This is a genomic window from Corynebacterium urealyticum DSM 7109 (assembly GCF_000069945.1).
GTDB lineage: Bacteria > Actinomycetota > Actinomycetes > Mycobacteriales > Mycobacteriaceae > Corynebacterium > Corynebacterium urealyticum.
On record NC_010545.1, the window covers coordinates 575,363 to 633,033 of the forward strand.

Below are 57,671 nucleotides of genomic sequence, written 5' to 3' on the forward strand. Positions count from 1 at the left end.
GCAGGTCGACGAGTTCAGCTTCCCGAACGCCGAGGGCGAGCAGATCAGCATCATCGTCCTCTCCGAGGGGCGCCTGCTGAACCTGGGTAACGCCACCGGCCACCCGTCCTTCGTCATGTCCACCTCCTTCGCAGACCAGACCATCGCGCAGATCGAGCTGTTCAAGAACACCGATCAGTACAGCAACGAGGTCTACCGCCTGCCGAAGATCCTGGACGAGAAGGTCGCCCGCATCCACGTCGAGGCGCTCGGCGGCAAGCTCACGAAGCTGACCAAGGAACAGGCGGAGTACATCGGCGTGGACGTCGAGGGCCCGTACAAGCCGGAGCACTACCGCTACTAAAGGCACGTCCCCGCCCGTTGCTGGGGCGGGGAACGGTAGGAAAGTAGAGACCGAGAAGAACCCATGATCATCGCTTTTGAGGGCATCGACGGAGCAGGGAAGAACACCCTGGTCACCGCGCTGGAGGCCGAACTGCTGGCCAGGGAGCTGCCCGTCGCGCGGGTGAGCTTCCCCCGTTACGAGGACTCCGTGCACGCCCAGCTCGCACAGCGGGCACTGACCGGCCAGATGGGGGATCTCATCGACTCGATCCACGGCATGGCCACCCTCTTCGCCCTGGACCGTGCGGAGGTCGCAGAGCAGCTCGAGGACCTGGACGCCGATGGCTACATCGTGCTGATGGACCGCTTCGTGGCCTCCAATGCGGCGTACTCCGCGGCCAGGCTGGCTGAGGAAGCGACGGGCGGGGCTGAGCCTCTGGAACCGGCCCAGCACCCGGTGGTTGAGTGGGTTCGCAGTCTGGAGGTCGATGACCTCGGTTCCCCGGTGCCGGACCTGCAGGTGCTGGTGGACGCCAGCGCGGAGGTCGCCGGCGAGCGGGCGAAATCCCGGGAACAGCAGGACGCCGCCCGCACCCGCGATGCCTACGAGTCCGACGGCGGACTGCAGCAGCGCACCCTCGAGGCCTACCACAGCCTGGCTTCCGCCGAGTGGCTGGGCCCGTGGCAGGTCGTGGCCTCCGAGGCCGGAGGCGTGTCCGAGCGGGCCAGTCAGCTCGCCGACCGGATCGAGGGCGAATACCGGGAGCTGGAGCACTAAACGCCACGGGCGTGTCTGCCCGACATAGTACAAAGAACTAAAGACTTTAAACTCAAGAAAAGTGAAGGAAGCACTGCGCTCATGACACCCAAGATTCTGGTGGTCGACGACGATCCGGCGATCTCGGAGATGCTCACCATCGTGCTGCAGACCGAAGGTTTCGACACAGTCGTGGTCGGCGACGGCAACGACGCCGTCACCGCAGCCCAGGAGCATGATCCCGACCTGATCCTGCTGGACGTCATGCTGCCCGGAATGAGCGGGATCGACGTCTGCCGCACGGTGCGCGAGTTCTCCACGGTGCCGATCGTGATGCTCACCGCCCGTACGGACACAGTGGACGTCGTGCTCGGCCTGGAGTCCGGCGCGGATGACTACATCACCAAGCCTTTCAAGCCGAAGGAGCTCATCGCCCGCGTGCGGGCTCGGCTGCGTCGCAGCCCGGAGGAGGCCGATGAGTCCACCACCATTCGCGTGGGAGAGGTAGAGATCGACACGGCTGGCCATGAGGTCACCCGGGGCGGGGAGGTCATCAACCTGACCCCGATCGAGTTCGACCTGCTGACCACCCTGGCCTCCCGGCCGGGGCAGGTGTTCAGTCGCGAGGAGCTGCTGGAGAAGGTCTGGGGTTACCGCAAGTCCGGCGACACCCGCCTGGTGAACGTTCACGTTCAGCGCCTGCGCTCCAAGGTGGAGCGCGACCCAGATGATCCGCAGGTGGTGCTGACCGTCCGCGGTATCGGCTATAAGTCGGGCGAGTAGCTGATGCCCACCCCCGTCCCGCCGAATGGCCCGGCCGAGCCCGATGCGCTGGCTGATACCGAGTCGCACCGCCCGGCCGGCTCGTCAGTGCGCGCGGACGGGGGCGGCTCGGCCCCAAGTATGGGAGGGGACCGTATAGCGCAGCCGGGGGAGAGCACCCTGGCGGCGGCGTCCGCTGGGGAGGGCACCCAGCCCGCAGAGGCGGCTGGAGAGGCTGCCGCGGCGGGGTCCAGTGCGGCAGCGCCCGGTGCGTCCGACCCCGGTGCGGTGCATTCTTCGCTGGAGCTTGACGCCGCGCCGGCGTCGGGCCCGGAAAAGCCCACGTGGCGCTCCGCGCTGCGGCACCCCGCCGCCACGGCGAAAAGCCTGTGGTACCGCCTGCTGTTCAAGTGGCGCACCTCGATCCAGGTGCGTGTGATTGGCTCGGTGTTCCTCTCCTCGGTGCTGGTCATCGTGGCACTGGGCTTCGTGCTCATCGGCTTTTTGAACCAACAGCTGTTGGATGCGAAGTACTCCTCGGCAACCGAGGAGATCCACCGGGCCCGTGCGACCGTGGAGGAGCAGATCGCCGCCACGGATACCTCTAACCCGCTGCCCGTGCGGCTCAGTGCCGCACGGGCGGTACTGGCGGACTCCGGGTCCACCGCGAAGTCCAGTTCCGCGGTCTACGAGCCGGTGCTGATGGCGAGCTCCTCCGCGGGGGATGAAGTCCGGGTGCCGCAGGAGGCGGTGATCCCGCCGAAGCTGCGCAACTTCGTGCAGCAAGGGCAGGTCGCTTACCAGTACACGACGATGACTGAGGGCACGCAGACTTTTAAGGCCTTGGTCATCGGCACGCCCGTGGCCAGCGACGTCTCCGGCATCGAGCTGTACCTCGTGCTGCCGCTGGATGCGGAGGAAACCACCCTGAACCTGATGCGCGGCCTCCTGTTGGCCGGCGCGATCGTGCTGCTGGTTCTCCTAGTCGTCATCGCGTGGGTCTTCGCCCAGCAGTTGACCGTCCCGGTTCGTTCCGCCTCCCGCATCGCCGAGCGCTTCGCAGCCGGCCACCTGCGCGAGCGCATGGTCGTGGAAGGCCAAGACGAGGTCGCGCGCCTGTCCATCTCCTTCAACGAGATGGCCGAGTCCCTGTCCGCGCAGATCCGCAACCTGGAGGAATTCGGGTCCCTGCAGCGCCAGTTCACGTCGGATGTCTCCCACGAGCTTCGCACCCCACTGACGACCGTGCGCATGGCCGCAGACCTCATCAAGGACAACGCAGAGAACCTCGACCCGATGACCGCGCGTGCGGCCGAGCTGATGGACAACGAGCTCGATCGGTTCGAGATGCTGCTCGGCGACCTGCTGGAGATTTCGCGCCACGATGCGGGCCAGGCGAACCTCTCGGCGGAGAAAATCGATATGCGCGGTGTCGTCCACTCCGCGTTGGCGCAGGTCCGCGGCCTTGCCGAGGACCTGGGCGTGGAGTTCCGACTTGACCTGCCGGAGGAGCCAGTCACCGCCGAGGTGGATTCTCGTCGAGTGGAGCGCATCCTGCGCAACCTGCTGGCCAACGCGGTGGACCACTCTGAGGGACACCCGGTGGAGGTGGCCTTGGCAGCCACGGAGCGCAATGTGGCGATCACCGTCACAGACCACGGGGTGGGATTGAACCCGGGCGAGGAAGAGATGGTGTTTAACCGCTTCTGGCGCTCGGATCCATCCCGCGAACGCCGCACGGGTGGCACGGGCCTGGGCCTGGCGATCGCCAGGGAAGATGCCAAGCTGCACGGCGGTGTGCTGGACGCCATTGGCGAGCCCGGGGTGGGCTCTTGCTTCCGTCTGACCGTGCCGCGTAAGGCGGGCTCAGCGGTAGGGACCTCGCCGCTGCCGCTGGTCGTGACAGCGGCGATCGAACACGACGCAGACGAGCCAGCGCACGAAGAGCCGCAGGAGGATGTGCGTCGGGCCGAGCAATCCGAAGACTCCGACACCCAGGCCACTGGGGCGAACGAGGCTCCTGCTCTCGGAACATCGGCGGATCAACCTGGTGAGCAGGCGACGGACCACGCGCCGGGGCTGATCAGCGGTGATGACGCCCAGCGACCGGAAGGGGAGGAATCGTGAGGAAGCTCAAACTGATCGGCACCGCGCTGGTGGCCAGCGGAACTCTCGTGGCCACTGGATGCACGACGTTGCCCGGGGATTCCGCCCCGGAGGTGATTAGTTCCTATTCGCCCGCCCCGGACGTGGAGGACGTCGTCGAGCCGAAGGACAACCAGCCCTCCGACCTGCTGTTGCGTGACTTCTTTGCGGCGAGTGCCCATCCGGTCAGCGATTACGCGGCGGCCCGGAAGTTCCTCACCGCCGAGCGGGCGGACCAGTGGCACCCGGAACGCAAGACGAAGGTGTTGGACCGTGTTTTCATCAACTCCGATGGCGCGGTGCGCGACGGCAAGGTCACCTACCGGGTGCGCGGCAATGTGCTGGGCACGCTCTCCCCAGGGGGAGTGTTTACCCCGGAGTTCACGGGGTATGAAACAACCTACGAGATGGTGCAGGAGCGGGGCCAGTGGCGGATTTCCAACCTGCGAGATGCGGTGGTGCTGGACCGCGCGGACTTCTTCTCCGCCTATGAGGCCCGGGACCTGTACTTCGTTAACCCGCGTGGTTCGATGCTGGTGCCCGACCGGCGGTGGGTGTACACCCGCCAGCAGTCCACTGGGGCCTCGCTGGTTTCGCTGCTGAACAATGGGCCGAACTCGTTGCTGGGCGATGCGGTGAACTCGCTGGTCCCACCAACGGCGACGGTGCGTACCCAGCGAACCGAGGATGGCGAGTTCGAGGTGGAGTTCACCGGCCTGACCGGGCTGAACCCCGAAGCTCGCCGGCTGCTGGGAGCCCAGGTCGTGTGGACGTTGGCGGGGGCGGACGTGCGCGGCCCGTACCGGCTGATTGCAGATGGCACCCTGCTCTCCGAGGAGATCGGGGAGACGTGGCGGGTCAACGACGTCTCTGAGTTTGACCCGCGTGCCAGCGCTGCGGCGACGCTGCGTGCGGTCTCCGGTGGCCAGGTGCGCGAGCTCAGCGAGTCCAACGTCGGCGCAGTGCCGATGGGCGGCTGGTTGGCGTCGAACTACATCGAGTCGCTAGCGGTCTCCTACCAGGAAAACATGTTTGCAGCGGTCGCGGGGATGGGCGACCGTCCGCGCCGCCTGCTGGTGGGCAAATCGGAGGGAGCACCACAGGAGGTGCTGGAAGCGAAGTCCCTGACCCGCCCGTCGTGGAGCGGGGACGCCCACGCCCTGTACACGGTGGCCGATGGACAGGACATCAAGCGCTTTGTGAACTCTGGGCGTACCGGAAACCTCGTGGAGGAGCCCGTGGACGCCGAATCGGTGGAACGCCTGGGCCCGGACGCCCGGATCAGCATGTTCCGGGTCTCCCGCGATGGCGTGCGCGCCGCCCTGCTGATCGACGGCAAGGTGTACGTCGCGGTGCTGCACGACCGCGAGCGCGGCGGGGTGCGCCTGGGTGAACTGGAGGAGATCGGCTACCAGCTGGGAGACACCGCTGTCTCCGTGGGCTGGCAGCACGATGGCACCCTGCTGGTTGGCACCCGAGCCAACGACGCCCCGGTGTGGCACCTGGCGGTGGATGGGTCGATGGCCCGGCAGGAGTCTGCGCGCAACATCGCGGCCCCGGTGGTGGCGGTGGCGTCCACGCCACAAGCGTTGTACGCCACGGATGGCCGGGCTCTGGTGATGCTGAACCGCGATGATTCTGACCCAAAGTACTGGCGCGAGGTGCCGGGGCTGGAGGGGCAACGCGCGATCCCGGTGGTTCCCCACTAGCGAGCTGCGATCGCGGGCGTCCCGCCCGAGAGCCTTTGGCAATAAAAACCCAGAACTCTGAGGCGGCGCTGGGGTACAACAAGGGGGAGTACGCGGGGTCTTAAGGGGGCTATATGTTTGCTGGGGGCTGGGCCGAGGCAGCGGCGGACCTGCTGCTGCGTAACGACTGCATGTGCTGCGGGCGGCTCGCAGCGGCTGCGGGGAAGCTCGCCGGCTCGGCGTTGTGCGCGGACTGCGCCCTCGAGCTCACAGTGGCCCCGCAGCGGATCGATCCGCAGGTGCTGAGCGTTCCGGTGTTCGCCTGCGGTCCCTACGGCGGGGCGCACCGGGCGATTGTGCTCGCGGCCAAGGATCACATGCGGGCACCCGCCGCGAAGGTGATCGGCCGGGTGTGGGCCGGTGCGGTGGAGTACCTCGCGGCAGGGGGAGAGCTGCCGCACCCAGGGCTGCGTCCCGTCGCCGTTGTCCCAGCACCCACGCGCCGGGCTGCGGCGAAGGCCCGGGGCGGGGATATCGTCACGGCCGCCGCCCGTCAGCTGGCGCGCACGCAGCCGGGGATACAGGTGGTGGCAATCGCCGAGCTGGACGACCACGCCCCGGACGCGGTGGGTTTGAGCAGGCTGCAGCGGCGGGCCTCCCTGGCGGCGAACCTCCGGCTGCGCCGAGGTGACGTCGAAAAACTGGCGGAATTCAGCCGTGCGGGAGGGGAGGTGCTGATCCTCGATGACGTCTGCACGACCGGGGCGACGATCGCCCAGCTGGCGCTCGCCCTGGCGGCCCGAGGCGTGCCCGTCCGGGCGGCGCTGACGGTCTGCCACGCGTAGCCGAAAAGCTCCATCGGGGGGTTGATAATCCGCTGCAGCGGGGGCAGCCGATCGGTATAGTTGCGGGTGAAGCATTCGTTACCAGCCAGCGGTAATTCCGTCGCTGGTCTGAAGCGAAAGAACCAGGAGGGTGAGCATGTCGACCGACAACAAGAAGGCTGATTTCCAGGCTGAGGAGCAGGCTGTGCCGAACGCTCAGGTTGAGATCACCGGTCGCAATGTCACGGTGCCAGAGCACTTCGCGGAGCGCGTCAACACGAAGTTGGCCAAGATCGAGCGCCTGGACCCGACCCTGACGTACTTCCACGTGGAGCTCAAGCACGAGAACAACCCACGCCGCGCGGATGAGTCCGACCGCATCCAGATCACCGCGTCCGGCAAGGGCCACATCGCCCGCGCCGAGGCGAAGGAGGACTCCTTCTACGCCGCGCTCGAGGTCGCACTGGCCCGCATGGAGCGCTCCCTGCGCAAGGTGAAGGTGCGCCGCAAGACCCCGAAGTCCGGCCACCGCGCGCCGGTCGGCATGGGCGAGGCAACCGCAGCCCTGGTTGAGGAGGCAAAGCCGCACCAGGAGGAGAAGCCGGGCAAGTACGACGTCGATCCGTACGAGGATCAGTTCCAGCCGGGTCAGGTCGTGCGCTCCAAGACCCACTCCGCGAAGCCGATGAGCGTCGACGAAGCGCTCAGCGAGATGGAGCTGGTGGGCCACGACTTCTACCTCTTCGTCAACGAGGAGAACTCGCAGCCTTCCGTGGTGTACCGCCGCCACGCTTTCGACTACGGCCTCATCACGCTGAAGCCGGAAAACAACTAGCGGATAACTCCTGAACTCGGGGTGGCCACGAAGCCTAGAGCCGTGTGGCCGCCCCGAGTTTTTATGTGTTGCCGTCAGCCCCATCGAACAGAGTAGAATGATGGGCTGATCATGCGTCGAAGCTAGACAACGAACGTACGAGACGTAGAAAACGTAGAAAAGGACGAGCAGGTCGTGCTAGGACTATCCAAGATTTTGCGCTGGGGCGAGGGTCGCGCCGTCAAGCGGCTCGACAAGATTGCCGATCAGGTTCTCGAGCTAGAGGACGAGTACTCGGCACTCAGCGACGAGGATCTCCGGGCGAAGACGGACGAGTTCAAGAAGCGTCTCGAGGACGGCGAGAAGCTCGACGACATCCTGCTCGAGGCCTTCGCCACCGCCCGTGAGGCCTCCTGGCGCGTGCTCGGCCAGAAGCACTACAAGGTGCAGGTCATGGGCGGTGCCGCGTTGCACTTCGGTTACGTGGCGGAGATGAAGACCGGTGAGGGTAAGACCCTGACCTGTGTGCTTCCCGCTTACCTCAACGCCCTCGAGGGCAAGGGCGTGCACGTCGTCACAGTGAACGACTACCTGGCGAAGCGTGACTCCGAGTGGATGGGACGTGTCCACCACTTCCTGGGGCTGAGCACCAACGTGATCCTGTCCGAGAAGCGCCCGGCGGAGCGTCGCGAGGCTTATAACGCGGACATCACCTACGGCACGAACAACGAGTTCGGCTTCGACTACCTGCGCGACAACATGGCGCACTCCCTCGACGACCTGGTGCAGCGCGGCCACCACTACGCCATCGTCGACGAGATCGACTCCATCCTTATCGACGAGGCCCGTACCCCGCTGATCATCTCCGGCCCGGTGGAGGGCTCCTCCCAGTGGTTCACCGCGTTCGCGCGCATCGCGCCGCGCCTGACCCGCGACATCCACTACGAGGTCGACGAGCGGAAGAAGACCATCGGCGTGAAGGAGGAGGGTGTCGAGTTCGTCGAGAACCAGCTTGGCATCGATAACCTCTACGCCCCGGAGCACTCCCAGCTGGTCAGCTACCTGAACAACGCCATCAAGGCTAAGGAGCTGTTCATCCGGGATAAGGACTACATCGTCCGCAACGGCGAGGTCATGATCGTCGACGAGTTCACCGGCCGCATTCTGGACGGGCGCCGCTACAACGAGGGCATCCACCAGGCCATCGAGGCCAAGGAGAACGTGGAGATCAAGAACGAGAACCAGACTCTCGCGACGATCACCCTGCAGAACTACTTCCGCCTCTACGACAAGCTGTCCGGCATGACCGGTACCGCGGAGACCGAGGCGGCCGAGCTGAAGCAGACCTACAAGCTGGATGTTGCCCCGATCCCGACGAACCGCGAGAACCAGCGCGTCGATAACGTGGACCTGATCTACAAGACGCAGGAGGCGAAGTTCGAGGCAGCCGCCGAGGACATCGCCGAGCGCGTGGAGAAGGGCCAGCCGGTGCTGGTCGGTACCACCTCCGTGGAGCGTTCCGAGTACCTGTCGAAGCTGCTGCAGCGCCGCGGCATTAAGCACAACGTGCTGAACGCGAAGTACCACGAGCAGGAGGCGGAGATCGTCGCCCGCGCTGGTCTGCCGGGCGCGGTGACCGTCGCGACGAACATGGCCGGCCGCGGTACGGACATCGTGCTGGGCGGTAACCCGGACATCATCGCCGACCAGGATCTGCGCGAGCGCGGCTTCGACCCGGTGGAGGACCCGGAGGCCTACCAGGAGGCCTGGGACGAGGAGATCGACAAGGCCCGCGAGCAGTCCAAGCAGCAGGCTGAGGAGGTCCGCGAGGCCGGTGGCCTCTACGTGCTGGGCACTGAGCGCCACGAGTCCCGCCGTATCGATAACCAGCTGCGTGGTCGTTCCGCGCGTCAGGGTGACCCGGGCGAGACTCGCTTCTACCTCTCCATGCGCGATGACCTGATCACCCGCTTCGTGGGCCAGTCGATGGAGGCGATGATGACTCGCCTGAACATCCCGGATCACGAGGCGATCGACTCGAAGATGGTCACCAACGCCATCAAGGGCGCGCAGTCCCAGGTGGAGGCCGCGAACCTGGAGATGCGTAAGAACGTCCTGAAGTACGACGAGGTCATGAACGAGCAGCGCAAGGTGATCTATGCTGAGCGCCGCCAGATCCTCGAAGGCGAGGACGTGCAGCGTCAGATCCGCGGGATGCTCGAGGACACGATCACCGCGTACGTCAACGCGGCGACCGCCGAGGGCTACGTGGAGGACTGGGACCTGGACGAGCTGTGGCAGGCGCTGCAGTCCCTGTACGGCCCGACCATGAGCTACGAGTCCCTGATCTCCGGCAGCGAGTACGGCAAGCCGGGCGAGCTGAGCTCCTCCCAGCTGCTGGAGGCCGTGCTGAAGGATGCGAACGCGCAGTACGACAAGCTGGAGGACGCCGTCATCGAGATGGGTGGCGAGGAGCAGATGCGCGGCATGGAGCGCGGCGTGCTGCTGAACGTCGTGGACCAGAAGTGGCGCGAGCATCTCTACGAGATGGATTACCTCAAGGAGGGCATCGGCCTGCGCGCGATGGCGCAGCGCGACCCGCTGGTGGAGTACCAGCGCGAGGGTGGCGACATGTTCAACCGCATGAAGGAGGGCATCCGCGAGGAGACGATCCGTCAGCTCTTCCTGGTGCGCACCCAGCTCGCCCAGGCGGGCGCCTTCCAGGTGGAGGACCCGGCTGAGGGCCACGGCGACGAGAACGCCAAGCCGGAGCACACCATCGGTGGCTAACTAGATCAGGTGGATGTGTTCCACCCGCCACAGGCCGGCACGGAGCTCGCCCCGCGAACGTTGCGGGGAACGGGTACCGTGCCGGCCTTCGCCGTCGTCGAGGAAACCCGCGATGGCGCGCACGCGGCCGTCGTAGAACGCTGAGGCGGAGAAGCGGATCTGCCCAAAGCGGGTTTTCTGGGCGTGGACCCGCAGCAGGCGCGCGCCGCCGGTGGCGGGGTGGCTAGCTCGGCGGAGGTCCTCGATGACGGCCGGGGAGTAGGGGCCGCGGCGCAGGCTCATCGGTGCGCGGCGGCCTTCCCGCGCCTCCAGCCACAGGACGATCCAGCGGCTCAGGGTGCCTAAGTCCACGGTGTTGTGCGGGGTGCTCTGCGGGTTGCTGACCGGCGACGACGGCGACGCCGCGGCGTTTGCCGGCAGAGCTCCCGGTTCCCGGTGGGGTTTCCTAGACTCTGCCGCACCCGGCCTAGCCACTGGAGCTACAGGTGCTGTGGTGAGAAAGCGGGCCGCTGGCCCCTCCGCCTGCAGCCCCGCGGGGACGCGCAGGTAGTTGTATCCCGGCTTCGGTCTGGACGCCAGCGGCGGGATCTTCTTCGGCTTTTTCGCGGGCGTGCTCCCCGGTTTAGTCAGTGTTGGGCTCGTCATCTTTCCCCCTCGTCCCCACGCTGTGTCCCGCGCATCCCCCCGATGCACGCAGACTGTGGACCTCAGCGTAGCCGAGGGCTGCGCGCCCGTGCCGGAAAATGGCAGAATATAGGGCATGCGAGGACTAGTTGTTGACCATAATGGTGTGCTCGATGGAGCCGAAGAAGACCGCCGCCGTTGGCGCAAGCTGCTGAGCGCTGTCCGCGAGGAGGGCCTGGCCGTGGCCATCGTCTCCAACGCGCCGGATGATGCCTCCTCTGATCCGATCCGTCAGTGGGAGAAGGACGGCTACGTGGACACCGTCGTCCTCTCCGGCGAGGTTGGCGTCGAGAAGCCGGACGAGAAGATCTTCCAGGAGGTCGCGAGCCGCCTGGAGCTGCCGGTGAATGACCTGGTGCTGGTGGATGATTCGATCATCAACGTCAAGGGTGCGGTGGAGGCCGGCATGATCGGCATGTACTACCAGCAGTTCGACCGGATGATCGTCGAGGTGCAGAACATCTTCGAGCTGGAGGGTGAGTTCTAGGATGCGCGTCTTCATCCCGGCGACCCACTCGATGCTCGCGGATTTCGCCCGCGATAGTGTGCTGCCGATCCGCTCCGGGGTGGTGTTCGGGCTGACCCAGGCGGTACGTGATTTCTACACCTCCGGGGACGACGAGGAGCTGGAGTACACGGCCTTCCTGGACGCCGCGCGTGCGTCCTTGCGGCTGTTGGCGACGGAGGACGCCTCCGGTGCCGAGGAGGCCTTCCCGAACCGCCGGGTCGTCTTGGCTGCGGATATTCCGGACGCCAACCTCACCGCCGATCCGACTGGCGGGGATTCCGTGCTGCGCGTGGACCCTGCTCAGCTGGAGCTGAAGCAGCTGCGCGCGATCCACACGGATGACGAGGATGCGGAAGCCGCCACGCAGCGGGCCAAGGAGTGCATCGATGATGCGGATCTGGGGGATGAGGACGCGGAGCTCGCGCTGGGGGACTGCGAGGATAACCTCATGAGCTGGTACGACAGCAAGGAGCTGGGGGTGCTCGTCGATCTGATGTAGCGGGGGCTACGGACGCTATTCGACAAGCCAGAGCCCGCGTGCGCCGCCATTGAGGCAGCGTGCGCGGGCTTGTTCCTTCTGTTGACCTTCTCTGGGCTATTCCGTCTCGAAGGGAAGCTCCCACTCGTTGTTGCTGCGCAGGGCGGTCAGCAGGCGGCGTACCGCGGCGGCCCGGCGCCCGGAGGCGCCCTCCAGGGTGTCGAGCGCGCACTCCGGGTCCGCTGGTGGGCCGAGGTGCGTGCAGCCGCGGGGGCAGTCCTGCACGACTTCCCGGAGGTCGTCGAAGACCTGCACCACGGTGTCCGGGTCCACGTGGGCCAGCCCGAAGCTGCGGATGCCGGGGGTGTCGATGATCCAGCCGCCACCAGGCAGGGGCAGGGCGACGGACTGGGTGGAGGTGTGGCGGCCCTTGCCGACCCCGGAGACGTCCCCGGTTTCCCGGTCGGCGTCCGGCACCAGCCGGTTGACCATCGTGGACTTACCCACGCCGGAGTGGCCGATCAGGGCGGAGACCTCGCCGGTGATGACCTCGGTGAGCTCGGCGAGGTCGTTGCTGGTGCCGGTGTAGTGGACGGGCACGTCGAGCTCCCGGAACTCGGCGGCGAAGGCCTCCGGGTCGGCCAGGTCGGTCTTCGTCAGGCACAGCACGGGCTGCAGACCACCGACGAAGGCGGCGATCAGCGCGCGCTCCACGAATCCGGCCCGGGGTGGCGGGTCGGCGACGGCGGTGACGATCAGCAGGTTCTTCGCATTCGCGACGACGATGCGCTCGTAGGGGTCAGTGTCGTCCGCGGTGCGGCGCAGCACGGTGTGGCGCTCTGCCTGGCGGACGATGCGGGCCAGCGTGTCTTTACGCCCGGAGGTATCACCCACCACGCCGACGCGGTCGCCCACGACGATGGGGGTGCGCCCCATCTCCCGGGCGAGCATGCAGGTGACCTCCACGCCGGTCTCATCCAGGACCACGCCCCAGCGGCCCCGGTCGCGGGAGATCACCATGCCCCACTTGGCATCCTTGTGCTTGGGGCGTTGCTTGGTGCGGGGGCGGGAGCCGCGACGATTGGGGCGCACGCGGACGTCGGATTCATCCCACTGGTAGCGCGCCATCGGCTAGGCCTCCCCGGCGCCGCTGGCAGCGTTGGCGTCGGTGCCGCCGAGCATCCGGGCCCACATGTGCTCGAAGCCGGGCATGGTCTTGGCGGTGGTGGCGACGTCCTCGACCTCTACGCCGGGGACGAGCAGGCCGATGATGGCGCCGGCGGTGGCCATCCGGTGGTCGGCGTAGGAGCGCCAGCGGGCACCGGCCAGGGGGACCGGGGTGATGTGCAGGCCGTCCTCGGTTTCGGCGACGTTCCCGCCCAGCGCGTTGATCTCCGCGGCCAGGGCGTGGAGGCGGTCGGTCTCGTGCCCCCGCAAGTGCGCGATGCCCCGCAGGCGGGTCTCGGTGGTGGCCAGGGCTGCCAGCGCTGCGACGGTGGGGGTGAGTTCACCGATGTCGCCCATGTCCCAGTCCACGCCCTGCAGTGGGCCGGCGGCGCTGGCTGTCAGGGTGCCCTCGTTCAGGGTGACGGTCGCGCCCATGGCTTCCAGGATGGGGCGGATCTGGTCGCCTGGCTGGGTGGTCGTGGCAGGCCAGTGCGGGACGCTGACCGCGCCCTGGGTCAGTGCGCCCGCGGCGAGGAACGGGGTCGCGTTGGAGAGGTCCGGTTCGATCACCCAGTCCACAGCCTTGATTGGTCCGGGCTGGACGGTCCAGGTCGGGTTGCCGGTGGCTTCTTCCGTACCCGTTTCGACGACGACGCCCGCCTCGGCGAGCATGTCGATCGTCATGTCGATGTGGGGCTTGCTGGGCACGGACTGACCGGTGTGGACGATGCGCACGCCGTCGGCGAAGCGGGCACCGACCAGCAGCAGCCCGGAGACGAACTGGCTGGAGCCGGAGGCGTCGATGCGAACCTCGCCGCCGGTTGGGGTGGTAGACCCTGCGGAGCCCTGCTCCGTGTTGCTCGCGGCGGGCAGGACGGTGAAGGGCAGGCTAGCGGTGTCCGAGCTCGGCTCGGTGGCGTCCGTGCCCTCGCCGATGCCGGCACCCAGGCCGCGGATGGAGTCCAGAGTCTGGTCCATGGGGCGGCGGCGTGCCTGGGGGTCGCCGTCGAAGCTGACGGGGGCGGTGGCTAGTGCCGCGATGGGTGGGACGAAGCGCATGACGGTGCCCGCCAGCCCGCAGTCGACGTGCCCGCCGGTGAACTGGACGGGCGGGGTGATCCGCACGGTGGCAGCCGCCCCCTCGGAGCTTAGGATTTCTACACCCACCCCGAGGGTGCGCAGCGCGTCGAGCATGAGCTCCGTGTCGCGGCTGATGAGGGTGTTGGTGATGGTGGCCGGCCCGTCGGCGAGCGCTGCGAGGACGAGCGCGCGGTTGGTGATGGACTTGGAACCGGGGACGGGCACCGTCGCGGTGACGGGGCCATGTGCGGTGGGGGCGGGCCAGGCGGGGTGGGTGCTAGTCGACATGGCTCTAGTCTCTCATTTTTTTGGGGATAATGGGTCCCATGTGTGGCCGTTATGTCCTTTTCAGCACGCCCGAGCAGCTCGTGGGCGCCGTGCGGCGCCGGACCGGGCAGCAGCGGGTCGCGATGGTCGGGGAGGGGCCGCGGGAGAACTACAACATTGCGCCCACCCATACGGTGCCGGTGCTGCGGCCGTTTCGTGGGGTGCCGACCCTCGGGCCGGCGGTGTGGGGCTATCCGCCGAATACGGTCTTTAACGCCCGCGGGGAGACGGCCTTCGACAAGCCGACGTTCGCGGGCTCAGAGCCGTGCGTGTTCATCATGGATGGCTGGTACGAGTGGACCGCCGATGAGGATCCCGCGCCGGGGGACCGGCGGAAGCAGCCCTGGTTCACGCACGCCGGTGGGGAGCCGATTTTTATTGCGGGGCTGTGCAAGGCCGTGGATGGGGTGGTGTACGCGACGATGGTGACGACGGCAGCTACCCCGGAGCTGGAGTGGCTGCATCACCGGATGCCACGGGTGCTGGTGCCGGGCGAGGGGAGCGACGCTGGTGATGCGGGCGATGTGGGAGGTCCGGGAGGCGGGGACGACGAGGTGCGGTGCTGGCTCGAGGGGGACGAGGTAATGCTGCGCGCGATCGCTGCGGCACCTCCTCAGCACGGGTTGGGTGGCCTGGTGAGCGAGAAGGCGGATAAGGCGGTCGGCAACGTGGCCAATAACGGGCCGCATTTGATCGGCCGGTAGCTCGACGCGCGGGGCTTGAGAGTGGGGTGAGGACGGGGCTCGCCTGCCCGGAAGCTGCGGCGCGAGGCAGGAGGGGGAACGGGGGTGTAGGGGGCAGGGCGTATCCGTGCCGCTGGGGTGGGGTTGCAGCCGTGTGGTGGCTTAGGTAGTGCGTTTCTTGTGGGGTGGGAATGCGGAAGCGGCGGGGCGCGGGGTGGTCCCCGCGGCTCCCGCCGCTTCTATGCCGGGTCAGTGTTGAGGCTGACTGGCCTCAACGCTGACCCTGGGTGCGCTGTTTAGTACAGGCGCTTGCGCAGAGTCATCAGCGCGGTGCCGATGAGGATCAGCAGTGCTGCGATCCCGGCCGGCATGGCGATGCTTGCGCCGGTGCGTGCCAGTGCGGACTGGCTGCTGGACTCGGCCTGCTCTGGCTGGCTGCCCTGCTGGGCAGAGCTGCCGGAGCTACCGGAGCTGCCACCCGAGTTGCCCGGAGCAGCTGGCTGCTCGCTCGGCTTCTCGGACTCACCTGGCTTGCTCGGCTCGCCTGGCTGCTTATCGCCTGGCTTGCTTGGCTCACCTGGCTTCTTGTCGCCTGGCTTGCTCGGCTCACCCGGCTTGCCTGGTTCAGCCGGCGTGGTCGGCTTGCTGGTGTCCGTCGGCTTACCCGGCTCGCTTGGCTTCGTCGGCTCGCTCGGCTTCGTCGGGTCGGACGGCTTGGTCGGCTCGGTCGGCTCGGACGGCTTGGTCGGCTCGGACGGCTTGGTCGGCTTGGTCGGGTCCGTCGGCTCGGACGGCTCGGACGGATCGGTCGGGTCCGTCGGATCCGTTGGGTTGGTTGGCTCCGTTGGATCCGTTGGCTCGCTCGGCTCAGACGGCTCGGTCGGCTCCGTCGGGTCCGTTGGCTCGGTCGGGTCGGTCGGCTCGGTCGGCTCGGTCGGGTCCGTCGGGTCGGTTGGGTCCGTCGGCTCGGACGGATCGGTCGGGTCCGTCGGGTCGGTCGGCTCGGTCGGCTCCGTTGGATCCGTTGGCTCGCTCGGCTCAGACGGCTCGGTCGGCTCCGTCGGGTCCGTTGGCTCGCTCGGCTCAGACGGCTCGGTCGGAGCCTCGCACTTGCACTTGGTGCCAACGCGCAGCTTGCGCGGTTGCGGATCCTTCACGACCTTCTCGGAGGTCTCCGGGTCACCGACTGGCTTGCCGTTTTCGAGCTTCCAGGTCTTGGTGATTTCCTTCTCGCCGAAGGCACCGGCCTGGTCCTCGACAACCTGACCGACCTCGAGGTTCGGGTCGTACTCGATGATGGTGTCGTACGGGGTCTTCTCGGTGTGCTTATCGGTGAGCTCGGTCTGGTTCTTGGCCGGACCAACCTCGATGATCTGCTTCACCGGGTCGCTGATCTTCTGGGAGGTGTCCTCCGTGGTGATCTCACCGTTTTCGGCGTTGACCTTGACGGTGTGCTTGACCTCGCCCTGCTTACCTTCCTGGACAACCTTGGTTTCGCCAGGCTTCAGATCCGGGTTCACACGAATCTCGGTCTCGAACGGAGTCTTCTCAGTCCACTCGATCTGTGTGGAAGCAGGCTTGCCCTTGGTGCCGACCTTGATGATCTTCTTGACCGGATCGTTCACACGCTGAGTTTCGGTCTTGCTACCCACAACCTTCGAGTTCTCGATGGTCAGGGTCGTCGTGACCTTGTCCTTACCGAGCTTGCCTTCCTGAACAGTCTCCTGCGTTCCGGCTTCCATCGTCTCATCGAAGATTACCTCGGTCTCGAACGGCACGTCCTTTTCGTACTCACTGGTGTAAGTACCTTCGGACTTGGTACCAACGCGGATGATCTGCTTGACCGGCTCCTTGGTGCGCTCAGTGGTCACGGTCGGATCGCCAGACGGCTTGCCGTCCACAATCTTCTGAGTCGAAGTCTCGACCTCAGTTCCGAGCTCACCTTCCTGATCGACGACCTGCGTGCCCTTTTCCAGGGTGTCGTCGAAGACAATTTCGGTCTCGAACGGAATTGGCTTTTCAGTCTTGGTCACCAATTCTGATGGAGCCAAACCAGGACCGTACTCAACGATGCGAGTGACAGGTTCCTTGGTGGTCTTCTCCTCAGTTACCTCAGCCTTGTCGCCCTTCGCGGTGAACTTAGCAGTAAAGGTCTTCTCACCGTTCTCACCTTCCTGAACAACCCTGGTTTCACCAGGTGCCAGCTCCGGGTTCTCACGAACCTCGGTCGGATACGGAATCGGAACCGTCCAAGTTACAGTCTCTGCGCTTTCGCTTTCAGCCACCTTGGTGCCGATGACAACGACCTCGTTGACCGGAGCCTTAGTCTGCTCCCAGGTACCGTCCTTGGTCATCTTCTCGGCGCCCGGCTCACCCTTGGTCTCAACCTTGTGCTCGCCGGCAGGGATGGTGTCGTCGTACTTGTACTCGACCTTGAACGGAACCTCACGCGTCGGAACATCAACAACGTTCACTACTGCGTAAGCGATATCGGTGGAGCCGTCCTCGTAGGTCACAGTAACCGGGATCTTGACCTGATCGCCTGGCTTCGCATCCGCGGGTGCGGTTGCGGTGATCTGGCCATTGTCGTCAATGCTGACGTTCCAACCGGCAGGAACATCACCCAACTTGTAGGGGTTTTCCTTCGCGACGTTAACGTTGTCCGGCTTCTCCAGTGCAACTGGCAGCGTTGCGGTTTCGCCCGGGTACACAGTCTGCACAGGATAGGACGGCTCAGCTTCCCAACTGTTAGTCAGCTTCACAACGGTGGTCACCGGTGTCTGGGTGGTCCGACCACCCGGGGCGTTAACGGTTACAGTGATGGTGTTCTTGTCACCCGGCTTCGCATCGGCTGGCGGGGTGGAAGAAACTTCACCGGTCTTCGGGTCAATGGTGTACTTCCATCCGTTGACATCCTGGGTCAAGACTGGCTTGCCATTCTTGTTTCCGAAGGAGAAGGTCGAGCCGTCAGGCGCGTCCTCAACCTGGTGCTTGGCTTCCTGTCCAGGAGCAGTGACCTGGACGTTGTAGTTAGCCTTGATGTCGCCCTTGAGGACGACGACGGTGCCCTTCACCTCTTGCGGCTTGTCAGCGTTGTCGTAGTACGCGAGAACCGGGACGTTCAGGATGTAGCCCTCAGGCGCGGTCCGTGGGATGGTCGTGGTGATTTCACCAGTGTTCTCGTCAATCTGGACGGTCCACGTGCCGCTGTCATCCGTGTGGGTGTATTCGGTCTTACCGTCCGGGAAGGTGTAGCGCTTCGGGGCCTCATCGGTCGTGTTGCCGCTCAAGCCGCGCTCCGGGAGCTCAGGAGTCAGGCTGACGCTCGCATTCGGCTGACCAGCCACCGTGTCGTAGTCAGGGATCTTGATATCCACGATCGCCTGGAACTGGACCTCGATCTCGTCCGTGGTCTGGTCGGGGTAGGTGGCCTTCACCTTCGGGGTGATGATGCTGCCCGGCGCGACGGTGTCGTCCGCCTTCGCGGTGACCTTGCCGGTCTCATCGACCGTGACGGTCCAACCCTCAGGGACAGTGGACTCGTCGATCTCAAACTTCGCCGGGGCGACTGGGGAGTGGCCCTTCATGATGGACTTGGTGGTGATCTGAGAGGTGAGATCATCACCGACGCGGCCCTTGGTCAGACCCGGACGCACCAGGTCGGTGACCTGGGTGTTGTTCGGGTCAACAACCACGAAGAGTTCCAGCTTGTCAGTGGAACCGTTGGAGTACTCCACCGTGATCACGGGGCGAGCGAAGGTGCCCGGCTTCGGGTTCTCTGGAGCGGTGACGGTGACGTTGTAGTCATCGTCGATGTCGACAGACCAGCCCTCGTAGACGTACTTCTCGTCCAGAGTGACCTTGGCCTCGTAGCCGCCGTCACCCTTCTTCTTCTCCAGCTCCTTGATTAAGTCCGGGACCTGGGTGAAGGTGACCTTCTGCGGCTCGGTCGCAATCGGGCCGGTTTCGCTATCCACGCCCGAGATGATCGAAGCATCCTTCTTGTCGTACTGCGGGGAGTGGTACTCCGTGTCATCCAGGGAGAACGCTTTCGAGTCGATGACGTTCGCCTTGTTGTAGCGGGTCAGCGAGTTGGAGCTGTCGAAGGTCTTGCCTTCGCCATCAGGGTTGTTGTTGTCATTAGCAGCCTGGAGCTGCTCGACGCTACGTGGCTTCGCCAGAACGGAGAAGTTCACGTTCTTGTCAGTTGCCAGGTCGGTACCGCGGTACTCAGGCCAGGTGAAGAAGACCTCGCCGGTCGCTTCGTCGATACGCAGGTTCTGCGTACCGCCAGACGCTGCCGGGTCTGTGGTGCCGATGAACTTGCCGTTGCCGTCGTAGGCCTCCACGACCATGCGGGACATCGAGTCGTCCGTGCCCTTGCCCTTCACAGCAGGAACGTTGATCTTACCGACCTTGGTTTCCTCACCAGGGACGATCACGTGCTTCTCGAAAGACTCCCACGAGACCGTGATCGGGTTACATTCGATGTTCTCGCTCGGCCATGGATTGACAACAGCACTGAATCCGGCATTGTTACCTTGCGTGGCTTTCAGGCCGTTAGGGTTGTCCTTCGTGTAGTGACTCTGCCAGGCGTAGCGCACGGGGCTATTGGCGCCAGCTTGTGCGAACTGCTTGACCTCCGCATCGGTGAGATCCGCATAGAGATTCAAGTTTCGCTGGCGGCCGGCACCATTAATGACGATGCTCTCGTCGGCCTTGTGGGTAACGTTCTCGCCAAGGAAGGTCTGACCGACATTCATGGAGGGCACCGTGCCGGCATTCAAGACGCCACCAAGAAGACCCGAATTGCTGAAATACCAATCGGCAAACGTGCGATCCTTCGAGTTGTCGAAGGCAAGGCTCAGACCCCACAGGGTCTTGTCGGGGCTGTCCGCACCTGGCTCTGAGGTGCGCCAGGTGAAACCCGCCTGACTGCCGTTCGGAGTGCTTTCGTAAACAACACACGACCCGGCCGGCAGGTCGGAAGCCTTCTGGGCGTCCTTCTCCACTGCGCCGGACTTGTCGCGGATACCGCCGCTCAGCGTGGCAGCGGTGGCCTCGGGGGTGAGGTCGCTGTGAGAGAAGATGCTGAGCGAACCCAGCGCGAGAGTGATGGCGGACAGTGCGGCAACGCCAGTGCGTGCACGCCGCCGCGAAACCCTGTTCTGAGAGGAGTTCATTCCTCGGTCCTTCCTTGGAAAACGATGGTGCCCCGGTGCTTCCAACACGCGGAACAGCAGAATCGGGGCCGTCTAAGGAAAAATCAGCGCCTGCAGCGAGGATTCGCTTGAGATGCAAATATCCTTAGAATACAGCAAGAATTATACTCTCCTCAGGGTGAGTAAACAATGGGGATCGTGCAGAAAAAGCTTTAAAAGCGCAGCGTGCGGCGTGTTCTTCGCCACGCTAAGCGATGTGGGGCCTGGAGTGCGGGCTTAGGGGTCCTTAAAGGGGGAGTTAAGGGTTGGGCCGTCGCGGAGTGCCAGTCGCGCTGGGGAATAGAATGGTTCCACACCACGTTGACGCCATTGACCCAGCAGAGAGGAGAACATGAGTTCCCCCACCCCCCAGCGCGCCGCCACGCTGCGCACCGAGGAGCCCGACGAGGAGCTGCTCGCCCGCTTCGAAAGCGACGCGCTGTCGCTGCTGGACCAGCTCTACGGCGCGGCATTGCGAATGACCCGCAACCCCGCCGATGCGCAGGACCTCGTGCAGGATGCGTACATCAAGGCCTTCCAAGCCTTCCGGTCCTTCAAGCCTGGCACCAACCTCAAAGCCTGGCTGTACCGCATTCTCACGAACACCTACATCAACGAGTACCGCAAGCAGCAGCGCCGACCCTATGAATCCTCCGCGGAGGACATGACCGACTGGCAGCAGGCCGACGCGATGTCCCATACCCCGGACGGCCTCGCCTCCGCGGAAGTCGAGGCGCTCAAGCGGATCCCCGACCAGCGCATCATCGACGCGCTGATGGACATTAGCGAGGATTACCGCATGGTGGTCTACTACGCCGATGTCGAAGGCTTCGCCTATAAGGAGATCGCGGAGATCCTCGACGTCCCCATCGGCACCGTCATGAGCCGCCTCCACCGGGGCCGGAAGGCGCTGCGCAAGAAACTGAAGGACGTCGCCGCGGAACACGGCATCGGCGTCGAAGAAGAAAACAAGGCGAAGGGATAGGCGAGAAGCACAATGAATGACAACGTTGAGCCGAATGCAGGCACCCCTCGGCGCGACATCGAATGCCGGGACCTCGTGGACGTCCTCTACGAATATGTCGATGGCGGATGTGACGAAAACCTGCGGGCGCAGCTGCAGGAGCACCTCGATAACTGCCCCAGTTGCGTGGAGAAACTCGGCGTGGAACGCGAAATCCGTCAACTACTGCGAGTTCGCTGCGCCCAAGCCGCCCCAGTGGAGCTGCGTAGCCGCATCACCACCCAGCTGAGGGTGGTCTACCGAACCTCCCGCGGGTAGCAAGAACTCCCCGGATTAGGCATCCGGCACAGAGGGGGCGCAGCCCGGGGCGGGTTTAAAGTTCAGTCGGAGGGGGTGCCGGCGGGGCCGCCTGACAGGGATTAGGGAAAGAAAAACGGGCCCGGGAGAAAACTCCCGGGCCCGTTCGGCGACACCCCAGCGTGGGGTGATTGGCATTATGCGTTTGGGCGCTTGCCGTGGTTCGCCTTGTTCTTGCGACGGTCCTTGCGCTTACGGCCACGCTTGCTCATGAATTCTCCTTAAAGCATGTGCACCAGCGTTCCCAGGGGAGTAGCCGGCGCAGCGATCGGGCAATGAAATTATTTAACCGCTATAGTCTATCCGCCCAGCAGTGGGCAGCGGAAATCAGGGGCAGCGGGAACTATTAAGCGTTCGCGCGGGCGCGGGTGCGAGCGCGGTTGTTGCGGCGCTTCAGCACGCGACGCTCGTCCTCAGACATGCCACCCCACACGCCGGCGTCCTGGCCGGAGCTGATTGCCCACGTGAGGCAATCCGTGGTCACCGGGCAACGGTTGCACACCAGCTTCGCCTTCGCAGTCTGGGCGAGAGCCGGTCCGGAGTTACCAACTGGGAAAAACAGCTCGGGGTCTTCCTGGCGGCAGACAGCCTTGTGGCGCCAATCCATGATCAAGTCCTTTCATGCCTATCGGGCGGTCGTAGCGGTCCGGCATGCCACGGGGGTGGCCTGGCGGAGGTCTCTGCCGGCGGGGAACCGGCAGAAAGGTTAACGGGCGGTTAACTGCGATCCTTTGGAGCGTCCCGATGGTTGCTGGCGTCGGCCACCTGTGAGCGGTCTGTGTGCGGGGCCGATGGTGTCGTCGTTGGTGCCCCGGGGAAGGGGCGAACATGGCCTCGCGGAGCCTTAGTGCAACGCTGGGGTGCGAAGAATCGCGGGGTAAGGGCTGGTCGGGCGGTGCGGAATGAACATGAGCGCCAGGAAAGTGGCACTGCAATACCCGCGCTATGGCATGACCAAAGGACCACAACATAAACGTGGGCAGGCTGTTGTTCCCCCACCGCCTTCGCGGTTACATCAAGGAGTATGGCATGTATTTCCCAGGTTGCCTAGAGTTAACCCAGTAAATGTAACCAAGCTCACACTGTTTCGATTTGGGTAATGGCTCCGAGTGACGTAGGTGTGCCTCAGTGCTAGGTAGTCACGCCCTTGCTGGGCGGACCGGCCGGTTCCTCGCCGAGGCTTCGTGGGGCCTTCCATGAGAGCAGAGTGGCCAGAAATGGGAAGCGAGCTCGCTAAGGCTAGACTCATCGGCATGAGCTCCCCGAAGAACTACTCCAAGCCGCCCACCGTCATCCAATACGCCGGCCTCTACGGCCTGATCCAGGGCCTCATCGGCATCGCCTTCGGCATCTTTCTCGTCGTCCGCGAAGCCCAAGGCTTCCACGACCCCACCGCAAAAATCAGCGGCTACGGCACCGCCCTGTGGTTCTTCTTCATCTTCGGGGCCGTCGCCGTCTGCGGCTACTTCCTCTATCGGGGACGCTCCTGGGGTCGCGGCCCGGTGGTCATGCTGCAGATCTGCCTGGTTCCGGTGGCTTATTACATGTTCCGGTCCGGCCGTCCCGAACTGGCCGTTCCCACCACGCTGGTCCTGATTCTTGGGCTCGCGCTGCTGTTCAACCCCACCGCGATCAACTGGTGGACGATGGACCACTACCGCGACTAAGAACCGAGTACGACGACCTCGTTACCGCGCTGCTCGACCACAAAGCCACCACTGACCCGCAGGTGTACTGGCGAGCCAGCTACTAGGCCATCCCGGCGGACCGGAATTGTCCGCTCCTTCTTCTTGTGCTTCGTGTCGAAGACCTGGACGCCGCCCTCGACCGGAACCAGCAGACGGTCGGCCATATTTGCGCCGGCACCCAAGGCGCCGCGCACCGTGAACTCCGGGGCCAGGCTTGTGGGGTGAAAACCCACCACAGCATCACCTGTCCACCACGTCATGTTGTGCGGCAGATCCGCCGTGACCGGCAGCACCGGGGTGTCCTGAGCAGTGCCAGCAAGCGCCGGGGTGGCGGGCATCGGGTAGTGGTTGACCTCGCCGGAATCGCTGGCCACGATCAGCTCCGGCTTCCCATCACCACTCGCCCCCGTTGGCGCGTACACCGCCGCATGGTGCTGCGCGATCGCCACCAACTGGCCATCCCGGGGGACATAAAAGCTGTGGAGCTCCTCCGGCACATCCGAGCGCTCCGGCTTCGTCTTGAGCAACCGCAGCAGGATCTTGTCCTCACCCTCGCAGTGCTGGGTTGTCGCCAGCAGCTCGGTGCGGGTCAGGGCAGAAGTAAACGGGCAGTCCGCGTAGCGCTGCTCCTCCTTCTTCACCGGTGTTTCCTGGCGGCCCACTTCCGTGGTGCGCACCAGGTCGCTGCGCCACAGCTCCACCCGGTGCGGGGACACGATGCCCGTGGAGTCATTCGAACGCAGCGCCGTGGCGGCATCCTGCGCCAACGCCGAACGGGTGTGGGCGTAGTCGCCAGTGCTCGCAGCCAGGCTCACCACATCCCCGCAGCCCTTCGAGCCACGGTAGATCGCGACGATCCGCTCGTTACTAAAAGTCACATCGCACAGTGGCAGCCCGCGGTCGTAGGTCCACGCCACCTCGCCCGAGCGGAGATCATGCATGGACAGCACATCGTCCTCGGCGGTGAGCACACCACCGGAAAGTAGGATCGGGGCAACCGTCTGCGGGGACGTTCCCCGCCACAGCTCCCGGAGTGTTGTCGGGGCGGCCTCAGCCGCCGCCGGGGCGGATAGAGTGGCGGCCTGGGTGCGGTCCACCCGGCGCGCGTCCGATCCCCACCAGCTAGTGACCAGCACCACCACGAGGAAAAGAATGATTGCGCCCACCGCGAGGTAATCCTTGCGCGAGGCCCGCTCCGGGCGGGGCCAGCGGCGCTGCGTTGATGTGGTCTGGGCGGGGGAGTGAGGCGCCATTAGTTCTTTGCCCCGCCGTTCCCGCCGCGCGAGCGCCCACCCCGACCGCGCTCGCTACGGCTTCGGCCCTGCGCGCTCGGACCGTGGCTACGAGACACGTGGCCACGCGAAGCAACCCTATGGCCACGCGAGCCAGCCCCTGCGCCGCGCTCACCGCGACCACCGCGGGAACGCCGAGCCGGGGCCGTCGCCGCCGCCGAACCAGCAACCCGACGATTCGGCCCCACTCGGTCGCTCAGCTCCCCGTCCGTGGGTAGCCCCAGCACATCTAGCAGCTCAGGGGACTGTGAGAACCACTGCGGCGGGTCCTGCAGGCCCAAGCCCAACGCCTCGCTGATGTGATCCCACCGGGGCACCTCATCCCAACCGACCAGCGTGATCGCGGTGCCGTCCTTACCAGCGCGCGCCGTGCGGCCAATCCGGTGCACATACGTCCGCTCGTCCTCCGGGACCTGGTAGTTGACCACATGGGTGACATCCGTGACGTCGATGCCGCGGGCAGCTACGTCCGTGGCGACCATGACGTCCACCGCACCATCCCGGAACAGCTGCAGGGACTGTTCGCGGTCCGCCTGGCGCATATCGCCATGCACCGCGCCGACCCTAAAGCCCCAGGCGGCCAGGTCCTCAGCGACCATCGCGGCCTGCCGCTTCGTCGGGGTGAACACGATCGTCCGGCCCCGGCCCGGGCTCTGCAGAATCCGGGAGAGCGTGGACATCCGGTCCAGCTTGTGGGACTGGAACGCGATCTGGGTGACCCGCTCGTGCGTATCCGCCGCAGCCGTGGAGTCCGCCTGGATCATCACCGGTTGCTTCATGAACTCCCGCGACAGGCTCAGGACCGGCCCTGGCATCGTCGCGGAAAACAGCATAGTCTGCCGGTCCGGGCTGGTCAGCGACATGATCTGCCGAATATCGTCCAGGAAGCCCTGATCCAGCATCTCATCGGCCTCGTCCAGCACCAGAACCTCCACCCCGGACAGCTCCAGCTCACCGCGGCGGTGCAGATCCAACAGGCGGCCCGGTGTGCCCACCACCACGTCCGTGCCCCGGCTCAGCGCCCGGATCTGCTGGTTGAAGCCCACCCCGCCATAGATTGGTGTGACCGTCACCCGGTGGTCGTTCGCCGGAATCACGAGGTTCGCCGTGGCCAGCGTGAGGTCCTCAGCCACCTGCAGGCACAGCTCACGGGTGGGGACCACCACGAGGCCGCGAACGCTGCCATCGAGTTCGGTGATGCCGGCGTCGTCGAAAATCCGGTCCAACAACGGCACGCCGAAACCCAAGGTCTTGCCCATCCCCGTGCGAGCCTGACCGATCAGATCATCGCCCCGCAACGCGATCGGTAGGGTCAGCTCCTGGATCGCAAACGCCGTGGGCATCCCCGCCTGCTCCAAAGCCTCGGCGATTTCGGCTGCCACCCCCAAGGAACGGAACGTGGGCCCGGGGGTTGCCCCCGAGTGATCATCGGAGGGGAGATGGGGCGCTGGCACGGTCGGAACCTCCCTAAAACAAGGCAGTACTATGATGGTCACATTAGCGCACCGACGAGTGCGCCAGATCTTTCAAGAACCAACGGACGGAGATCGACAAGCATGCAACTGAAGATCGGCTTCATTAACTCCCAGCGCGAGCTCGCCATCGACCTCGATAAGAACGAGGTCAAGCAGGCAGAACTCGTCGAGGAGCTGCAGAACTTCCTGACCGACGGCACCGCCACCACCACCGTGGTCGAGGACGCCCGCGGCACCAAGACCGTCCTGCTGCGCGAGCAGATCGCCTACATCCAGGTCGGCGCCGAGAAGCCGCGCTCCGTGGGCTTCATCTGATCCATTTGAAGGGCAGATAGAGGTTGAGCGAGGTGAATAACCCCCAGGGCACGGGTAGCGAGAACACGCAAGAAGGGCCGCGTCACCGGCGTGCGCGCCGCGAGGAATTCGCTCTGCCCGAACCCGACCATGCCCGCACCCCGCCCCGGATCGACCGACGATCTCAGGGGCAGGGGGCTCACTGGCTCAACTTCAGCGACCCCCGCGTCCGCATCGGGATCGTCGCGGTGCTCGTGCTGGTCAGTCTGCTCGTCCTCGTCGACGCCCTCCGCGGGGCAGGGGAGGACGCCGCCACCGACGTGACAGCCACCAACAACAGCGACGACCCCGCCGACGGCGCGGCCGGCCCCGTCCCCGGCTCGGGCCACGGCGACCTGCCGACCGGGCAGCTCCCGCCCGGCGGACCGGTGACCGAGAACAGCAGCGGCAACTTCCGCACCGTCGGCGCCCCGGGCCCGAAGGTCGGCGACGGGAAACTCTTCACCTACACCGTCGAGATCGAGGACACGATCAACACCGCCGCCTTCGGCGGGGACGACGCCTTCGCCACGACGGTGGACGCGATCCTTTCCGACCCACGCGGCTGGACCGGGCGCGGGAAGTTCGCCTTCCAGCACGTCGCCGCCGGTGAACTGCCGGAGGGTCAAGAACCCGACCTGCGGATCCAGCTGGCCTCCCAGGACCACACCCACGAGGTCTGCGGCAACACCTTCAAGCTGGAGACCAGCTGCTTCTACTCCGACGGCAACCGGGTCGTCATCAATGAATCCCGCTGGATTCGAGGCGCGATCCCGTTCCAGGGGGACCTCGGGGCCTACCGGCAGTACGTCATCAACCACGAGGTCGGCCACGGCATCGGCTTCGCCGCCCACCAGCCCTGCCCGAAGGACGGGCAGCTCGCTCCGATCATGATGCAGCAGACCTTGAGCGTGGATAACCGCGTGCTCCGGGAGATCAGCAACGAGGACATCTACGGGGAAAGCGACTCCACCTGCCGTGCGAACCCGTGGCCCTACCCGGTTGCGGAAGAACAATAAGAGGTGACTCGCCGTGAATGAATCCCGCTCTGCCGGCACGCTGGAAACCCCACCGCCGGCCCACATCCTCAACGGCTTCCACGCGCACGTGGACAACCCCGTCCAGCTGGACCGGCCGTGGTCATATGGCTGGCGCTGCGACCGCGCGGTGATCTCCCTGGCGGAGGAGCCGATGCGCGCCTCCTGGATCGCCAAGACCACCGCGAAGATGCGGCCCGCCGGGGTGGGCGTATCGCGCCCCATGCTCTCCACCGATGGCCGGTACACGGTCTCCGGGTGGCGGGCACGGACTTTCCTTTCCGGGCACCGCGCGCCCCGCTTCGACGAGATGGCCGCCGCCGCACTGCGTATTAACGAATCCCTTCGCGGCCTGCCGCGACCGGAGTTCCTGGCGCCCCCGGAGCTCACGGGCACGTGGGGGCAGACGGAGATCTTCGCCGCCGCGGATGCCTCCGCCTTCGCTGAGCAGCCCCAGGAATGGATCGCCCCGGCCATGGACGCCACCGCCGTGCCCCGGAACGACATCGCCGAAGCCTTGGCCAAGGCCGTGGAAATCACCGCACTGCGCACCGAGATCACGGCGGAAGACCAGCTGGTCCACGGCGACGTCATTGGTTGCATGATCTTCGACGGCGCGGCCGACCCCGCGATCACCGACCTGGTGCCCGCGTGGCACCCCACGGGTTGGTCGGTCGCGCTGCTCGTCGTCGACGCGATGGCCTGGGGCAACGGGGACGACGCCCTGCTGGATCGCTGGGCCCACATCCCGGACTTTATGCAGCTCGCCTTGCGCGCGGTGCTCTACCGGCTCGCGCTGCACGCCATGCTGCCCAACTCCCGGCCGGAGGCATGGCCGGGCCTGTCGCGCACCGCGGACGTCATCGCCGCGCGCGAGCAACACAACGAGGTGCAGCAGGAGCGGGAGGAAAGCGGCGAGGCTGCGGAAGAAAACGGGGAGCACGTTGGGCACGACGCCGAGGAATCGGTGAATGACACAGCGGGGGACCAGGACAGCGACGAGGCCGGTGAGGGGGCCGTCGAGGCAGGTGAGGGTGCCGGCGAGCGTGGCGCCGAGGATGCCGAAAAGTAGCCTGAGCAGGGGCGAGAGTAGGAAAATCGAACACCGCCGAAGGAATCGGCGGGGCGTGTCTGCACCGGGTGCCATACTGATGGCATGACGGACACAGCCAAGAATCAACAGCCGACCGCCGTGGCCTCCCCGAGCACGCCGGAGGACCGCCTGGGGGCTCGCGAGGCGGCGAAGGTCGTGCTGCAGCCGCCGCGCCGGGTGGGGGAGGAAGGCCACGAGTGGGACGGGCTTGCCGGGGCCATCGTCACCGGCGATGAGCGCATCGATAGCTCCGCGCCGTGGACCGTCCTGGGCGGACCGGGGACAGGCAAGACGAGCCTGCTCGTCGACACGCTGGTCCACTTCCTCGCCGCGGGTGGTTCGGCGGAGGAGGTCATGGTGGTCACCCCCACCAAGGACGCCGCCACGGCCGTGAACACCCAGCTGGTGGCCAGGCTGGCAAGCATGAGCAGCTTCGCGGCGACGCGCACGCCGGTGCGTTCCGTGCACTCGTGGGCTTTCGCTGCGCTGCGCAGCATGCTGCTGGCCAGCGACCGGGAAGCACCGCGGTTGCTCACCGGTGCCGAGCACGATGCGGATGTGCGGCTGCTGCTGGCCGGGCATGTGGAGGACGGTGCGGGAGCCTGGCCGAAGCACATCAGACCAGCGCTGGGGTATGTGGGTTTCGCCCGCCAGCTACGCGATTTGCTGCTGCGCGCCGAGGAGCGCGGGGTGGGGCCGGGCGAGCTCACCGCGCTGGGGGAGAAGTACGACCAACCGATGTGGGTGGGGGCAGGGCAGTTCCTCGACGAGTACCGCCAGACGAGGCGGCTGGCCCAGTCCATCAGCCTGAACGCCTCCGAACTGCTGCACACCACGCTGCAAGAGATGGCCGATGGTCCGGGGCGGGCACAGCTCGACCGGTGGCGGGAGAAGCTGCGGCTGATCCTCATCGATGATGCCCACAATTTGGATCCGGCGGCTGCCGAGTTCCTGGAGCAGTTTTTCACTCCTGAAACGCGGGTGGTGCTCGCCGGCGACCCCGACCAGTGTGTATTCCACTTCCGCGGGGCCGATGAGGAGCTACTCAGCAAATACGCCGCCGACGAGAATCACCGTGTGGTCCTGAGCGGATCCCAACGCTTTGGAGCTCCCACCGCACGTGCCATCAATGCCCTGACCGGGCACCTACCGCACGTGGACACCCGCATCCCGCTGCGCGTGGCTGAGGGCGCTGAGGCGGCCCAGGAAGCTGAGGCAACGGCAGGGGAGTTGGTCGCGCCGGATGCAGGCCGCGCTGGGGCCACGTCTGGTGCCGGGGGAGAACGGAACCAGCCGATCCGAGTGCTGCGCGCGAACTCCGGGACCGCCGAGCGGCTGCACATCACCGATGCCCTGCGCCGCGCCCACGTCCGCGACGGTGTGGCCTGGCAGGACATGGCTGTCATCGTGCGCTCGGTCGGGGAGATCGCACCCATCCGGCGAGCCCTGCTCACCCACGGGGTACCGGTGCGGGTCGATCAGACCTCCATCATCCTCGCGGAACAGCCCCTGATCCGGCTGCTGCTCACCGCACTGGAGGCCACCTACCGGCCGTTGGAGAACTCCGAGGTGCGGGTACTCATGGAATCCATGGTCGGTGGCGCCGACCCGATCATGGTGCGCCGCCTCGAGCGCGTGCTGGCCCAGGCGCTGGCCCGCCAACGCCTGCAGGGCAAGCCGGTGCCGGAGAACACCGCGGGCCTGCCATTCCAGTCCAGCGACGCACTCAGCACCCTGCTCAACGGCACCGCCAGCGCGGAGGACGCCGCCGAGTGGACCGCGGGCTTCAACAACCGCGAGCTGCAGATCCTGCAGGACATGAGCGACGTCCTCACCGCGGGCAGGGAGGCACAACGGGCGGGACAATCCGTGGAGATGGTGCTCTGGGAGATCTGGAAGGCCACCGGGCTGGACACCCGCCTGCAGGAACGGGCCCTGCGCGGCGGGACCTTCGGCTCGCAGGCGGACCAGGATCTCGACTCGGTGATGATGCTCTTCGACATGGCCGGGGACTTCGTCGAACGCCACCCCAACGCCTCGATCCGCACCTTCTGCGAGGAAGTCCGCGCCCAGGAGCTGCCCACCGGTGGCCGTGAGCGCGGGGTCGCCAGCAACGCCGTGGAGATCCTGCCCGCCCACGCCGCCGTGGGACGCCAGTGGCACACCGTGGTCGTCACCCGCGTGCAGGAAGGCAGCTGGCCCGCCGGGCCCACCGTGGGCGGGCTCTTCGGCCAGCTGGAACTCGTTGATCTGCTGGACCGGGGGATTGAGCCCGGCACGCGGGTCTCGCGGGTGGCGAGTGCTGTCCATGAGGAGCGGAGGCTCTTCCTCGTCGCTATCTCGCGGGCTACTCGAAGCACCCTGGTGACCTGTATCGACAACGCCAGCGTGGAAAACGGCGTGCCCTCCCGCTTCGTGGAGGAGATCACCGACGCGCCGGGAGCAGCTGTGCCGCTGGGAACCGTGGACCAGATTGAGCAGGAAGATCCGGTGGGTCAGGAGGCCACGCCGGGCGAGCCCGTGCAGGGGGAGCTTGGGCTGGGCCTGGAACTGGGGGACTCCGCGCAGCAGGGAGGGCCTGCAGTGCAGGCCAGCCCGGCCGAGCAGCTGAGTTCATCGGACCAGCTGAGCCCAGCGGAACAGCTCAGCGCCCTACCACGAGTGCTCGCTCTCGAGCCACTCATCGCCGAACTGCGCGACGTGGTTACCGACCCCACCCAGCGGCACCACCGCCGGGTTGCCGCCGCACGCAACCTCGCCGCGATGGCTGAGGCCGGGATCTTCGGCAGCCACCCTGTCGACTGGTGGGGCATGGCTGAACCCACCACCATGGAGCGGGTCACCGACCGGCGGGGAGGGGTGTCCTTGAGCCCCTCCAAGCTGGACAATATCGATAACTGCGCGCTCAAAACCTTCTTCGACGACAACCGCGGGGCGCAGGAGGAAACCAACCCCATGCGGGTGGGTACCGTCGTCCACGCCATCGCCCAGGCCATCGTCCAACAAGACCTCAGCCTGGAAGACGCCCAATACGCCGCGCGCACCGCACTGAAATGGGCCGTTGTGGGACCAGCATTCGAAGTCAACGCAGCACTCGAACGCTGGGAGCAGGGCATCGCGAACCTCCACAGCTGGATTACGGAGACGTGCACACAAACCGAGGGGACGGAATGGGAGGTCGAGCAGCAGCTCGACACCACCCTGGGAACCCTGCCCACTGGGGAGGAGGTCTTTCTCCGCGGCCGAATTGACCTCATGGCCACCGATGCGGACGGCCGGGTGGTTGTCTACGACTTCAAGACCGGGAAAACCCCCAAAACTGCGGCCGAAGCCCAGGCCAGCCGCCAGCTCGGCGCCTATCAATTCCTCGTGCATGTGAATCGCGGCAAGCAACCATACGGTGCTCACCTGATCTATCCCGCCACCAGCGAAGGGAAGCTCAAGAAGTCCAGTCAGCCGGACTTCTCTCCCGAGCAGCTCGCCGAGACGAGGCAGAACCTGCTCGCCGCCGCCGAGCAAATCAGCGAGCCCGTACAGATAGCCACCCCAGGCGATGCACAGTGCAAGTACTGCAGCTACCACCTGATCTGCCCGGCCAAGGACGCCGGGAAAACCGTGGTGAGCTCATGAGCCCGCAGCAGCCACGCTCCGAGAGCACACACAACGCCCAGCACCCGACCCCGCACAGCGCACAGCAGCGAAAGGCAGCAATGCAGGAACCAGCCGGCGGAATCATCAGCCCCGAGGAACTCGCCACCCGGTGGCTCAAACAACCCTACCCACCTACCCCGCAACAGTCGGCAGTCATCAGCGCGCCACCGCAGGGCAGTTACATCGTCGTCGCTGGTGCCGGCGCCGGCAAGACCGAAACGATGGCCGCGCGCGTGGTCTGGCTCGTCGCCAACGGCTACGTCCTGCCCGAACACGTCCTGGGCCTGACCTTCACCCGCAAGGCCGCCAACGAGCTTGGCCAGCGTATCCGGGGCCGGCTGGAAACGCTGGCCCGCAGTGGCTTCCGCGAGCAGCTGCCAGCCGACGACCCGCGCCACGAAGCGCTGCGCAACATCTCGCCCGCGGTCTCCACCTACGACTCCTACGCCGGCAACATCGTCGGGGAGTACGGGTTGCTTGCCCCCGTGGAACCCAGCGGGCGGATCATCAGCGACGCCGAAAAATGGATGATCACCCGTCAGCTGCTCCTTGATCACGACCGCGAGATGCAAACCTCACGCTCGATGGTCACCGTGATCGATTTCATCCACAGGCTCTCCGATGAGATGGATAACCACCTCGCAGAACTTAAGGACGTCCGTGGCGAAACCGAAGCGCTGATCGATACCATCCAGCAGGTCGAACACGGCGTGGGCAAGCCGCTTTCCAAGGCCGCCTACAAGCTCCGCGACGCCAACCAGGAGCGCCTCGACCTGCTGCCCTGGGTTAAGAAGTACTGGGAACGCCTCCAGGAACTCGATGTGCGCACCTTCGGCCAGCAAATGACCCTCGCCGCCAAGCTCGCCTCCGAGCATGCGATCGTCGGCCAGTCCCAGCGCGAACGCTTCCGCGTGGTCATGTTGGACGAGTACCAGGACACCTCGCACGCTCAGCGCGTGCTGCTGCGCTCCCTTTTCGGGGATGGGCAGGACGACGAACTCGCCGTCACCGCCGTGGGCGACCCCATGCAGGCGATCTATGGCTTCCGCGGGGCGACCTCCTCCAACCTCGGGAACTTCGAAACCGACTTCCCTTTCCGCGGGGAACCCGCCCAAAAGTTCGAGCTAACCACCTCTTGGCGTAACCCTGCCTCCGTGTTGGAACTCGCAAACGTCGTCTCCTCCCGCACTCTGGGTGAGAACCGCACCGTCTCCGAGCTGAAGCCCCGCGCGGGAGCCGAGGATGGAGAAATCCAGGTGGCCTTCTTCGACGAAGAGGACCAGGAACTCGAATGGCTCACCGACCAGCTGCAACAGCGCTGGGAGAGCTTCAAGAAGCGCAAGGAGGCCGCCGCCGTATCGGGGGAGAAGGTTGACCCCTTCAGTGCGGCCGTGCTCGTGCGGAAGAACAAAGAAGCCTTACCGATCTTCGAGCTCCTGCGCGCCAAGGGCGTGCCGGTGGAACTCACTGGTGGGGCGGGGTTGCTGGACATCCCCGAGGTCGCGGATGTCTACGCCACCCTGCGCGCCCTCGTCGACCCGGAGGATGACCCCGCGATGCTCCGCTTGCTCACCGGCCCGCGCTTCAACCTCGGGGCTCGGGACCTGCAGATCCTCGCCCGCCGCGCTCAGCAGCTCCAGCGCCGCGCCAAGGGGGACACCGACCCAGGAGAGGTCAATCAGGACACGACCAGCGCCGGGGGAGAGGACCCGTGGATCCACAATCCCGCCTACGAGGAGCTGAAGAGCCTCGAATCCCCGCTACGTGAGCAACTCCTCGAAGCGATCCCCAACCCCGCGGACGCCACCGTTGGTTTGGCCGACGCCATCGCGGACTTCGCGGATGCCGAAGAGCAAGGGATGAGCCCGCGGGGTGCGCGAGCCATCGCCGAACTCTCCCGCGAGCTCGGCCACCTGCGCCGCAACTGCCTCACCAAGCCACTGCCGGACCTCATCGCGGACATCGAGGACATGATCGGCATCCGCACCGAGGTGCTCACCCGCTGGCACCGCAACCCGGATGACTCGATCGGCACCAGCCACCTCGACGAGTTCGCGGACATCGTCCAGAGCTTCTCCCAGCTCGGTGGCTCCAACGCGTCGATCCTGGTGGATTACCTGCGCGCTGCCCACGAGCACGACTCCGGCCTGGAACCCGGCGAGGTCGAGGCGAAAACCGATACCGTCCAGATCCTCACCGTCCACCGCTCCAAGGGGCTGGAGTGGGACATCGTTGCCGTACCTTATGCGCACCGCAAGAACTTCTTCGACGCCGAAACCCCAGGCGTCAGGCTTGAAGAATGGCTTCATAAGGCCGAGCGCATCCCCTCCAGTCTGCGCGGCGACGCTGAGAACGAAGGCCAACCGGGCGGCTACCCGCTCTATGACGCTAGCCACGCCGAGAAGAGCGCGGACCTCACCAAGGCTGCTGATGCTTTCGAAGTTCAGCTGCAAGCCAAGGAGGCCCAGGAGAGCGAGAGGCTGTTCTACGTGGGAATCACCCGCACCGAACGTGTGCTGCTGGTGAGTGGCTCCGCGTATAGTTCCGGCGTTACCGCCGTGGACCCCTCGCTGAACCTGGTGCTGCTGCGCAACCGCATCACCGATTCCCGTGCGCCCCTGGCAGGGGCGAGTGTGCACACCTGGTCCGACCTGGGGCGCAAGCCAAGTAAGTCAGATGCCGCGAGGGTGGAGAAGGGCAACGCCACCGAGATCGACCACTACTTCTATCCCACGCCAGAGCAGCTCATCGCGCGCGAGGACTATGCGCTTGAGCGTCGCCGTGCCGAAGCCGACGGCGAGCAGGCCAGCTGGCCGCAGCCCGCGCCACTGGCCAGCAGACCTGGTGCTGCCGACGGAGCGGGCATGGTCATTGACGCGATCGGCGCGGCAACCACCGGTGACTCCGCCACTGAATCTGCCGCCAGCCAGGACATGCTGACCCGCCAATGGGACGAGGAAACCCGCCTGCTGATCCAAGAGCACCAGCAGCGCACCCTCACCGCCGTGGAGGTCCCACTCGACCCGATGCTCACCGCAACCCAAGCGGTCGCGATGAACCAGGACCCGGAACAGTTCGCACGGCGGCGTCGTCGCCCCATCCCGATGCAGCCCCAGCCCTACGCCAAGCGCGGAACGGCCTTCCACAACTGGGTGGAGCAGCACTACAACCAAGCCATGCTCTTCGACGAGGACGAAATGCCTGGCGCCTCCGACGCCACCCTCCAGGACCCGCAGCTCGAGGAATTGAAAAACAAGTTCCTTGGCTCCGAGTGGGCGCAGCGCACCCCGGAGTCGGTTGAGGGCTCCTACCTGGTTAACATCGGCGGATTCGTCTTCAACGGCCGGATGGATGCCGTCTTCCACGAAGGCGAGGACCCCGCCGCGGGATGGCTCGTCGTCGACTGGAAGACTGGGCAGATGCCGACCGGCCGGGATATGAAGAATGCCGAGCTCCAGCTGGCCGCCTACCGGCTGGCCTGGGCGAAAATCCTGAGCCGCCAGCTGGGTGTGGAGGTGCCGGTGGATAACGTGCGCACCGCGTTCTTCTATGTGCGCACCCAGCACACCCACTACGTGCAAGACTTGCCGAACGAAGAAGAACTCATCGCCCGGCTAGGCTTGAACAAGTCCTAAGCCCTAGGATTTGATGGTTCACGACAACCCGCCCCGAGCCTCGGGGCGGGGGCGGGCCGACCCACGGGCCGGGCGTCCAATAACTGCTGGGGCAGGGCACGAACCCACCCCACGAAACCCATCTGAGGATAGGAAGTCATGCGGTTTAGAATGCGGGAACGCTTCCAGACGGAAGGCGAACTTGACGGTCTCCCGCCGCACGCGCTGCTCAACATCCTCCGCCTGCCGGAGGAGGAATACCGCAGCCCCTGGAGGCTCATCGGCCGCCGCATGCTCTACGCCCTCGGCCTCATCCTCGGGGTGGCGCTGCTGACCTACCGGGGCAGGGCGGGATACACCGGCATCGAAACCTTCATCGACGCGGTGTACTACTCAACGATCACCCTGTCGACCACCGGATACGGCGACGTCACCCCGGTCAGCCAGCAGGAACGCCTCATCACGGCCCTGATCGTCACCCCCTTAAGAATCGTCTTCCTCGCCCTGCTGGTCGGCACGACGCTGACCGTGCTGACGAAGGAATCCCGCCAAACCTTCATGATCCGCCGCTGGAGGAAAAGAATGCGCAACCACACCATCGTCATCGGCTACGGCACGAAGGGCCGGTCTGCCGTGGCAGCCCTCCTCGCCGACGGCGTCTCCCCATCCCAGATCGTGGTCGTGGACCTCGACCGGGAAGCACTCGACCTCGCCAACGCCCAGGGTCTGGTCACCGTCCACGGCTCGGCGACCCGCTCCGACGTGCTGAAACTCGCCGGTGTGAACCGCGCCCGGGCCGTCGTCGTCGCCCCGAACCAGGACGACACCGCCGTGCTGGTCACCCTCTCTGTCCGAGAGATCGCGCCTTCGGCCACCATCATCGCCAGCGTGCGTGAATCCGATAACTCCCACTTGCTGCGCCAGTCCGGCGCGGACTCCGTGGTGGTGTCAAGTGAGACCGCCGGCCGCCTCATGGGTCTGGCGACCGTCACCCCATCCGTGACTGAAATGATGGAGGACCTGCTCTCCCCGGACGAGGGCTTCTCCATCGCCGAACGCCCCGCCAAGGAAGAAGAGGTCGGCGGCAACCCGCGCGTGCTGGAGGACATCGTGCTTGGCATCGTCCGCTCCGGCGCGCTGTACCGCATCGACTCCGCCGAAGCCGAGACCGTCGAACCGGGAGACCGCATCCTCTACGTCCGCGGCATGGGCAACCTCGAGGAGGGAGAGTAATTGGAGACCAGGGACCACCTGGATCCGGAACAACTACGCGCAGCAACCGCCCCCCGCGGGCCGGTCGCGATCATCGCGGGAGCGGGCACCGGCAAGACCCGCACCATCACCCACCGCATCGCCCACCTCGTGGATGGCGGCTTCGTCAACCCCGACCAGGTGCTGGCCGTGACCTTCACTTCCCGGGCTGCCTCCGAGATGCGGGAACGCCTCGCGATGATGAACGTCGCGCGCGTCCAAGCCCGCACCTTCCACGCCTCCGCCATGCGCCAGCTCGGATACTTCTGGCCGAAATACGCCGGCGACCTGCCGTGGAAGCTCGTGGACTCCAAGTTCCCGCTCATGTCCCGTGCCGCCCGAGGTGCTGGCCTGGAGCCCACCACTACGCTGCTCAAGGACCTGATCGGCGAGGTGGAGTGGTGCAAATCCTCCCTCGTCGTCGCGGAGGACTACCCGAAGGTCATGGTGCCGGAGCGCCGCGACTGCCCCGTGAGCCCCGAGCAGTTCATCAAGGTGTTTAAGAACTACGAGCAGCTCAAGGCCACGCCCGAGGGCATGCTGCTGGACTTCGACGACCTGTTGCTGAATATGGCCGCCGCCATCGAGTCCAACGTCGGTATCGCCGAGGAGTTCCGCTCCCAGTACCGCACCTTCGTGGTCGACGAGTATCAGGACGTCACTCCGCTGCAGCAACGCCTGCTTGATGCCTGGCTCGGCGAGCGCGACGACCTCACCGTCGTGGGCGACGCCAACCAGACCATTTACTCCTTCAACGGAGCCAGCCCCAGCTACCTGCTGGACTTCACCACGAAGTTCCCCGAGGCCACGACCGTGCGCCTACACCGGGACTACCGTTCCACTCCGCAGGTCGTGGAGCTAGCCAACGAGGTGATCGGCAAGGCCAAGGGCCGGGCCGCCGGGACCCGGCTGAAGCTGGAGGGCCAGCGCCCCGACGGCCCGGAGCCGGAGTTCGTGGAGTACCCCGATGAGGTCGCAGAGGCCAAGGGGGTGGCGGAGAAGATCGCCCAGCTGATCAAACAGGGCGTGCAGCCCGCGGAGATCGCGGTGCTGTACCGCATTAACGCTCAGGCCGGTGCACTCGAGTACGCCCTGGAGGAAGCCGGGATCCCGTACCAGGTCAAGGGCGGGGAGGGCTTCTTCTCTCGCGCCGAGATCCGGCAGGGCCTGGGTTCGCTGGCAAAGAGCGCGCGGAACTTCGGTGGCCAGCCGGCCGGTGAGCCAGGCAGTGCTGCTGGAGCAGAGGGCACCGGACCGGAGACCCGGGAGGAGATCCTCAACGCAGCAAAGGCTGCACTCGCCCCGGTGGGCCTCACCGCCGCCGAGCCCAGCGGTGCGCAGGAGCGCCAGCGCTGGCAGTCCCTCAACGCCTTGGTGGAGCTGATCGAGGAGATCCTCACCGCGAACCCACAGATCAGCTACCTCGGGGTCATCGGCATGCTGCAGGAGCGGGTGCGCTCCAAGAACCCGCCGAAGGTGCAGGGCGTGACCCTGGTCAGCGTGCACATGGCCAAGGGCCTGGAGTGGGACGCCGTCTTCCTCGTCGGCCTCTACGAGGGCATGTTCCCGATCCACCACGCACTCAAGGGCGCAGGTGCCGCCGACGCGATCGAGGAGGAGCGCCGCCTGCTCTACGTCGGCGTGACCCGCGCCCGAGAGCACCTTCACCTCTCGTGGGCCCTCGCCCGGCAGGAGGGCGGCAAACAATCCCGCGTGCGCACCCGCTTCCTCGACGACCTGGTGCCGTGGGAGGACGAGGACGACGGCGAACTGGCCATCGATCTGGACCAGGCGCGACGTCGTCGGAAAACGGGCGCCCCGAAGAACGCCTGCGCCGTCTGTGGCACGCCCCTGTCCACTCCGGAGGCGAAGATCCTCGGCCGCTGCGGGCAGCACTCGCTGGAAACCGACCAGGTGGTCATCGGGGAGCTGCGCGAGTGGCGGCTGGAGACCGCGAAGTCCATGGGCGTGCCGGCGTACGTGGTGTTCACGGATGCCACGCTGCTGGCCATCGCGCAGCGCATGCCCGCCAGCCCAGCGGAGCTCATTCAGGTCCCGGGGGTGGGGCCGATGAAGATCGAGCAGTTCGGGGAGGACGTCCTCGCCATCACCGCGAACTACGCCTCAGGATAGTGGCGTTGGTGCGCGAGCACACGGGGGCCTAGCGGGTCGGGTCGAGACCAAGGCCAGCCTCGGCCATGCGGCAGAGCACGCACTCCGGTTCGCGCCGCACCTCCTCAGGCTGGATAGCGAAACCTGCGGTGTCGAAGAACTGGCGCCGGGTGAGTAGGGGCGGGATCGCGGCCGGATCCGAGCCGGCGTCGCGCCACGGGATGATGTGCTCCCGAATGATCTGGGTGGTGATCTCCGCCAGCAGGCCGTGTTCCGCGGTGGTGTAGCTGACCGGCCGGGCGGTGGCCTGCGCCCGGGTGCTGCGCCACAGCGCGTCGCGTTCCAGGTAGGCCTGGTCGATGCAGCTCAAGCACGCGGTGCGCCCGGGGATGATCAGCGGGCCGAAGGTGAGGCACCCGTCGATCACCCCGGTGGGGTAGTGGGGAATGAGCTTTTCGTGCAGCCAGAACTGCACATCCGGCGGCGGGAAGAGCCCACCCGGTAGGATCAGCACGTCCTTTCGGGCGGTGCGGCCCTGGCTGGTGATGACCTGTCCAGCCCGGGCGTCGCTGGTGGTGCGTGGCGCCTCCAACCAGTCCACCTTCACGCCATGGGTGAAAAGGGCATCGGCGAGCGCCAGGGAGGGCTTGCCGAAGCGCAGCAGCGGGATGGCCTGCTCCTCGGTTACGACCAGCACTCCGGCCCGCGTGAGTTCTTCCGCGATGGAAGCCGCCTCCATGGCGGTGAAGCCGCAGTACCCCAGGGTGGCGGTGAGATCCTCGGCGGTCATGCCCGCGCGGGCTTGCATCATTACCTGCAGCACCTGGCCGGGATCCACGGAGGGTGGCACCGGAAGGACCACCGCGTTGCCGGGGTGGATACCGAACTGGATGCTGCGGTCCGGCCGCATCAGCACCGCCGTGCCGGGTCGAAGAACCATCCGCGCGGGTGGACTGGGGCGCGCGGTAGAAACCGCAGTGTGTAGCCCCTGTGACCTGGTCTTCTCGGCGGTCGCGTGCGCCATTATTCCCCCTCGGTGTGGCAGCTCCCCTCGGCGCGGCCCCATCCGCGCCCGGGCGACCCCCTGCCGCCCGTGTGCTGTATCTGCGCAGAATTGTAGCCACGCAGGCGCCGTGGCGTGGGCAAAGCGCGAAACCCCGCAGGCACATCGCGTACACCCCGCGGGCGCAGCGGCGGCGCCACGCGAAGGTTTTCCCACACCACCAGGCAGCTAACATGGCCTGTCATGAACAGCGCCCAGCCCACCGCCACGCAACGCAAGGCCCAGCAGGCCGCCGCGCGGCTATCAACCCCGACCCGCCCGGTGGAGGTGCGGCTTTCGGCGCGGCGGAAGAAAACCATCACCGCCCGTTGGGAAGGCACCAAGGTCGTGCTGCTCGCCCCGGCCGCGATGGGGCTGGAGCGGCTGGTGGCAGCGGGGGAGGGGCTGATCACCCGGCTGGAGAAGAAAGCCACCCGGGCCACGAACCACAAACGCAGCGACGAGCAGCTCCAGGCCCTGGCCGAGGCGCTCAATGATAAGTACCTGGGCGGCCGGGCGGAGTGGACCTCCATCACCTGGGTGGAGAACATGACGACCCGCTGGGGCAGCTGCACCCCCAGCACCGGGCGGATTCGTATCTCCCACCGGCTCAAGCAGGTGCCGGACTACGTGCTGAACTCCGTGGTCATCCACGAACTGGTGCACACGTGGATCCCCAACCACGGCCCAGACTTTTGGGAATGGGCTCGCCACACCCCGCAGCTCGAGCGGGCCCGCGGGTACCTCGAGGCCTATCAGCGCTGGGGATGCCCCGGCGACGGCCCGGAGTCACAGCTCTAGGCGCGGCGCCGACGACGACGTTCGACGCCCCCGTTCACGACGGTCCCCCGTTCCCGACGCCCCCCGTCCCCAGAATCTAGCGCTCGCCGTTGCCGTTGTCGTCGCCGTCGCTCTTTCCAGCGTCGTCCTCGTCGTCCTTCGACTCCGGGGTCTGATCCCGCTTGTCATCCTGCTCTGGACGGCGGCGGTTGGTGCGCTCCTCGCGCGGCCCGCCCTGGCGGTTCAACTCCGCCTCCAGCTTCTCGATCTCGCTGATCGGGTCGAAGTCCTCCTCCTCGCCGTCGAAAGCTACCTTGCCGATAAACCCAGCCGGGTTGTCGAGGTCCTTCGCCGTCGGCAGCAGGTCCGGGTGATCCCAGATGCCGTCGCGCTTCTCCGCGCCCACGGCCTCGTCCAGCTTGTGCCACAGACCAGCGGCATCGTTGGCACGTGGCGCGAGCAGGGAAATACCCACCGTCTTGCTCAGGGCCTCCATCTCCGGGGACTCGGTGTTGCGGTAGGAGGACCATGCCGCGGTGAGGATCGGTGCATTCGGCATCCGGTCTGCCAGCGCCTGGCCGACCACGTAATCCACCCAGCCCTCCACGAGGCTCAGGCTGGTCTCCAGCCGCTCGCGGGCGTGCGCATTGGCGGACACGACCTTGGGGGAGAGGTCCTGGCCCTGCATCTGAGCCATCATCTCCTGCATCTTCGCCGGATCATTCATCGATTCCGGGTCGAGCTCCCGCATCGCCTCCTCCATGGCGGAGGTATCCAGCGCCAGCCCGCGGGCGAACTCCTCAACATCCAGGATGAGGCGCTCGGCCAGCCACGGCACGTGCTTGAACAGGCGGTGGTGTGCGGCCTCGCGGGTCGCCAGGTAAATCAGCGCCTCCCGCTTATCCGTGCCCAGCTTCTCGGCCATGGACTCCAGCTGCGCGGTCGCCACAGCCGCCACGTTTCCCCCTGCCAGTGGCATTCCCCACTGTGTGGAGTGGCTGACACCCGTCGCCAGCTCGCCCAGCGTGTGGCCCAACTGCATGGAGAAGTTCATCGCATTGACCTGGCGCATGATGCCGGCCAGCGGACCCATCTGATCCCGCATCTCCTCCGGGATCTCACCCATCGCGGCCTCGCCGAGCTTCTCCGCCAGCGGGGTGAAGATCCGCTTCCAGGTCTCCAGCGTCTCCTCCAGCCACTGCTCCGGGCCGAAGGCGACGGAACCGGTCGCGCCCGCAGGCAGCGTCGTCGCCCCGTCCAGCCACAGCTCCGCCAGACGAACGGACTCAGCCACGGCCTGGGAATCCGACTGGCTCGGCGCACTGGACTCCGAGCCCCGCTGTGGGCCAGCCCCGAAGCCGAAGAACAAACCGCCGAACGGGTTCTGCCCGCCCTGGCCGGCCTGCTGCTTGCTGCGGATGTGCTGGCGAGCGGTGCGCTCCACCATCGAATAGTTCACGGCATCATCGGCACCCGTGCTGTTCAGATCCGCACCAAAGCCGCTGAACATCGAGCCGAACTGGTTCAACAGATCGCCGAGGTTCCCACCACCGAAGCCACCGCCGAAGGGATTCGACTGCCCAGAACCACCCGAGCCGCCCGGGCCACCAAAGATGAATTCGAAAGGATTATTACCTCGACCGTCGCCCTGGCCGCCACGACCGTCACCGCCGTTCTGACCATCCTTGTGGTCATCATCGTCGCGGCCGTTGTCGTCGCCGTTGCCACCGTTGTTGTTGGGGTGCATGCCGAAGCCGAAATTACTCATGCCAACAACCTTACTGATCGCAGCGGACAGCGCCCCACCAAAATCTGCCCATTCCGTGTGCTGTGAGCGAACGGCGCCACCGCCGCGACCCGTCACTCTTCCTGATTAAGGACGTCGGCCCGTAGCCACCCCCCGGCCTCGCCTTAACAACACGAGCCCCACGAGCAGGTAGGGTATGAACGATGAAAATCTGGAACCGTCGCAACCGAACGATCGCGCTGGGCGCCGCCCCGGTAGTCGTCCTGGTGACCCTGCTTGGCCTGCCGAGCATCCCGGGCACCGATATCGACCTGACGGTTCCCTACGCAGCAGAGGGCAAGGGCCCGACCTTCAACACCCTCGGCGAGGAGGGCGGCAAGCAGGTCGTCGAGGTCACCGGTGCGGAGACCAGTAAGCCCGCCGGTCACCTCAACATGACCACCGTCTCCGTGCACACCAAGCTCACCCTGGGCCAGGCGCTCGCCCGGTGGCTGACCACAGACGACACCCTCGTGCCGATCGGCCAGATCTTCCCCGCGAATAAGTCGCCCGAGGAAGTCCAGCAGCAGAATCAGGCTGCTTTTGCCGCCTCGGAGTCGAACGCCACCACCGCGGCGATGAACTACCTCAACAAGCCGCTGGAAACCGCCGTCATCGACGTGCTGGACGACGCACCGGCAGCGGGGAAAATCAAGGTCAACGACGTCATCCGCGAGGTCGGTGGGCGCCCCATCACAACGCCCGATGAACTCGCCCGCGTGGTCGGCGAGCACGCGCCGGGCGACGAGATCGACGTCCTCGTGGAACGGCAGGGCAAGGAGGAAACGGTGACCGTCACGCTCGGGGAGCCGCCGAAGCACCTCCAGCGGGCCGGGCAGGGCTCCGCGTTCCTGGGCGTGACCTCCGTGTCCCAGCCTGCGGGTGAGATCCGCGTGCGCTATAACCTGCAGGACGTCGGCGGACCTTCCGCGGGGCTGATGTTCTCCCTCGCCGTCGTGGACAAGCTAACCCCGCAAGATCTGACGGGCGGCGCGTTCGTCGCGGGCACCGGCTCCATCGATGCTGCCGGCCAGGTCGGTGCCATCGGCGGGATCACCCACAAGATCCGCGCCGCCGCGGATGCCGGGGCCGAGTATTTCCTGGTGCCCGCCGGTAACTGTGCCGAGGCGCTCACCGTGGAGGACGCCGGGCCGAAGCTGGTGAAAGTCGACTCCCTCGAGGATGCGGTCAAGGACCTCGAGGGCATTCGCTCCGGCGGCGGCTTTGACACCTGCAGCTAGGGGCAGCAAAGCCTAGCTAAGCCCTAGCGAACCCGCTAGTCCACGAAGGTGGCGCGCAGCGCGGCGATCACGCCCGGCGCAATATCCTCCCCGCCCCGCAGCTCTACGCGGTCCTGGCCGAAGGGGTCAGCCGCGAGTTCTTCCTCGGTCGGGCGCAACTGCAGCAACGTGCGTTCGGAACCATCGCCGGCGGCCGCGGCGCCGTCCCGGGCGCCTGCGTCCAAGATGCCGCTGAACAGTCGGGCCTGCTGCGGGGCAGCGTCCTCGCCCAGGGAGGAGTCCAGGAAGGAGATCTCCTGGGCCAGGATCGCACCCACCACCTGCGAAGGCCAGCGGATGGAGGCGACGAACTCGCCCAGCTCCTCCGATCCGGGGCGAATGTGCTCCGGCAGGTCGTCCTGCACGATCAGGGAGAGCGGGTTGCGGGCCTCGGTGAGCTCCAGGGCGTCGGCGACCAGCTCCGTCGGAACGAGAGCGAACAGGGTAGCGGGACGGTCCCAACCTTCGGCCTGGATGAAATCCACGGCTTCCATGAGGGCGGCGTTCAAGATGCGGTCATCGTTGAGGTTCATGGCCGCGATTTTAACCCGCCGTCCGCGGGGCGGCGGCAGCCAACAGCGGTAGGGGCAAAAACCCATTTCGCGAGAAAAGTTTTACTACGTATTCTGGACAGTTAGATCTGATCCTGCGTAGGAAGTAGTGAACCCTTGAGTATGTCGGCACAGCCTCCATCTGGCGCCTCATCTGCAAACTTCACGCCCTCGCGCCGTTCCAAGATTATCGCCGGCCTGGTCATGGCGCTGGGCGTGGCGTTCTTCTTGGTGCCCATCGTGGTTGGCGCGTACACGGACTGGCAGTGGTTCCGTGACCTGGAATATCAGGGCGTATTCTTCGGCGTGATCATCACCCGCGTGATCCTATTCCTGATCTTCGGCCTGGTTGCGGGGGTGATCGTCTGGCTGGCAGCCTTTGCCGCCTACCGCAAGGGGCCGACTAGCCTCGAGTCGCTCGGCTCAGCCTCGCCACTGGCTGCGAACCGCCCGGCAATCCGTCAAACCGTCCGCCCCATGCTGGTGTGGCTGCCGATCCTGGCGGGCATCGTCGTCGGCCTGGTCGCGCAGGGCAACTGGCGCCGCGCGATGCTGTTCTGGAACTCCTCTTCCTTCGGGGTGGAGGATCCGCAGTTCGGCAAGGACCTAAGTTTCTACGCCTTTAACCTGCCGATGCTGAACCTCATCCTGGGGATGCTCAGCTTCATCCTCATCATCGCGTTCTTCGTCAACGGCATCGGTCACTACCTGCTGGGCTCCATCACCACCGGTAACCCGCGGGTGGGGGAGAAGGCGAAGGTTGCTCCGGCGGCCCGCCGTCAGCTGGCGATCATCGCTGGCATTTGGATGATCGTGAAGGCCGTGGGCTACTGGTTCGACCGCTACGACCTGCTCAACCGCCAGCACGACACCTTCACTGGTGGCTCCTACACGGATATCAACGCCGTCCTGCCCGCGAAGATCGTCCTGCTCGTCGTCGCCATCTTCGTCGCTGCCTTGTTCTTCCTCACCATCGTGATGAAGGACCTGCGCATCCCGGCGCTCGCCGTGGCCCTGATGCTGCTGACCTCGCTTGTCGCCGGCGTGGCCTGGCCAGCGATCCTGGAGCAGTTCTCCGTCGCGCCGAACCGCGCGGAGAAGGAGCGCGAGTACATCGCCCGCAACATCGACGCCACCCGCCACGCCTACGGCCTCGGGGACGATAATGTCACCTACGAGCGCAACTGGGGCACCAAGCAGGGCGGCAAGAAGGCGGAGCGCTCCATCGCCCAGGACGACGTCACTCTCTCCAACATCCGTCTTCTCGACCCGCAGGTTCTGTCCCCGACGTTCACCCAGCAACAGCAGCTGCGTAACTTCTACGGCTTCTCCGATGAACTCGCCGTGGACCGCTACGAGGTTGATGGCAAGATGCGTGACTTTGTCGTCGCAGCTCGTGAGCTGAACCCCAATACCCTGGAAGGCAACCAGCAGGACTGGATCAACCGCCACACCGTCTACACCCACGGCAACGGCTTCATCGCCGCCCCGGCCCGCAAGGTCGACGAGGTGGCCCGCGACGTCGGTTCCGCCCGCGGTGGCTACCCGGTCTACACCGTCGCCGACCTGCAGTCCCTGGAGCGGGGCCGCCAGGGTGGCGAGCTGGAGCTGGATCTGAAGCAGCCGCGTATCTACTTCGGCCCGCTGATCGCCTCCAACCCGACGCCGAACTCGGACTACGCCATCGTCGGCCGTTCCGGCGGCAACCCGCTGGAGTACGACACCGAGGACAGCAACTACACCTACACCGGTAAGGGCGGGGTGGACGTCAATAATCCATTCAACCGCCTGATGTACGCCGCGCACTTCGAGTCGATGAACCTGCTGCTCACCGACCGCATCGGCGAGAATTCCCGCATCCTGTACAACCGCGACCCCCGCGAGCGTGTGCACAAGGTGGCGCCGTGGCTGACCACGGATTCGAAGACCTACCCGACCGTCATCGACGGCCGCATCAAGTGGGTCGTGGACGGATACACCACCCTGACGGACCTGCCCTACTCCGAGCGCACCAGCCTGACGGAGACCACGACGGACACGACCAACCCCGATGGTGTCCGCCGTGAGCAGCTGGTCACCGACAAGGTCAGCTACATCCGTAACTCCGTCAAGGCCACCGTCGATGCGTACGACGGCACCGTCGAGCTCTACGAATTCGACGAGAAGGACCCCGTCCTGAAGGCCTGGCGCGGCGCGTTCCCGGACGTCGTGAAGCCGAAGTCCGAAATCAGCGACGAGCTGATGCAGCACCTGCGCTACCCAGGTGACATGTTCAAGGTGCAGCGCGAGCTCATCGCCCGCTACCACGTCAGCGACCCGGGCGTGTTCTTCCAGAACGACGCCTTCTGGTCCGTGCCGTCCGACCCGACGGCCAAGGAGAACAAGGGCGAGCTGGCGCAGCCGCCGTACTACGTGGTCGCCGCCGATCCGGAGACCGGTAAGCCGAGCTTCCAGCTAATCACCCCGTTCCGTGGCCTGCGTCGTGAGTTCCTGGCCGCGCACATGACCGTCTCCTCTGATCCGGAGAACTATGGCAAGATCCACGTGCGCGTGCTGCCGACCCAGACGCAGACCCAGGGTCCGAAGCAGGCGCAGGACACGATGATGTCCTCCGACGAGGTCGCCCGCGAGCGCACCCTCCTGGAGGGGTCGAATGACGTCATTAACGGCAACCTGTTGACCCTGCCCGTCGGCGACGGTCAGGTTCTCTACGTGGAGCCGGTGTACTCCAAGCGCAAGGACCAGGAGTCCGCGTTCCCGAAGCTGCTGCGTGTCCTGGTGTCCTATAACGGACAGGTCGGTTACGCTCCGACGATCGCCGAGGCGCTGCAGCAGGTGGGCATCGACCCGGCAGCGGCCACGGACCTGGAAGAGGTCGACGGCAGCGTCGTGGCCCCAGGCAAGGGCGATAAGAAGGACGAAGGCGAGTCCGGTAAGGGCGAGGATAAGGACCAGGAGCAGGGCTCCGGGGCGGCCGGTCAGCTGCCACAGGGCGACGCTGCTGACAAGGTCCGGGATGCGATGGACAAGGTCAACCGCACCCGCCAGTCCGGCTCCTTCGAGGAGTTCGGCAAGGCCCTCGACGAGCTGGACAAGGCAGTCCGCGAGCTGCAGTCCCAGCAGTAGGGGCGGGCTGGGAGCCCTAGGATGGGATCCCCAGCTGGGTGACCGCATGGCCGCCCAGTAGCTAGCCCCCTGATCGCCCGTTGGTCGCGGCGCTCGATGGAAGAGCGCAGGCCAGCGGGCGATTTTGCTTTTCTATGAAGCCTTGTTAGGCTAGTCGATGTTGCAGACAGAGGTCAGCCAAGGAATTGGTTGAGTCTGTACTCGCAAGCGTCGCGGGGTGGAGCAGCTCGGTAGCTCGCTGGGCTCATAACCCAGAGGTCGTAGGTTCGAATCCTGCCCCCGCTACCAACTTCCAAGCCCCTACCAGGAGAAACACTGGTAGGGGCTTTAGTTATTTCTCTTAAGGCCGGCGGATTCGGGTTAAACGACAAAATGTGTGTCTGACTCCGGCGTGTCGCGGGGTTAGATGTGGCCTTTTTGGATGCCGATTGAGTGTGTGTAGTCGGTGTCGATAGCGTTGTCGTAGAGGGCTGGTCGTCCAGTTTCGTGGTCGGCTTGGTTCTCGTTGTGGGTCAGGGTGGATACTTTGGCGAGTTGGTCCTGGCCCCAGTTGGACTGCCTGGCGATCTCAACGGGGCCGTCAGGCAGTTCCGTTTGCAGGTACAGCCACCAATCCAGCATCCGGCGTTGGTGTTCACCGGATCTGCCGCGGTGGGTGCGGGCAAGCAGTTTCAACTGGGCGTTGATGCCGCCTTCCAGGCTGTTGGTGGTGGATTTGATCCGGCTGACATCGAGGACACCGTCAGGTGGGTCGAGATAGACAAATAACAGCTGGTTGCGCCATAGGTGGTTGAGGCTGTTGTAGGCCTTGCGGGTGCGTTCATGCGTCCATGACCAGGTGTGTTGCCGTGTCGCTGGGTCGGTTGTGAACGTTTTCTGGTTCATCCAGTCGCGGTAGATAGTGCCGTATTCGTGCAGTTGTGCACCCCACTCGGCTGCCTCGTCAAGAGCGGTGATCTTCGTGAGGTTGAGCGCGAGCTGGTAAATCGCTCGTCCTGCATCGGTGCGGGGGCGTGAGGTGGTGTGCCGACGCACCACGCGTTGGGCGTGAACGAGGCAGCGCTGCACTTTCGTTGCAGGCCAGCATGTCTTGATTGCGCTGGCAGCGCCTTGGCCGCCGTCGATGACAGCGATCAGGGGCGCGGGGATACGTTCGAGGAGCCTTTGGTAGTCGCGGGTGGTCTCACGTGTGCACCAGTGCCAAGCGATGACGTGATCCAAGGTGGCGGCAACAATCAAGCATCCGCCGGCGGTGTAGGTGCCGTCAAGAAAGACCTGGTCGTAGACCCGGCCTTCGTGCCCGATCGTGGGATCGGGGACATCAACTAGCCAGAAGTGTTCAAACCGGCGTTGCAGGGTACGCGGATGACACCCTGCTTCGGCGGCAGCGGTTTCCAAGCTCGCACCGGTTGTGAGGTGGGTGATAAATGCTGCGAAGGCTGCTGAGTTGGTGATATCGGGGCGCTGCTTGGTGGTGGAAGCGCCGCAGATTTTGCACCGCCACCGGGTGCGGTTGGCGGAGGTCTTACCGTTGCGTTTCATCTCCCCGCCGCAGTGGCAGCGTGGTCTGTTCTTCGGCATTGATCAATGCCAACACCAGCTCCTACCACACGCTGCTGTCACACCCGGTATTTCGCCGCCCCGGGGCGGATATATGCTCTAGGAGCATATACTTTCCGGATTACCCCTGATCAACCCAAACAAATCGACGAATCCGGACACACATTTGGGGATGCGGACGGGATCTTGGAGGATTCCACTTATGAACCGTTCGTACACAGATCAGCAGCGTCGCAGAGCGATTGAGGTTTATAAGCGCACTCAGTCGGTGACGAAGACGACCCGGCAGCTGGGGTATCCGGGGAGATGGACGCTGTACAAATGGTTGCGTGAACCCACCACTCCAGGTAGACCGCGTAAGCAGGCGAAAACCTTGACGCGTTACCCGTTTGAGGTCAAGCTTCGTGCTGTCGAACTTTTCAACGCCGGCTGGAGCCCAGCTGACATCGCTCAAGAATGTGGGCTGAGGTCAAAAATGAGCGTCTATTCTTGGACACAACGCCATCGTGAAGAGGGACAATGGGGGCTGATGTCGAAAAAGGAACGAGAAGAACGTGCTCGCATCCCCACCCGAGCAGCCCTTGAAAAATCTTTGCCGGATGATCCATCTGAACTGAAAGAACAGATGGCCAAGCTGCTGGTCGAGAAAGCTGTATTGGAAAAGGAGCTGGAGCTTGTAAAAAAAGACGTCAGCGTCATCCCAGGTCAGCTCAGTAATAGACAAAAGACCGCAGTGGTTGACGCGCTACGCCCTGACTTCCCCTTGCCGATGCTGCTCGCCTCTATCGGCCTTGCACAATCGAGTTTTTACTACCACCTTCAACAACGCAGCCGGCCCGATAAGCACGAGCATATCCGTGACATACTCCATGCCATCGACGCGCAGTCGGACAACACGTACGGCTATCGACGCATGTGGTGGGAGTTGCGTCATCGTGGGATCATCATCAGCGAGAAGGTTGTTCGTCGCCTCATGCGCGAAGAAGGAATCGTGCCCCGCTTTCCGAAACGCAAGTGGAGGTACTCCAGCTATCAGGGAGAAATTTCACCAGCTCCGGACAACTTGGTGAACCGTAATTTTCACGCTGACAGCCCAAACAAGTTGTGGCTAACTGACATCAGTGTTTTTGCAGCTCACGATAGTCGCGTGTACCTCTCTGCCATAATCGACTGTTTTGACGGCAAGGTCGTCGCCGCGAAAACAAGCGTGCACCCCACTATGGAGTTGGCGCAGGAAACCCTGCTTGCTGCCATTGAAGCGGAGCAGCCAGAAGCAGATGGTTCCCTGGTGCTTCATTCTGACCGGGGTGCACATTACCGCGGTAGCACCTGGCGCAGTTTGACCGCTAAATACGGGATTGTCAGCTCAATGTCTAAAAAGGGTTGCAGCCCAGATAACGCAGCGTGTGAAGGATTTTTCGGCCGTATGAAAAATGAGATGTACTACGGCAAGGTTTGGCAAACCACCAAAGAGCTCGAAGAAGCCATCGCGCGATACATCGAGTTCTATAACAACCACCGGATCAAAACCAGTCTAGGCGGTGTGAGTATCACCGCCTACCGAAAACTTCATGTAGCGTGACCCGAAACTGTCCAACAAAATGTCCGCGTCCCCTTTTGTCCTTTAACCCTCCTGGGACTCAAATCGGGACTTTAGCGATGGCATTTTGTCACTTAAGCCGGTTTGGAAGTGATGGGGTTAAGTGACAATTTTCGATTTTGTGACCTTGGATGACTGTGTCGTTTTGAGGAGTCGTCTGCACGGATTTCAGAAGTCCTCTGCACTATCGCCATCCACTCCGGAGAGGCCGCGGGCGTTCGTCCACTTCATCTGGAACGCGACTCGACAGAGCACATCCAATAGGATGGTCTTTTTCTCCCTGCGAAGGATGGGGGCAGTTTAGGATGCCAGGGTGTTGACCAGATCGAGGAATTCCTCAGCGTAGGCAATTTGCTTGCGTAGCTTTTCGTAGCGGGTGCGCGTCTCCTCACGAATGTCGGCAAGGGTGGCCTTGGCATTACTCCGTGCCTGCTGTGCGGGATCACTGTCCTGCACGCCATCCGAACTATGAAGAATCTCCGCAGCTTCCAGGAATTCCCGCATCTGATCCAGAGTAAACCCCAGCGGTTTCATCCGTCGCACCAGCAAAACACGACGTACATCAGCCTCACTATAAAGCCTGAACCCACCAGGGCTACGCCCCGATGGGCTAATCAGGCCGACGTTGTCATAATGACGCAAGGTGGGAATCGACAACCCCGTCTGGTCAACGACCTCGCCGATCTTGAAATTACTGTTTTGCATTGCCTGTTCTCCTTCACGGTGATGTTGCCCACGGGTTCCTGTGCCTGGGTTGGCGGTTGAGCAAAACTCCCGCTACCATAACCACCATCACCAACCCTAAAGCTACTAGAGGGTTGGATTCCTTTCGGGCGTTCGCCCAGTTAACTATCCCCTCAAAGATTGGACATCTATGACTGAAACTAGCACGGTGGCTCCGCGCCCCCAATCTGATCCGGAGGGCACCGACGCCCCCAACGGAGTCGTCGCATCCTTCCGCTACGCGTTCTCCTCACTCACCCGCCTCCGCAAGGAGGTCCTGGCCGGCCTAGCCGTCGCACTCGCGCTGATCCCTGAGGCGATCGCCTTTTCCATCCTCGCCGGTGTCGACCCAGCCGTCGGCTTGTTCTCCTCGGTGGTCATGTCGATCGCGATCGCCTTCACCGGTGGCCGCCCGGCGATGATCACCGGTGCTACCGGTGCGATCGCCCTAGTCATTGCTCCTGTGGCGCGTGATTACGGGATGGATTATTTCATCGCCACCGTCCTGCTGGCCGGCGTCATCCAGATCGTGATGGCTTTGCTGGGGGTGGCGAAACTCCAGCGGTTTATCCCTAGGTCGGTGATGCTCGGCTTCGTCAACGCACTGGGAATCATGATCTTCACCGCCCAGCTCGAGCACCTGATCGACGTGCCCTGGATGGTCTACCCCCTGGTGGGCCTGGGCGTGTTGATCATGATCTTCTGGCCGAAGGTCACCGGGGTGATCCCGGCCCCGCTGATCACGATCATCGTGGTGACCGGCCTGGCCATTGTTGCCGGCTTCACCGTCCCGACGGTCTCGGACATGGGCCAGATGCCTGAGTCCCTGCCGGAACTATTCATCCCGAACGTGCCCCTCACGCTGGAAACCCTCCAGATCATCGCCCCCTACGCCCTGGCCATGGCCGTGGTCGGTCTCATGGAATCGTTGATGACCGCCAAGCTCGTCGACGACATCACCGACACCCACTCCGATAAGACCCGCGAAAGCTGGGGCCAGGGTGTCGCGAACATCACCTCCGGCTTCTTCGGCGGCATGGGTGGCTGCGCGATGATCGGCCAGACCATGATCAACGTCCGCGAATCCGGCGCACGCACCCGACTATCCACCCTGCTCTCGGGTGTCTTCCTGCTCATCCTCGTCCTGGCACTAGGCGATATCGTCGGAATGATCCCCATGGCCGCCCTGGTCGCGATCATGATCATGGTCTCGGTCGGCACCGTGAACTGGCATTCCGTGCACCCACGCACACTCAAACTCATGCCGGTGAGCGAAACCATCGTCATGGCCGTGACGATTATTGCCACCCTAGCCACCCACAACCTGGCGATTGGTGTGGTCCTGGGTGTGGTCACCGCGATGATCATGTTCGCCCGCCGGGTGGCCCACTTGGTTCGGATCGAGATGGTTCGCGAGCTCGACGTGGACCGCGACGGCACGATCGATATTCGCACCTACCGGGTCTCCGGACAGCTGTTCTGGGCATCAAGCAATGACCTGGTCTACCAGTTCGACTACACCGATGAAGCCGACCACATCATCATCGACATGATGATGGCCGAGATCTGGGACGCCTCCACGGTGGCCACCCTCGATTCGATCACCCAGAAATTCCAGGACAAGGGTAAAACCGTGTCCATTATCGGGCTCGACGGTCCCAGTCAGGACCGGCTGAACCGCCTGTCTGGCCGGCTTGGCACCGGCCACTAACATCCCCCGACTCGAGCACATCGACTTGGCGCCCCAACTTATAACCGGGGCGCCAGTTTATTGGTGCTGTTGCAAAGTTGGGGCATAGGAAGAGCATAAAAGAAGCGTAGCGGTTAACCGCTACGCTGTGTTGTGGGGATTTTTACTTTTTACGGTGCACGTGTTCTAGTTAGTGGTTCGTTTCTTTCCTCGGGTGATTGCGACGGTATTCCTCGACTAAGTGAGCAATACCCGGCGCAGCCTGGGACAACATCCAGGTCATAAGCGCTATAAGAACCCCTATGACGATAAGTGTTAACGCCAACCAGCCCAGTGTTGGGCCGATGCCGTTGGCCTCCTGGACGTGACCCCACAAGGCAGACACGCCGTCGGGTATGCCGAGCATACTTAGCAGCCCGTTCCCCAAGGCTCCGACAGCAACGAGTGCGATAGCAACGAAGAGAACACTGGCTGCAATCCACGAGGCAGACATGCAGGCCTTAATAAAGTTCGTGTTCGACTTTTCCATGTCGTCGTTGTACTTTTTGCGCTCTGCACGTATCTTCTCCAGCAGCTTTTCGTTGGACTCCTTCTCCTGGAGCAGGGCGCTGCGAGCCTTCTTAGATGCTTCTGCTGCCTTGTGCAGGCTTTCGGACTCTTTCGACATTGCCTCAGATACAGCTACTTCTACCAGCGGTTCCAGGCTAGAAGTCAGGCTCGAAGTCATCTGAGCGTTCAGGCTCTGGGCTACTGCTTGGCTGGAATCCTTGTCGAGATGGATGGGGCTTTCGGCTGCTTTGAGTACCAGCTGTTGCATCCTTGTCAGACGCGACATCTGCTCGCTTATCTCGATTAGGTACCCTTTTACCCCCTCCAGGCCGTTGGGCAGATCCTCGATGTTCCTTATCAGCCCGGTGATCATCTGCTGCACTTCCATCATCGTTACTTGGAAGTGACTGCTGCTCACGTAGTTCTTGTTTGCGGCGAGATTGCTTTTTACGTTCCTTAATTCGCTTTCCGCTTGCGTCAACCTCGTCGAGAAGTCGCTGGGCAGAGAACTGAGAATGTCCCCTGTATTCTCCGGCAGACTCTTCAGTTTCTCCTGCAGCGTCTTGATAGCCTTCTCCGCCTTGTCCAGGCGTGGGCTGAGAACCTTCAAGACGCTGTCCATCTTGCCTTTCGCCGCTGCTTGGGCTAGCTTCGTCATCTCGGTCACTGACACCATGATTGAATACCTCCTGGTTGTTATAGTTTTCTTCCTCCTCGTCATCGAGAAGGCTGGAGCCGTATTTCGCCTCCAGGTCGTCATCGGTTGAATTGGCTTGAAGTGCTGCAAGCTGCCGCGCAAGAAGGGCTGATTGGGCCTCGTTAACGCGTTCGGTCACACCCTCTAGCGAGTAGCTGCGGCCCAATTTTGAGCCAGCTTTAGCTGCTTTACGCTTTCGAGTACGTCCGGCCTTCGTGGTGTTCGTGAAGTAGGCATCCTCGCCGTCGTCGTCGACCAGGGCCACGGTTAGCGACTCACCCTCGGTTTTTGAGTTGGGCTGCACTTTTAGAGACAGGTTGTATTTGCCAGCAATCTCTACTGCCTTCGCCAGTGGGTCGTCAGCATCTGCCACCTGTTTATCCGCGCACAGCTCATCCATGCGCTTGCGGGCAAAATCAGCCCACGTGGCTGCGGTCAGCTCATCCACGCCCAGGCCCGTCGAGTCTGTGGACTTGCCCTCCTTGCGTGCCCTGCGCTCAGCAGGAAGCAGCGATATTTCCGGCTCTCGCTCCAGGACACGCATCCCCAAATCGCGCATCAGCTCGTCGTTGATATTGCGCAGCTTGTACCAGTTGCGCATATCCCGAGGTGCAGCCTTCTTTGTCTGCGTATCGTGGTTGGCAAAGACGGTATGGTTGTGGACACAGTCGCTTTTACTGTCGGTGTGCGTAGCCACGGTAAACGGAACTCCCGTGCCCTGCGTCAGCCGCATCGCCAGCTCTGAGCCAGCCGCATTAGCCCGAGCTACATCGGCCGGGTTATCCTTATCCAGCTCGTCTTTAGCCCACGATTGGATATAAATAATTGCTTCGTCAGTGCGCTGAGCCGGAGCACATCGCTCCATTTCTTCCACACTGGCTTCCATGAAGTCCACACCCGACCAACGGCCAGCCGTAGCCTCCGGAGAAAACGATTCAGCGTTAGGTTGAACCGTGCATAAAGCATCGGCTCGCACCTCACCCTTGCGGGCATTGTCTGCCGTTCCATAGACGGCGTAGACCGTTGCCGCGCGGATATTCTGGCTGTAGTTAATCTTGATTGTGGACAAAGTCCTTCACCTCTTTGCGAAGAGAAGAAACCTCGGAGCCAATGCTTTCTACAGCCTCAGACACGGGGGCCACGCCGTCGATATTCGCGCGGCGAGCCAACTGGTTTAGATTGACGCCAATCCGCCGCAGTTGGTCGTTCATCTCGTCCAGGCGGCGCAGCGTGTCCGGGGCCAAACGCTTTTGCGTCAGCACGCTCTCCTCCTCCGCGAGGACATAGAGAGCTTCCCGGAACACGACGGCCTTTTGCACCCCTACGACCCGTACGACCTCCTCGACAAATCGGTCTAAATCCTTATCGAGGCGCACGGTTGTACGCGAATATGTCGAGAACTTGTCTCGCATATCCACCTCCTACTTATCGTGCTTACTGTGGCAGGGTGGCCCCGACTGCTGATGCAGCCAGGGCCACAGTCTGTTTGTAAGGGTCACGCTTCTCCGGTGTCGGCCCCCTGAATCTGCGGGGCAGATTCAGGCGTACTCGCCACCGTCAAAGACGGCCCTCACAAACAGGCGGCCAGCAAATACGTGCCGCCAGAACGAAACTAAGCCTTGGGGAAGATTCCATCGACCGCGTCGTTGATGCTTTACCGCCGCGAGGTCCATACGAAGCGAAAATCACGGTCCGACTATGGGACGGAACGACTTACCGCCCGACAATCCGGGCAAGGACAAAGGGGGAATTCCGGCGAATTGCCGTCGAGAAGCGGGATAGCAAGCTCAACTCGACGTCGACCAATTGGGATAAGAGCAAGAACTTCTCGGCGTTCATTACCGACGTCTCTAAGCCGGCCATCCGGGCGGCACGTCTGCGACCGAACACGCGCGCCCGGTATGAGCTCGCATTAAAGCAGGCCGAAGCACAGCTAGGAAAACACGCCATTGGCGAAGCTGTGAAATTCCGAACTCTCGAACACGCATTGCAGGCCATCGCCACCGCAAACGGGTCGGAATCTGCACGGCAGGCCCGCACCGTCGTGAGCAAGTACATTCTGGATCAGCTCATCCGCGAGGGTGTTATCGACCACAACCCGTTACGCGGAATCAGCATCGACCTCGGCGAGGTCAAGAAGGGCAATAAACCACAAGGTGGTCACGCCCTGACGAACGCCCAATACGACGCCGTTGTAGACCATCTCATTGCACGCGATACCGCCAGACCGTTACCACCGGGCACGGACAGACGAGCAAGCTCCATCGCAAAACATGACAACGTGGTCGCGCTGGCACTACTGCAAGCGGGGACGGGACTTCGCATCTCCGAGGCACTGGCAGTGACGAGGCATTCTGTAAAAGTCGCTAATGGGCAGATCGCTATCAGCATTACATCTGAGCAATCCAAAACGCACAGAGGCCGTTCTATCCCGTTCCTGGACAAGCGTGTCGAAAAGTTTTGGTTAAACCGGCTCGACGGACTAGGAACGGCCGACCCACTGATCCCTTCGCCAGGAGACAAGCAGGCGCACTGGCGCACCGACAACGCCGTGAAAGCGTCAGCGGCTCTGTTTAAAGATGTCGGCGCGCAGGTCCAGGACGACCACATCGCTTTAATGAGATCCCATGACTGGCGCACGGTGCTCAATAACCGGGCCATCGCGCGAGGGGTGCCCGCCCAGGTGCGTGCAGCCTACTTCGGGCATGACGTCGACGTGAACGCGCGCAACTACACGGATTGGACTGATGTCGACGCTATGCGGGGAGCCTTGAATCTCGGTGAAGAAAGTGGGACTCAAAACGGGACTTAAGAGTCGGTAATCCGCGGTAAGGCGCAGTAAGGCCCAGTATGCTTATACCTCTCTAATCAGCAGGTAAAAGGGTAATAACTGCAGGTGGCTCGAACTTGAGGGTGAGAACCCAGAGGTCGTAGGTTCGAATCCTGCCCCCGCTACTAAGAGCAAGGCCCCCTCACTGGAAACGGTGAGGGGGCCTTCGTCATGTCCGTATGATTCAGTGTCGGCTGTTAACCTTTCACTATGGGCGCTAAAACAACTCTTGGAAGGTTGCTCGCAGGTGCTGTGGGCATCCCGGTGCTCACGGTGCTGATCAGTTTCATTATCAATGACCCGAATTCGGCGTGGAGTGTCACAGATGCGCTCATTATGGCGGTGGGGGCGTCGCTGA

44 protein-coding genes and 1 tRNA gene (2 of these 45 running past the window's edge) are annotated in these 57,671 nt (G+C 64.4%); 29 read left to right on the plus strand and 16 right to left on the minus strand.

Annotated elements, in window-relative coordinates; all coding sequences use genetic code 11:
- From ahcY to secA, 8 genes are all read left to right on the plus strand, one after another.
- On the plus strand, positions 1 to 343 hold the 3' end of the coding sequence (gene ahcY / locus CU_RS02385; RefSeq protein ID WP_012359731.1) for an adenosylhomocysteinase. 1,145 nt of this gene lie to the left of the window's left edge; only the last 343 of its 1,488 coding nucleotides appear in the window; the start codon falls outside the window, past its left edge; its stop codon occupies positions 341 to 343.
- A 63-nt stretch (positions 344 to 406) separates the two neighbouring features.
- Complete coding sequence (locus tag CU_RS02390) at positions 407 to 1,102, plus strand: dTMP kinase (RefSeq protein ID WP_012359732.1); 696 nt, start codon at positions 407 to 409, stop codon at positions 1,100 to 1,102.
- 81 nt (positions 1,103 to 1,183) lie between these two features.
- Entirely contained in the window at positions 1,184 to 1,864 is a 681-nt protein-coding gene (gene mtrA / locus CU_RS02395; RefSeq protein WP_012359733.1) for an MtrAB system response regulator MtrA, read from the plus strand.
- A gap of 3 nt (positions 1,865 to 1,867) precedes the next feature.
- Complete coding sequence (gene mtrB / locus CU_RS02400; protein ID WP_012359734.1) at positions 1,868 to 3,970, plus strand: MtrAB system histidine kinase MtrB; 2,103 nt, start codon at positions 1,868 to 1,870, stop codon at positions 3,968 to 3,970.
- Positions 3,967 to 5,697, plus strand: coding sequence for an MtrAB system accessory lipoprotein LpqB (gene lpqB, locus CU_RS02405; protein ID WP_012359735.1), 1,731 nt, complete (start codon positions 3,967 to 3,969; stop codon positions 5,695 to 5,697). Before mtrB ends, lpqB begins: the two co-directional genes overlap by 4 nt.
- 113 nt (positions 5,698 to 5,810) lie before the next feature.
- Positions 5,811 to 6,521, plus strand: a complete 711-nt coding sequence (locus CU_RS02410; RefSeq protein ID WP_012359736.1) for a ComF family protein — start codon at positions 5,811 to 5,813, stop codon at positions 6,519 to 6,521.
- A 136-nt stretch (positions 6,522 to 6,657) separates the two neighbouring features.
- The gene (gene hpf, locus CU_RS02415) at positions 6,658 to 7,335 is read left to right on the plus strand and encodes a ribosome hibernation-promoting factor, HPF/YfiA family (RefSeq protein ID WP_012359737.1); all 678 of its coding nucleotides are present in this window, start codon (positions 6,658 to 6,660) and stop codon (positions 7,333 to 7,335) included.
- 174 nt (positions 7,336 to 7,509) lie between these two features.
- Entirely contained in the window at positions 7,510 to 10,104 is a 2,595-nt protein-coding gene (secA, locus tag CU_RS02420) for a preprotein translocase subunit SecA (RefSeq protein ID WP_012359738.1), read from the plus strand.
- Here the strand turns inward: secA and CU_RS02425 are convergent, their stop codons facing one another.
- Positions 10,105 to 10,749: a hypothetical protein gene (locus tag CU_RS02425; RefSeq protein ID WP_012359739.1), complete on the minus strand. Its 645-nt coding sequence runs from the start codon at positions 10,747 to 10,749 to the stop codon at positions 10,105 to 10,107.
- A gap of 115 nt (positions 10,750 to 10,864) precedes the next feature.
- On the opposite strand from CU_RS02425, the gene CU_RS02430 reads away from it, so the two are divergent.
- Both CU_RS02430 and CU_RS02435 read left to right on the plus strand, forming a co-directional pair.
- The gene (locus CU_RS02430) at positions 10,865 to 11,275 is read left to right on the plus strand and encodes an HAD family hydrolase (protein ID WP_012359740.1); all 411 of its coding nucleotides are present in this window, start codon (positions 10,865 to 10,867) and stop codon (positions 11,273 to 11,275) included.
- Position 11,276: 1 nt separating this feature from the next.
- The gene (locus CU_RS02435; RefSeq protein WP_012359741.1) at positions 11,277 to 11,795 is read left to right on the plus strand and encodes a DUF6912 family protein; all 519 of its coding nucleotides are present in this window, start codon (positions 11,277 to 11,279) and stop codon (positions 11,793 to 11,795) included.
- Between the two features lie 96 nt (positions 11,796 to 11,891).
- Here the strand turns inward: CU_RS02435 and rsgA are convergent, their stop codons facing one another.
- Entirely contained in the window at positions 11,892 to 12,902 is a 1,011-nt protein-coding gene (gene rsgA / locus CU_RS02440; RefSeq protein WP_012359742.1) for a ribosome small subunit-dependent GTPase A, read from the minus strand.
- 3 nt (positions 12,903 to 12,905) lie between these two features.
- Complete coding sequence (aroA, locus tag CU_RS02445) at positions 12,906 to 14,309, minus strand: 3-phosphoshikimate 1-carboxyvinyltransferase (RefSeq protein WP_012359743.1); 1,404 nt, start codon at positions 14,307 to 14,309, stop codon at positions 12,906 to 12,908.
- Between the two features lie 38 nt (positions 14,310 to 14,347).
- On the opposite strand from aroA, the gene CU_RS02450 reads away from it, so the two are divergent.
- Positions 14,348 to 15,052, plus strand: coding sequence for an SOS response-associated peptidase (locus CU_RS02450; RefSeq protein ID WP_012359744.1), 705 nt, complete (start codon positions 14,348 to 14,350; stop codon positions 15,050 to 15,052).
- 275 nt (positions 15,053 to 15,327) lie between these two features.
- Here CU_RS02450 and CU_RS02455 read toward each other — a convergent pair whose 3' ends face one another.
- Complete coding sequence (locus CU_RS02455) at positions 15,328 to 20,214, minus strand: G5 domain-containing protein (RefSeq protein ID WP_012359745.1); 4,887 nt, start codon at positions 20,212 to 20,214, stop codon at positions 15,328 to 15,330.
- Between the two features lie 370 nt (positions 20,215 to 20,584).
- Between CU_RS02455 and CU_RS02460 the strand changes: the two genes are divergently transcribed.
- Both CU_RS02460 and rsrA read left to right on the plus strand, forming a co-directional pair.
- Positions 20,585 to 21,217, plus strand: a complete 633-nt coding sequence (locus tag CU_RS02460; RefSeq protein WP_012359746.1) for a sigma-70 family RNA polymerase sigma factor — start codon at positions 20,585 to 20,587, stop codon at positions 21,215 to 21,217.
- Positions 21,218 to 21,229: 12 nt separating this feature from the next.
- The gene (gene rsrA, locus CU_RS02465; protein ID WP_012359747.1) at positions 21,230 to 21,514 is read left to right on the plus strand and encodes a mycothiol system anti-sigma-R factor; all 285 of its coding nucleotides are present in this window, start codon (positions 21,230 to 21,232) and stop codon (positions 21,512 to 21,514) included.
- 176 nt (positions 21,515 to 21,690) lie between these two features.
- Here the strand turns inward: rsrA and CU_RS11110 are convergent, their stop codons facing one another.
- The gene (locus CU_RS11110) at positions 21,691 to 21,765 is read right to left on the minus strand and encodes a 50S ribosomal protein bL37 (protein ID WP_012359748.1); all 75 of its coding nucleotides are present in this window, start codon (positions 21,763 to 21,765) and stop codon (positions 21,691 to 21,693) included.
- Positions 21,766 to 21,899: 134 nt separating this feature from the next.
- The gene (locus tag CU_RS02470) at positions 21,900 to 22,160 is read right to left on the minus strand and encodes a WhiB family transcriptional regulator (RefSeq protein WP_012359749.1); all 261 of its coding nucleotides are present in this window, start codon (positions 22,158 to 22,160) and stop codon (positions 21,900 to 21,902) included.
- A gap of 646 nt (positions 22,161 to 22,806) precedes the next feature.
- On the opposite strand from CU_RS02470, the gene CU_RS02475 reads away from it, so the two are divergent.
- Complete coding sequence (locus tag CU_RS02475) at positions 22,807 to 23,220, plus strand: hypothetical protein (RefSeq protein ID WP_231837727.1); 414 nt, start codon at positions 22,807 to 22,809, stop codon at positions 23,218 to 23,220.
- Here CU_RS02475 and CU_RS02480 read toward each other — a convergent pair.
- Both CU_RS02480 and CU_RS02485 read right to left on the minus strand, forming a co-directional pair.
- Positions 23,217 to 24,494: an Rv3212 family protein gene (locus CU_RS02480; protein ID WP_012359751.1), complete on the minus strand. Its 1,278-nt coding sequence runs from the start codon at positions 24,492 to 24,494 to the stop codon at positions 23,217 to 23,219. The genes CU_RS02475 and CU_RS02480 overlap by 4 nt on opposite strands.
- Complete coding sequence (locus tag CU_RS02485; RefSeq protein WP_012359753.1) at positions 24,494 to 25,987, minus strand: DEAD/DEAH box helicase; 1,494 nt, start codon at positions 25,985 to 25,987, stop codon at positions 24,494 to 24,496. The genes CU_RS02480 and CU_RS02485 overlap by 1 nt, the downstream gene beginning before the upstream one ends.
- Positions 25,988 to 26,089: 102 nt before the next feature.
- On the opposite strand from CU_RS02485, the gene CU_RS02490 reads away from it, so the two are divergent.
- The 7 genes from CU_RS02490 (at position 26,090) to CU_RS02520 (ending at position 39,120) form a co-directional block, all read left to right on the plus strand.
- On the plus strand, positions 26,090 to 26,323 hold the full coding sequence (locus tag CU_RS02490; RefSeq protein WP_070761653.1) for a DUF3107 domain-containing protein: 234 nt from the start codon (positions 26,090 to 26,092) through the stop codon (positions 26,321 to 26,323).
- Between the two features lie 32 nt (positions 26,324 to 26,355).
- Positions 26,356 to 27,360, plus strand: a complete 1,005-nt coding sequence (locus CU_RS02495) for a DUF3152 domain-containing protein (protein WP_012359754.1) — start codon at positions 26,356 to 26,358, stop codon at positions 27,358 to 27,360.
- Between the two features lie 13 nt (positions 27,361 to 27,373).
- Positions 27,374 to 28,450, plus strand: a complete 1,077-nt coding sequence (locus tag CU_RS02500) for a TIGR02569 family protein (protein WP_012359755.1) — start codon at positions 27,374 to 27,376, stop codon at positions 28,448 to 28,450.
- 84 nt (positions 28,451 to 28,534) lie between these two features.
- On the plus strand, positions 28,535 to 32,101 hold the full coding sequence (locus tag CU_RS02505) for an ATP-dependent DNA helicase (protein ID WP_012359756.1): 3,567 nt from the start codon (positions 28,535 to 28,537) through the stop codon (positions 32,099 to 32,101).
- Positions 32,098 to 35,757, plus strand: a complete 3,660-nt coding sequence (locus CU_RS02510) for a UvrD-helicase domain-containing protein (protein WP_012359757.1) — start codon at positions 32,098 to 32,100, stop codon at positions 35,755 to 35,757. The genes CU_RS02505 and CU_RS02510 overlap by 4 nt, the downstream gene beginning before the upstream one ends.
- Before the next feature lie 138 nt (positions 35,758 to 35,895).
- A complete protein-coding gene (locus tag CU_RS02515) occupies positions 35,896 to 36,969 on the plus strand; it encodes a potassium channel family protein (RefSeq protein ID WP_012359758.1) in 1,074 nt (357 codons plus the stop codon).
- The gene (locus CU_RS02520) at positions 36,970 to 39,120 is read left to right on the plus strand and encodes an ATP-dependent DNA helicase UvrD2 (protein WP_012359759.1); all 2,151 of its coding nucleotides are present in this window, start codon (positions 36,970 to 36,972) and stop codon (positions 39,118 to 39,120) included.
- Between the two features lie 28 nt (positions 39,121 to 39,148).
- Here the strand turns inward: CU_RS02520 and CU_RS02525 are convergent, their stop codons facing one another.
- A complete protein-coding gene (locus CU_RS02525) occupies positions 39,149 to 40,039 on the minus strand; it encodes a hypothetical protein (RefSeq protein WP_231837728.1) in 891 nt (296 codons plus the stop codon).
- 306 nt (positions 40,040 to 40,345) lie between these two features.
- Here CU_RS02525 and CU_RS02530 point away from each other — a divergent pair, with 306 nt between their 5' ends.
- The gene (locus CU_RS02530; RefSeq protein ID WP_012359761.1) at positions 40,346 to 40,942 is read left to right on the plus strand and encodes a M48 metallopeptidase family protein; all 597 of its coding nucleotides are present in this window, start codon (positions 40,346 to 40,348) and stop codon (positions 40,940 to 40,942) included.
- Between the two features lie 76 nt (positions 40,943 to 41,018).
- Here CU_RS02530 and CU_RS02535 read toward each other — a convergent pair whose 3' ends face one another.
- Entirely contained in the window at positions 41,019 to 42,689 is a 1,671-nt protein-coding gene (locus CU_RS02535; RefSeq protein WP_169847095.1) for a zinc-dependent metalloprotease, read from the minus strand.
- 182 nt (positions 42,690 to 42,871) lie between these two features.
- Here CU_RS02535 and CU_RS02540 point away from each other — a divergent pair, with 182 nt between their 5' ends.
- Positions 42,872 to 43,948, plus strand: a complete 1,077-nt coding sequence (locus CU_RS02540) for a YlbL family protein (protein WP_012359763.1) — start codon at positions 42,872 to 42,874, stop codon at positions 43,946 to 43,948.
- Positions 43,949 to 43,983: 35 nt separating this feature from the next.
- On the opposite strand, the gene CU_RS02545 is transcribed toward CU_RS02540, so the two are convergent.
- Positions 43,984 to 44,520 carry a PPA1309 family protein gene (locus CU_RS02545; protein WP_041628461.1) on the minus strand — a complete coding sequence of 179 codons (537 nt, stop codon included), beginning with the start codon at positions 44,518 to 44,520 and terminating at the stop codon, positions 43,984 to 43,986.
- A gap of 141 nt (positions 44,521 to 44,661) precedes the next feature.
- On the opposite strand from CU_RS02545, the gene CU_RS02550 reads away from it, so the two are divergent.
- Together CU_RS02550 and CU_RS02555 are read left to right on the plus strand one after the other, a co-directional pair.
- The gene (locus tag CU_RS02550) at positions 44,662 to 47,664 is read left to right on the plus strand and encodes a UPF0182 family protein (protein WP_012359765.1); all 3,003 of its coding nucleotides are present in this window, start codon (positions 44,662 to 44,664) and stop codon (positions 47,662 to 47,664) included.
- Positions 47,665 to 47,875: 211 nt separating this feature from the next.
- Positions 47,876 to 47,952 (plus strand) — tRNA-Met (locus CU_RS02555).
- A 114-nt stretch (positions 47,953 to 48,066) separates the two neighbouring features.
- Here CU_RS02555 and CU_RS02560 read toward each other — a convergent pair.
- Positions 48,067 to 49,245 carry an IS256-like element ISCur2 family transposase gene (locus tag CU_RS02560; protein WP_012359766.1) on the minus strand — a complete coding sequence of 393 codons (1,179 nt, stop codon included), beginning with the start codon at positions 49,243 to 49,245 and terminating at the stop codon, positions 48,067 to 48,069.
- Between the two features lie 181 nt (positions 49,246 to 49,426).
- Here CU_RS02560 and CU_RS02565 point away from each other — a divergent pair, with 181 nt between their 5' ends.
- Positions 49,427 to 50,806, plus strand: coding sequence for an IS3 family transposase (locus CU_RS02565; RefSeq protein ID WP_012360835.1), 1,380 nt, complete (start codon positions 49,427 to 49,429; stop codon positions 50,804 to 50,806).
- Between the two features lie 318 nt (positions 50,807 to 51,124).
- On the opposite strand, the gene CU_RS02570 is transcribed toward CU_RS02565, so the two are convergent.
- Positions 51,125 to 51,529, minus strand: a complete 405-nt coding sequence (locus CU_RS02570; protein ID WP_012359767.1) for a MerR family transcriptional regulator — start codon at positions 51,527 to 51,529, stop codon at positions 51,125 to 51,127.
- A 169-nt stretch (positions 51,530 to 51,698) separates the two neighbouring features.
- Between CU_RS02570 and CU_RS02575 the strand changes: the two genes are divergently transcribed.
- Complete coding sequence (locus CU_RS02575; RefSeq protein WP_012359768.1) at positions 51,699 to 53,258, plus strand: SulP family inorganic anion transporter; 1,560 nt, start codon at positions 51,699 to 51,701, stop codon at positions 53,256 to 53,258.
- Between the two features lie 169 nt (positions 53,259 to 53,427).
- Here the strand turns inward: CU_RS02575 and CU_RS02580 are convergent, their stop codons facing one another.
- Genes CU_RS02580 through CU_RS02585 form a run of 3 tightly spaced genes read right to left on the minus strand, consistent with a single transcriptional unit; the run spans position 53,428 to position 55,895 of the window.
- Entirely contained in the window at positions 53,428 to 53,904 is a 477-nt protein-coding gene (locus CU_RS02580) for a hypothetical protein (RefSeq protein ID WP_012359769.1), read from the minus strand.
- Between the two features lie 37 nt (positions 53,905 to 53,941).
- Positions 53,942 to 55,552 (minus strand): relaxase/mobilization nuclease domain-containing protein, encoded by a 1,611-nt coding sequence (locus tag CU_RS10295; protein WP_012359770.1) that lies wholly within the window; start codon positions 55,550 to 55,552, stop codon positions 53,942 to 53,944.
- Entirely contained in the window at positions 55,533 to 55,895 is a 363-nt protein-coding gene (locus CU_RS02585; protein WP_012359771.1) for a MobC family plasmid mobilization relaxosome protein, read from the minus strand. The genes CU_RS10295 and CU_RS02585 overlap by 20 nt, the downstream gene beginning before the upstream one ends.
- A gap of 548 nt (positions 55,896 to 56,443) precedes the next feature.
- Here CU_RS02585 and CU_RS10900 point away from each other — a divergent pair.
- Together CU_RS10900 and CU_RS02595 are read left to right on the plus strand one after the other, a co-directional pair.
- The gene (locus tag CU_RS10900) at positions 56,444 to 57,295 is read left to right on the plus strand and encodes a tyrosine-type recombinase/integrase (protein WP_012359772.1); all 852 of its coding nucleotides are present in this window, start codon (positions 56,444 to 56,446) and stop codon (positions 57,293 to 57,295) included.
- A 228-nt stretch (positions 57,296 to 57,523) separates the two neighbouring features.
- Positions 57,524 to 57,671, plus strand: partial view of a hypothetical protein gene (locus CU_RS02595; RefSeq protein ID WP_012359773.1) — the beginning only. It continues 245 nt past the right edge of the window; the window shows 148 of its 393 coding nt (coding positions 1-148); it begins with the start codon at positions 57,524 to 57,526; its stop codon lies beyond the right edge, outside the window.

What these genes read in the sequence shown, in the direction of transcription:
- CU_RS02390 (WP_012359732.1), top strand. Translation starts at nt 407, where the DNA reads ATGATCATCGCTTTTGAGGGCATCGACGGAGCAGGGAAGAACACCCTG.
- mtrA (WP_012359733.1), top strand. Translation starts at nt 1,184, where the DNA reads ATGACACCCAAGATTCTGGTGGTCGACGACGATCCGGCGATCTCGGAG.
- mtrB (WP_012359734.1), top strand. Translation starts at nt 1,868, where the DNA reads ATGCCCACCCCCGTCCCGCCGAATGGCCCGGCCGAGCCCGATGCGCTG.
- CU_RS02410 (WP_012359736.1), top strand. Translation starts at nt 5,811, where the DNA reads ATGTTTGCTGGGGGCTGGGCCGAGGCAGCGGCGGACCTGCTGCTGCGT.
- hpf (WP_012359737.1), top strand. Translation starts at nt 6,658, where the DNA reads ATGTCGACCGACAACAAGAAGGCTGATTTCCAGGCTGAGGAGCAGGCT.
- CU_RS02425 (WP_012359739.1), bottom strand. Translation starts at nt 10,749, where the DNA reads ATGACGAGCCCAACACTGACTAAACCGGGGAGCACGCCCGCGAAAAAG.
- CU_RS02430 (WP_012359740.1), top strand. Translation starts at nt 10,865, where the DNA reads ATGCGAGGACTAGTTGTTGACCATAATGGTGTGCTCGATGGAGCCGAA.
- CU_RS02435 (WP_012359741.1), top strand. Translation starts at nt 11,277, where the DNA reads ATGCGCGTCTTCATCCCGGCGACCCACTCGATGCTCGCGGATTTCGCC.
- rsgA (WP_012359742.1), bottom strand. Translation starts at nt 12,902, where the DNA reads ATGGCGCGCTACCAGTGGGATGAATCCGACGTCCGCGTGCGCCCCAAT.
- aroA (WP_012359743.1), bottom strand. Translation starts at nt 14,309, where the DNA reads ATGTCGACTAGCACCCACCCCGCCTGGCCCGCCCCCACCGCACATGGC.
- CU_RS02450 (WP_012359744.1), top strand. Translation starts at nt 14,348, where the DNA reads ATGTGTGGCCGTTATGTCCTTTTCAGCACGCCCGAGCAGCTCGTGGGC.
- CU_RS02455 (WP_012359745.1), bottom strand. Translation starts at nt 20,214, where the DNA reads ATGAACTCCTCTCAGAACAGGGTTTCGCGGCGGCGTGCACGCACTGGC.
- CU_RS02460 (WP_012359746.1), top strand. Translation starts at nt 20,585, where the DNA reads ATGAGTTCCCCCACCCCCCAGCGCGCCGCCACGCTGCGCACCGAGGAG.
- rsrA (WP_012359747.1), top strand. Translation starts at nt 21,230, where the DNA reads ATGAATGACAACGTTGAGCCGAATGCAGGCACCCCTCGGCGCGACATC.
- CU_RS02470 (WP_012359749.1), bottom strand. Translation starts at nt 22,160, where the DNA reads ATGGATTGGCGCCACAAGGCTGTCTGCCGCCAGGAAGACCCCGAGCTG.
- CU_RS02475 (WP_231837727.1), top strand. Translation starts at nt 22,807, where the DNA reads ATGAGCTCCCCGAAGAACTACTCCAAGCCGCCCACCGTCATCCAATAC.
- CU_RS02480 (WP_012359751.1), bottom strand. Translation starts at nt 24,494, where the DNA reads ATGGCGCCTCACTCCCCCGCCCAGACCACATCAACGCAGCGCCGCTGG.
- CU_RS02490 (WP_070761653.1), top strand. Translation starts at nt 26,090, where the DNA reads ATGCAACTGAAGATCGGCTTCATTAACTCCCAGCGCGAGCTCGCCATC.
- CU_RS02505 (WP_012359756.1), top strand. Translation starts at nt 28,535, where the DNA reads ATGACGGACACAGCCAAGAATCAACAGCCGACCGCCGTGGCCTCCCCG.
- CU_RS02510 (WP_012359757.1), top strand. Translation starts at nt 32,098, where the DNA reads ATGAGCCCGCAGCAGCCACGCTCCGAGAGCACACACAACGCCCAGCAC.
- CU_RS02515 (WP_012359758.1), top strand. Translation starts at nt 35,896, where the DNA reads ATGCGGTTTAGAATGCGGGAACGCTTCCAGACGGAAGGCGAACTTGAC.
- CU_RS02525 (WP_231837728.1), bottom strand. Translation starts at nt 40,039, where the DNA reads ATGGTTCTTCGACCCGGCACGGCGGTGCTGATGCGGCCGGACCGCAGC.
- CU_RS02530 (WP_012359761.1), top strand. Translation starts at nt 40,346, where the DNA reads ATGAACAGCGCCCAGCCCACCGCCACGCAACGCAAGGCCCAGCAGGCC.
- CU_RS02535 (WP_169847095.1), bottom strand. Translation starts at nt 42,689, where the DNA reads ATGAGTAATTTCGGCTTCGGCATGCACCCCAACAACAACGGTGGCAAC.
- CU_RS02540 (WP_012359763.1), top strand. Translation starts at nt 42,872, where the DNA reads ATGAAAATCTGGAACCGTCGCAACCGAACGATCGCGCTGGGCGCCGCC.
- CU_RS02545 (WP_041628461.1), bottom strand. Translation starts at nt 44,520, where the DNA reads ATGAACCTCAACGATGACCGCATCTTGAACGCCGCCCTCATGGAAGCC.
- CU_RS02550 (WP_012359765.1), top strand. Translation starts at nt 44,662, where the DNA reads ATGTCGGCACAGCCTCCATCTGGCGCCTCATCTGCAAACTTCACGCCC.
- CU_RS02560 (WP_012359766.1), bottom strand. Translation starts at nt 49,245, where the DNA reads ATGCCGAAGAACAGACCACGCTGCCACTGCGGCGGGGAGATGAAACGC.
- CU_RS02565 (WP_012360835.1), top strand. Translation starts at nt 49,427, where the DNA reads ATGAACCGTTCGTACACAGATCAGCAGCGTCGCAGAGCGATTGAGGTT.
- CU_RS02570 (WP_012359767.1), bottom strand. Translation starts at nt 51,529, where the DNA reads ATGCAAAACAGTAATTTCAAGATCGGCGAGGTCGTTGACCAGACGGGG.
- CU_RS02575 (WP_012359768.1), top strand. Translation starts at nt 51,699, where the DNA reads ATGACTGAAACTAGCACGGTGGCTCCGCGCCCCCAATCTGATCCGGAG.
- CU_RS02580 (WP_012359769.1), bottom strand. Translation starts at nt 53,904, where the DNA reads ATGTCGAAAGAGTCCGAAAGCCTGCACAAGGCAGCAGAAGCATCTAAG.
- CU_RS02585 (WP_012359771.1), bottom strand. Translation starts at nt 55,895, where the DNA reads ATGCGAGACAAGTTCTCGACATATTCGCGTACAACCGTGCGCCTCGAT.